Source organism: Pseudonocardia sp. CA-142604 (genome assembly GCF_050948475.1).
In the GTDB taxonomy this organism is placed as follows: domain Bacteria; phylum Actinomycetota; class Actinomycetes; order Mycobacteriales; family Pseudonocardiaceae; genus Pseudonocardia; species Pseudonocardia alaniniphila.
This window is the reverse complement of record NZ_CP192045.1, coordinates 4,027,264-4,084,934: the sequence shown is the minus strand read 5'-3', so window position 1 is coordinate 4,084,934 and position 57,671 is coordinate 4,027,264. Positions and strand designations below refer to the sequence as shown.

The window sequence follows — 57,671 nt, the reverse complement described above, 5'->3', positions numbered from 1 at the left end:
GCAGGTCGTCGGTGATCACGCGCAGGGCAGGGACCCGGGAGTCGGTGCCGATCGAGCGGGCGGGTTCCATCGCTGCGGCTGGTTCGATCCAGGGCTCGTCGGGGCCGAGCAGCAGGTCGATGGTGTCCCATGGTGGAAGGTCGATTTCGCTGCCGGCGCGAGTTCGCAGGAAGTCGTGCAGCACCCGGAGCGCCGCGCGCGGGCTGGGTGCTTCGGTCATCTCGGTGGGAGCATCGAAACCCGCGAACCGTAGGTGCGCGGCCTTCGGGCGGAGTCGGTTCTGCTCGCGCATCCAACGGATCAGCATTCGATTGGCGGGAAATTCGCCGAATCCGTGGGTGAAGCCGGCGGCCATGATGTCGTCCTCGACGCCGTCGCCCCCTCTGATGTAGGCGTCGACGATGCGACCGTGCCAGGCGCTGGTTTCGAGTGCGATCGACGTGAAGCCTGCCTGCTCGACGAGAGCGGCGAAGACGGCGTTCCGGAGACGGGGGAACTCGTCCTCGCTGTGCATGGGCTCTCCGAACCCGAGCAGTCGTGGCCGGTGCGGCAGGTGGGCGATCTCGGCCGCGATGGCGGCGCTGAGCGTCCGATGGTCGGTGCTGTCGGCGCTGATCACAGGGGTGGGGATGCCGCTGGTCATGCGGGGGCCTTCCGATCTGTCGATTACCGCGTTTGACCAGCTCAACCGTATCGTTGAACAATCGATTGAAACTTCGGAAGCGCCATTCGCAGGTGAGCGCCGAGAAACCTTCAATCGGATGGAAAGACAGGCTGATGCGGCCGATCGATCTGGCGCGGACACACGGGCTGTCGACTCAAGCGGTGCGCAACTATGAGGACGCAGGTCTGCTGCCGCCGGCCGCGCGAACCGCGTCGGGGTACCGGCGCTACTCCGAGCGCCACGCGCTCGCCCTGGAGGCCTTCGTGGCCCTGGTCCCCGGTCACGGGCACCCCGCTGCCCGCGCGATCATGGTCGCCGTCAACGCAGACCGGCTCGACGACGCGCTCGACCTGATCGATCGAAGCCATGCCGCGCTCGTCTCGGCGCGCGGGATCGTCGATGCGGTCGAGACCACCCTGAGAGACATCACCGTCCAGTCGTGGGACGGTGCCCCGGTCTCGATCGGGCCGCTGGCCCATCAGCTGGGTCTGCAGCCGGCGACGTTGCGCCGCTGGGAACGAGACGGGCTGTTGCAGCCTTGCCGCGACCACCAGGGTCACCGGGTTTATGTCGCCGGCGATGTGCGCGATGCTCACCTCATCGGCCAGCTCCGACGGGCCGGTCATGCGATCGCCGACATCCGGTTGCTGCTCGACGAGCTGCGGGATACTCCTGACCCCGCCCAGGTCACTCGTGCGTTGGCCGATCGCCGGCAGGCTCTGAATGCCCGGTCGCGAGCGATGCTGGCCGCGGCAGCGGCGCTGAACCGGTATCTCGACGCGCGGCCCCGCCGGAACGGACCGGGGAAGTCGAGCTCCGCCGCCACCTAGCGGGATCGCTGAACGGTGGCCGGGCTCCCCGGCAGAACGCGGTCGAGCTGGCTGCGCGAGGTGATACCGAGCTTCGCGAACACCTTGCGCAAGTGGTACTGGACGGTGTGTGCGCTGATGAACAGGCGGGTGCCGATCTCCGGGTTCGACAGCCCGTCGCGCGCCAGTCGGGCGATCTGGGCCTCCTGGGCCGTGAGTTCCTCGTGCCCCTCGATCAGCGTGCGTTTCTGGGCGGTCTCGCCGGTGGCCCGAAGTTCACGCCTGGCCCGCTCGGCGAACGCGCCCACGCCCATTCCCTCGAGCATGCCGAGGGCCGTGCGCAGTTGCTCGCGCGCCTCGCCACGGCGACGCTCCCGGCGCAACCATTCCCCGTACAGGAGGTGAGCGCGGGCGCGATCGACACGCAGCCGGGTCTTGCCGAACCGGGCGATCGACTCGCGGTACAGGCGCTCGGCTGCGTCGCCCTCGCTCAGCAGCGCGTGCGACCGCGCCTGAGCCCCCAGCGCCCAATCCGTGCCACTGGCACTGGTCATCTCGGTGAGCCGGCGGCAGGCCTCGGAGGCGGTCTCCGTCATCCCGCATCGTGCGGCGGCCTCAGTCAGCTCGACCAAGGACCAGCACAGCGCGGCAGGCTCCTTGTCGTACGCGGTGGCACGCCGACCCGCGGCCGCCGCCTTGTCGTAGTGGCCGAGGCCGTTGCTCAGCATGGCGTTCGCCCACTCGGCGAAGGTGATCCCGATGCCCTCCCCGCGCCTGGTCACGTCCTCGATCGTGGCCTCGACCAGCGCTGATGCCCAGGCTTCGTCGCCGCGCAACGCGGCGAGTCCCAGTGCGCCGTAGGACGCGAGGCCACTTCCGGTCGCTTCGGTGACCGCCTGCAGTTCGTCCGTCAGCGACGCCGCGGAGGTCAGATCGCCGGCGAGCAGGAGCGTGAACGTGCGCGCGGTGAGGGCGAGCGGAAGCTCGCTGAGGGTGCCGGTCTCGCGCGCGAGCTGGACGTACCGGGCGGAGAGGACGTCACAGCGATGGTCGTCCCATATCCGCATGGCCGTGATGCACGCCAGAAACATCCGGCGCAGCTCCTCGTCGACGGACATACCGGCACCGAACCGGGTCAGAGCCCTTCGCAGTATCGGGACGCCCGCCGCGTACTCCGCATGAAGGGCCGCCGCCGTTCCGTCGAGAAGGAGATCGGGGGCACGCGGGTCACGCAGCGGCGGAGGTGCCGCGCCGGCCGCGCGGGCCACCTCTACGACGTCAGCGCCGGGGTTGGCCAGCCGGCCGGCGAAGGTAGCGGCGAGCAGCGCGTCCAGATAGGTCGCGCGGGAGAGATCCACGTCGATGGGCTCGAGCCGCTTGGCTGCCTTCAGCAGGAGCGCCGCAGCCTCACTGCCCCGGCTGGTGACGAACGCGAGCTGGGCCTTCATCACGTCGACGCTCGCCTGCTGGACCTCGCTGAGCGGCCCGGATTCGGCCATGGCCAGGAGGTCCCGCGCCACGTCGAAGACGCCCGCCTGCATCTTGGCCTGCGCGGCGGCCAGCGCCCGCCCGGCCCGTTGCGCAGGGTCGAGTGTCAGCGTCGCAGCCTGCCTCAGGAATGCGGCTGACGCGGCCAGGCCGCCGCGCGCCTGCGCCCGTCCGGCCGAGCGTTCGAGCTCGACCGCGATGTCCTCGTCCGGACCTGGCGATGCCTGCGCCCGGTGCCAGGCACGCCGGTCAGGATCGAGCTGCGGATCCGTGACCTCCGCCAAGGCGCCATGCGCCTGTTGCCTGTCCTGCGTCGAGGCCGACTGGTAGGCCGCCGAGCGGGCCAGCGGGTGACGGAACCGCACCCGCGTGCCGAACTCGGCCAGACCGGCGTCCGCCGCGGGGGCCGCTGCGTCGGCACCGATCCCGAGCAGGCCGACGGCCCGCCACACGAGCGCCGGGTCGCCGGTCGGGTCCGCCGCCGCAAGCAGCAGCAATCGGCGGGTCCGGTCCGGAAGCGCGCTGACGCGCCGTCGGAAGCTTTCCTCGATGCTGCCTTCGAGCGGTACCGCACCGGGGAGCCCGAACCCGCCGGCCAGTTCCGCCACGGTCAAGCCCTGCGGCAGCTCCAGCAGCGCCAGCGGGTTGCCCCGCGTCTCGGCGACGATCTGGTCCCGCACCCGCCCGTCGATCGGCCCGGTCAGCACCGAATCGAGCAGCGCGCGGGCATCAGCTTCCCGAAGACCCCGGACCGCCAGCTCCGGCAACCCCGCCAGTGCCCCGCCCGGCGCCCTGGCCGCGAACACGAAGCCCACCGACTCCGCCCCCAGCCGGCGGGCGACGAACGCCAGGACCTGCGCCGATGCGTGGTCGAGCCATTGCTCGTCATCGACCAGGCACACCAGCGGCTGCTCCTCGGCGACATGGGACAGCAGGCTCAGTGCAGCCAGACCGATCAGGAACCGGTCCGGGGCCGGGCCGGCGTTCATGCCGAATGCGGTCCGCAGTGCATCTCGCTGCGGCAGCGGCAGCGCCTGCGGCCGATCCAGCATCGGCGCGCACAACTGGTGCATCCCGGCGAACGCCAGTTCCATCTCCGACTGGACGCCGGCGGCGCGCACCACCCTGCAGCCGGATGCGTGCCCGGCCAGGTAGTCCAGCAGGGCCGTCTTGCCGACGCCCGGCTCGCCGTGCATCACCAGGGCTCGGCTTTCACCAGCGCGGACAGCCTCCACCAGCCGGTCGAGCACCTGGCGCTCGGTGTGACGGCCGGCCAGTTCCGGGGTGCACCGCCACATCGGCGAGCTTCCGGGCAGCTGCACGGGAGCCACGTTATCCGCGCGGCGGGCCCACTACCCATGACGACCAGCAACCAGGGGATACGAACCCGGCCCGGGCGGTCACAAGCTTCCTGTCCGACGCCAGCAGCCGGGCGCACGGCTCGGCCGAAACGGGGAAGGGAGCACAGATGGCAACTGTCCGTCACCGTCGTGCGGTCGCTGTACGCCTACCTGCGGAAAGGACGCCGTCATGACCGGGCCCTTGCACGACCAGACCGTGCTCGTCATCGGGCGCGGCAGCGGGATCGCTCGCGCTGTCACGATCGCCGCCCGGGACGCCGGAGCGCGCGTCATCGCCGCCGGCCGCAACCGGGACGGCCTGGTCGCCGCCTACGCCGGAGAGCCCGGCATCTCCGCCGAGTCCGTCGACCTCACCGACGAGCCCTCCATCGCCGCTCTCGGCGAACGGCTCGGAGCCATCGGCCACGTGGTGTCCACCGCCTCCGCCCGCGCCCGCGGCCTCCTCGCCGACCTGGACCGCGACGCGATCCGGCGCTCGTTCGACACGAAGGTGATCGGCCCGCTCATGCTGGTCAAGCACCTGGCACCCCTGATGCCGGCAGACGGATCGATCGTGCTCTTCTCGGGCGTCGCCGCGTCGAAGATCGCGGTCGGGACGATGGGTGTCGCCATCACCAACGGCGCCGCCGACGTGCTGGCCCGCTCCTTGGCCCTGGAACTGGCCCCGATCCGCGTCAACGCCATCTCCCCCGGCGTGATCGACACCGGCGCCTGGGACGACTTCGGCGAGCAGTGCAAGGCGAGCTACTTCGCCGACATCAGCGCGCGGAACCCCGTCCAGCACATCGGGACCGTCGACGACATCGCGAACGGCGTCCTGTTCGCACTGACCAGTCCCTTCCTCACCGGCCAGACGCTGCACATCGACGGCGGCGAGCCACTGACCTGACACCTCCGCACCCGCGGGCACTCCGGAAAGGGAAACGATGGGTCTGTCCTGGCAGCAAGGACCGCTCGCCCCGGGCGCGATCGGCCGGTTCCTCGTGCCCGATCCGCTGCCCGAGCGGCTGTTGTTCGCCGAGCCGCTGCGCCGCCGTATGCGCGTCCGGTTCGGTGGCGCTTGGGTGGCCGACAGCGAAGACGTCGTGCTGTTGCACGAGCCCGGCCGCTACCCGGTGGCCTACTTTCCGCTCGGCGACATCACCGATGGCGTGCTTCAGCCCAGTACGCACACCACCCGGCACGCGGATCTCGGGGCGACGACCTGGTACACCGTCGAGGCCGGTGGGCAGAGCAAGCCGCGCGCCGCATGGCAGCACACGGAACTCCCTGCCCACGCGCGCGATCTACAAGACCGGGTCGCGTTCGCGTGGAGGGCCATGGACGCCTTCTACGAGGAGGACGAGCGCATCGTCGGTCACGCCGCCGACAGCTACCACCGCATCGACATCCGCCGGACCAGCCGGCACCTCCTCGTCCGCCACGGCGACCGCGTCGTCGCCGACACCAGCCACCCCCTGGCCCTGTATGAGTCCGGCTTCGCGCCCCGCTGGTACGTCCCGCGCGCCGACGTCGACGAATCGGCGCTCACTCCCGCAGCGGGCCAGACGTTCTGCCCGTACAAGGGCCTGGCCAGCTACTACGACATCGGCGACGCACATGGTGCGGCCTGGTCCTACCTGGACGCGTGGCCCGGGGTCACACGCATTTCGGGGATGGTCTCGTTCGAGCCGGACAAGGTCGAGGTGCACCTCGACGGGTCACCGCTCCGGCTCGAGCCCGGCCAGTCCGTCGTCGCGCACGGCGTCGACCGCGACCTCACCACCGACGAGGTGTTCAGCTGATGGAGTACCACCTCGAAGTCGTCACCCTGCCCGTGAGCGACGTCGACCGGGCTGCCGCCTTCTACGTCGAGAAGGTCGGCTTCACCCTCGACGTCGACTATCACCCGAGCACCGACTTCCGTGTCGTGCAGCTGACGCCCCCGGGCTCGGCCTGCTCGATCCAGATCGGCACCGGACTCACCGAGGCCCCACCGGGATCGACACGCAGCACCTATCTGATCGTCACCGACATCGAGACGGCCCGTCGCGAACTCAGCGAACGCGGTGTGGACGTCAGCGACCTCCGGCACAAGGCCCCGATCGACGACTGGAAGGGCGGCTGGCGCCCCGGTCCCGACCCCGAGCGCCGGAACTATGCCAGCTTCGCCGACTTCACCGACCCGGACGGCAACACCTGGGTGCTCCAGGAGATCGGTCATCGCCCGGGCACGTAGAACGCGGCTGCGGAGGCGATGACGCCGTCCGTATTCGGGCTCGGGCCGCGTGCGGCTCGTTCGAGAGCAGGGAGGGGACCGGGGATGACTCAGAAACCGAGCACTCCGCACCGGCTCCACCTGTTCTCGGACGCGGTGTTCGCAGTGCTCATCACTGTTCTCGTACTGGATCTGAGGCCGCCGGCGGAGCACTCCTTCGCATCACTCCTACCGCTGTGGCCGACAGGGGTCAGCTACGCGGTCAGCTACCTCTTCATCGCGATCGTGTGGGCCAACCATCACCACCTGATGGGCTTCGCGCAGACCTCGACACCGCGGCTGGTGTGGGCGAACTTCGCCCATCTCTTCACGGTCTCCCTCGTGCCGTTCTCCACGGCCTGGGTCGCCGACTCCAGGTTGGCGGCATCCCCCGTCAGCCTCTATGCAGCCATCTTCTTCCTGGTGGACGCGACCTATCTCGCCCTGTACTGGGAGGCACTGGACCGGCCGAAGCTCGGTGATCCGGCCATGCGACACATCGTTCGAACGCGATCCTGGGTGACCCTGGCCCTCTTCGCAGCAGCGACTGCCGTTGCTCTCTTCGCTCCGGTAGTAGGCATGGCGCTGATTCTCTTCTGCTTGCTCCTCTACATCCGACCCGAACCGCGGTTGTCATCGCCCGACAATTAGCCTGAATCCACGGAGTGGTGTGACGAGTTGCGGTGCGCCTGAAAGGTCAAGGTACTCGCTGGCGCTGCCGTGGTCAGTCGAGCCGCTCAACCGGGCTCGGAACGGCGCCACCTCCAAGCTGCCACATCTCGTAGTTGCCACATTCTGCGGTGATCTCGGCCGTCGCGTGAGCGGCGGCGAGGAAGTCGTCGACCATCGGCGAGGTGCGTGACGCCGCCACTGCGAGGCACACCTGATCGGGTGCCAGATCCGGGATGGGCACGTAGGCGACTTCCGGGTGTGTGTAGAACACGGTTGCCGAACGGGCGAGGAACGAGATGCCCCGGCCGGCCGCGACATGCTCGAGTGTCTCGTCGACCCCGCGCACCAGGTAGCCGGCGTTGGGGTGCGGGCGCTTGGTGGGCTGTGGACCCGTGTCGGCAGGCCAGAGCAGTGGCTCGCCGGCCAGGTCGGCCTCGGTGATGTGTTCCTTGCCTGCCAGTCGGTGGCCGGCGGGCAGCACTGCTACCCGAGTTTCGGTGTAGAGCGGGGCGACGCGCAGGCCGGTCTCGTCGATGGGCGGCCGTACGTAGCCGACGTCGATGCGGCCGTCGAGCAGCATCGGGGCCTGGTCGTCCCATTCGATTCGCTGCATGTCCACGACAACGTCGGGGTGTCGGGTGGCGAACTGGCGTACCGCCGGGGTGACCGCGACGCCTGCCCGGAAGCCGACCATGAGCCGCCGGCTGCCGTGCGCGGCCACGGTCACCCTGCGGCGGACCGCGTGGGTGGAGGCCAGCAGTGGGCCGGCGTCGGTCAGTAGCTGCCGGCCGGCGTCGGTCAGCGTCACGCCGTGGCTGTCCCGGGTGAACAGCGGGGCGCCGAGATCCTTTTCCAGCGCGCGGATCTGCCGGCTGAGCACCGGTTGGGCGATGTGCAGCTCGTCGGCGGCACGGCCGAAGTGCAGCTTGTCGGCCACGGCGACGAAGTAGCGCAACTTGCGCAGGTCCAGATCCATCGAGCCTCCCGGTCCGGCGATGCCTCCAGGGTATCGCCATCGCGGAAAGAAGTCTTGGACACCAACTCGGGCCGGCGGCATCCTGAATTCGACATCGGAACTCGAGAGCAGGCCCTGATCCCGGAATGAGCACGTTGCGAATCAAACGTCGCCCATCGGCTCATTCTTCGGCGTCGACGGCAGAGCTGCTGAAAATGACCGGGTAGAAGCACGCAAGTCGGTGTACGCAACGCTCGAACTGGACCGGTTCGAGCACCTCTCAATCAAACGGAGTGATTGTGGGAAAGTTGGATGGCAAGGTAGCGGTGATCACCGGAGGATCCACCGGCATGGCACTCGCCGGCGCCCGACTGTTCGTCGAGGAAGGGGCGCACGTCTTCATCCAGGCCCGGCGACAGGAAGCACTGGATGACGCCGTCAAGCAGATCGGCCGCAATGTCACCGCGGTCCAGGGTGACGCGGCTGAACTGGACGACTTGGACCGCCTGTACGACACCGTCAAGCGGGAAAGGGGTTCGATCGACGTGCTGTGGGCCAGCGCCGGGATGGGCGAACCCGCCGCGCTCGGCGAGATCACCGAGGAACAGTTCCACCGCACCTTCTGGCTCAACGCGCGCGGCACCCTGTTCACCGTGCAGAAGGCATTGCCGCTGATCAACGACAACGGCTCGATCCTCATGACCGGATCCAACGCCTCCCTCGGCGCCTTCCCCGGCTGGAGCCTCTACGCGGGAAGCAAAGCCGTCCAGCAGGCGTGGGCCCGCGTCTGGCTCAACGAACTGCGCGACCGCAAGATCCGGGTCAACGTCTTGACCCCCGGCCAGGTTGCCACCGCCAAACAGGAAGAACTGTTCGACGAGGCCACCAAGGCCGAATTCGAGTCCCTCATCCCCCGCGGACAGATGGGCCGCCCCGAGGAAATCGCCACCGTCGCCCTGTTCCTCGCCTCCGACGACTCCAGCTACGTCAACGGCTTGGAACTGGTCACCGACGGCGGCACCACCGCCATCTGAACCACGCCAGGAACGCCACGCGGGCAAACACGACGAGGAGTAGCCATGACCGCGTTCGCCGAGCACCGCGCCACCGTCGAGTCCTTCGTCGACTGCATGCACCGCGGCGCCGACACAGACGCTCTCGCTCGTGTCCTCGCCGAGAACGTGGTGCTGACCAGCCCACTCAGCGATGAGCCGCTCACCGGCCGCGAGGCCGTAACGGAAGCCGTCCAGGGCGTCTCCACAGTGGCGGCGGACCTCACCTATAAGGAAGTCCTCAGCGGCGAGACCCATCACGCCGCATTCTTCCGGCTGCAGATCGAAGACACGGAGGTTGACGGGTGGACTATTTCCTGCTCGACGCGGACGGCAAGATCGCCGAAGTGACCATCTGGTGGCGTCCGCTGCCGACCGCCGTCGAGATGCAAGGTCACCTCGCGCCTCTTGTCGGCATGCAACCCTGAGAACTGCGCGCCAAGGAAAAATATCGATCTCGGGATGCCCTCGTCCCATTTTCCTGAGCTGATGTCCTCTTTTGTGAATGGCGGCAGGTTCACGCATCCTAATTCACCGGCGGAAGACGAATGGGGGCCGAGAAAGGCGCGTCAGCTGGCCCAAAAATATCGCGGCCGACGGCCTGAGGCCGGCCCGGCACGAACGAGACAACCGACACCTCGAGAACAGGAACGAGCACACCTCATGAGCAACATCACCCTCATCGGTACGGGAAACATGGCCCGTGCCATCGGCACGCTCGCGGTGGCGGGCGGCAACACCGTCGAGGTCATGGGACGCGATCAGTCCAAGGCCGACGACCTGGCGAAGGCTCTCGGCGGCGCGACGACGGGCAAGTGGGGCGCTGTCCCGGCCGGTGACATCGTCATCACAGCCCTGCTGGCCGACGGTGTCGTTCCGGTCATCGCCGAATACGGAGACGCCCTCGCGGGCAAGGTCATCGTCGACATCAGCAACCCCTTCAACGCCACGGCCGACGGACTGGCCCACAGCGGGGAAACCTCGATCGCGCAGGAAGCCGCCAAGGTAGCCCCGGCCGGCGCCAGCGTGGTGAAGGCGTTCAACACCATCTTCCGTCATGTCCTGGAGAAGGGCCGGCCCAACGTCTTCCTCGCCGGCGACGATGCGCAGGCCAAAGCGGGGGTGACGGCATTCATCGAGAGTCTCGGGCTGCGCCCGCTGGACGTCGGCGACCTGAAGATGGCGCACTGGCTGGAGGGGGCGGGCTTGGTCACCATGGGCCTCGCCCGCCACGGGGTCGGTAACTGGGACTTCGCCCTCGGCGTCACCGAATTTCCCGGCTGAGCCGCAGTCGTCCAGCCGGATTGCCGAGTGAGCCGCCGCCGCGATTCGGCGGCGGCACCCCGGCAGACCATCGACGACAGTCAGATCGAACAGGGAGCAGCAGCATGCGCGTTTTCGTCACTGGCGGGACCGGCCATTCCGGTGCGCACATCATCCCCGAACTCATCGCCGCCGGGCACGAGGTCACCGGCCTGGCCCGGTCGGACGCTTCCGCGGCGGCGCTGTCCACGCTCGGCGCGAAGGTGCGACGCGGCAGCCTCGCGGATCTCGACGGGCTCAAGGAGGCGGCAGCGGACTCCGACGGTGTCATCCACGTCGCGCACCGGCAGGACCTGCTTCCCTCCGGCGGGATGGACGCCGTGGCCGCCGCGGAGCTCCCGGTCATGCTCGCCTACGGCGAGGCACTCGCCGGAACCGGAAAGCCACTGGTCGCGGCCGGGAGCATCGGCTCGCCCGGCCACCACCTGGGCCGAGCGGCCACCGAAGAGGACCCGGCCCTTCCCAGCGGCGATGAACACAAGGGCACCCTGCGGGCCCGCAACGTCGTGGAAAGGGCCGTGGTCGGCCTCGCCGACCAGGGAGTGCGGTCCTCGATCGTGCGGATCGCCACCATCATGCACAGCACCACCGATAGTGCCGGCTTCCTCCCGCTGCTGATCGCGCTCGCCAAGGAGAAGGGCTTCGTCGGCTACCCCGCAGACGGCGCGAACCTGTGGAACGCGGTGCACGCCCGCGACGCCGCCTCCTTATTCCGCCTGGCACTGGAGAAGGGCCCGGCCGGCAAATACTGGCACGCAATCGGGGACGGGGGAATCCCGTTCCGCGATATCGCCGAGGCTATCGGCACCCGTCTGGGCCTGCCCGCCGTGAGTGTTCCCGTGGACGTGCTGATGCTGCCGGCATACTTTGGGCCCCTCACCAATCTGGTCACGCTGAACCTGCCGGCGTCCAACCTCGTCACCCGCCAGGCCCTCGGCTGGGAACCCGCTCAGCCCGGCCTGCTCGCCGATCTCGACAACAGCCACTACTTCACCGCCGTCACCGCAGCCGCCAACAACGACGTGGCGACGCTGCAAGAGTTCGTCACCCGCATGCAAGCCGGTGACCGGACCGAGGCCCTGGACATGATCGATGCGGACGCGGTCTGGCGGGAAGCGGACACCCTGCCCTGGTCAGGCGAGTGGCGAGGACCCGACGGGTTCGTCCGACTGGACTGTGAGATCAACACGCTGGCAGAGATGACTGTGCGGGACTACACCATCGTCGAAGCCGGCGAGGTAGTGGAGATGCGGCTTAGCGCCGTGTTCACCTCCCGCAAGAGCGGGCGCCGACTGCCGATGGAGATCGTGGAGCACTACACGGTGCGCGACGGCAAGATCCACGGCGCGAACGCCTTCTACAAAGACACCCAGGCCGTCAACGACCTGATCAAGCACGGCTGACCCGCCCAACGCACAGCACTGCTGCGCGGGCGTACTCGTGACGGCGTGACATCGTGGCCTGCGACGGGCTCAAGGGCCTGCCCGACCCCGGACAGACCGGCCGATCACACCTGCCTTCAGACCTACCGACAGCGGATCGCCAAGATCACGAGCAGCGAGGATCCACCTCAAAGCCAGGCCGCGGATCCGGGATCAGATCCATCCGCGAACCGCAGCCAGGGCGTCCACCCCTCATTCGATCCGCGGGCGAAGGTCGTCCCTCACGCTCCTACCGGAATCCAGGGCGACACCCGATCCCGGTCGAGGAGATCGGGGCGCCCCAGAGAACCCAGCATGCTGTGCACAGCGACCTCGGCGTCCCGAGTCCAGTCATGGCACTGCTGCTTGGACCGGCACAGCATCGGCGCACGGCTCTGCGCGGCGGAGACGATCAAACCTGCATCGGCCCTGACCTGCTCGTTCTCGGTGGCCGGGTCACGAAGCTGCATGCCGGCCGAGGCAACGATGTCGGCGACATCGGACAGACGGGTCTGCAGCCACTCCCACGGCGCGGCCTTGACTGCCTTGTCCCAGTGCCGCTCACACGGCTCGACGCCCACGAAGTGCGGGTGAAAGTGCGCCGCCTCGAACGCGCCTGGGCTGCCGTCGAGACGATCGAACAGGTCCGCCCGCCACACCGGCTGATCGACCACGATCACCTGGGCAGCCGACTCGGAGCCACGGCGGGGTTGGGGGGCCAACAGGCGAACCTCGACGCGCGCGCCGTGCTCCATGTGGCTGTCGGTGAGATCGATCTCGAACCAGTGCCGTACGAGAACGGCAACCTCATTGAAGACGAAGGCATGCTGCACGTGCTGCTCCTGTCCGATCGCCGGATTCTCCGGTTGCGGATACCTGCCTACCGCTCCGGCAGCCCGGTGACCAGTAGCCCGTGATCGTGATCGACGACAGCCGGCGGCCCTATGCCGACCGCCCAGAGCGGCATGCCGCAGAGTCTTCTGCGGTCGTCTGGGTGTCCGGGAGATCACCGCTGTGCCCGGCCAGACTCGGGTTCAGCCGGACGGCGACCAGACTGGCGACCGTGGTGATCGCCAGCACACCGACGATGACCAGCAACGACACCGCGATGCTGACCTCGGAGACCGGGATCGGCTGCCCGGCGTTGAGGAACGGCATCTGGTTCTCGTGCAGCGCATGCAGCACCAGCTTCACGCCGATGAACCCGAGGATGACGGCGAGGCCGTACGGCAGGAAGACCAGTTTCTTGAGCAGCCCGCCGAGCAGGAAGTACAGCTGGCGCAGCCCCATCAGCGCGAACGCGTTGGCGGCGAACACCAGGAAGGACTCCTGGGTCAGGCCGAAGATCGCGGGGATCGAGTCGAGGGCGAACAACACGTCGGTGAACCCGATCGCGATCATCACGATGAGCATGGGGGTCACCCAGCGCTTGCCGTCGAGCTTCACCGTGGTCTTCGAGCCGTGGAACCTCCCGGTCACCGGCAACACACGGCGCACCAGGGAGACGATCTTCGGTTCCTTCCACTCCTCGTCGTCATCGCCCATGCCTTGCCGGACCATGTTGGCTGCGGTGTAGATCAGGAACGCGGCGAAGATGTAGAAGACCCAGCTCAGGGCATTGATCGCCGCCGCGCCGACGGCGATGAACGCGCCACGCAAGATCAGCGCGATCACGATGCCGAGCAGCAGCACCCGGTGCTGATGGATGGACGGCACCGCGAACGACGACATGATGATCACGAACACGAACAGGTTGTCGACCGAGAGCGAGTACTCGGTGATGTACCCGGCGAAGAACTCGCCGGCGTACTGCGCGCCGGCGAAGTACCAGAGCCCCAGGCCGAAGAGCACGGCGAGCGCGACGTAGAAGAGCACCCAGCGGGTGACTTCGGAGATCGTCACAGCGTGCGGTCTTCGCGAGACGATCAGAAGATCGATCAGGATGATGGCGAGGAGGCCGCCGATGGTGGCGAACCACAGCCATGGGGGGACGTTCACGGGGACTCCAAACGACATGCCGAGGGTTGCCCGAGGTCTCCCCCGTCGATCCCGATGACCGGCGCACCCGGCGAAGCGCCCTGGAGGCCGGCGGCACGAGCCACGACGAGCGGGGCGGACAACGTGCCTGTGAAGCTGTCCGGAGCCACGAGGATCTGTTCGGTGGGTGGGGAGTTCATCGCCTCGATCCAGGTCGATGGGCTGGGGGCGTCGAACGCAGGGTCGGAAAGATCCTCGAACTCGACGATCCCGTCGATATCGAGGCCCATCGCGATCTTGGTGATCCTCTCAAGGATGATCTCGACGTCGAGCGGCACCCGGTCGGCCATGAGCTCGGCGTAGTGCGACGGGATTCGACAGCGAGCCGACTCCGTCGATCTCGACCGTCACCCGGTCACCCGGAACCATCGGACCGACACCGGCCGGACTGCCGGTGAGCACCACGTCACCGGGCCGAAGCGTGATCCACCGCGTCACGTAGGCGAGGATCGTGTCCACCCCGAAGATCATCCGCTCGGCACCCGACTGCTGCACCACCCGGTCACCGAGCCGCGTCGTGACGGTGAGGGCGACCGATTCCGGAGGCTCGGTCTCGATCCAGGGGCCGAGCGGGCAGAACGTGTCCGCGCTCTTGGCCCGTGCCCACTGGCCGTCGGCCCGCCAGTCGTGGGCGGTGACGTCGTTCGCGCAGGTGAAGCCGAGAACGTGGTCCATCGCGTCCTCCCGACGGACCGACCGGGCGAGCGTTCCGATCACGACGGCCAACTCCCCCTCGTACTCCAGTCGCTCGACCTCGGGTGGCGCCTCGATGGCGGCCTCGGGACCGATGACGGAGTTGGGCGACTTCAAGAACAGCGCCGGACGATCCGGCCAGGGGCGGCCCTTCTCCTCGACCTGGCTGGCGTAGTTGCTTCCCACGCAGACGATGGTTCGCGGGTCGCAGGGAGCCAACAGGGTCACCTCGTCGAGCCGGGCGACGACGTCACCCGCGGTGTTGTCGCCCTTCTCGTCGGGGCCGAACGCGCGGACGAGGTCCCCCGCCGGTGAGGGCTCGATGACACCCCGGCCCTCACGGCCCTCGATGCCGTAACGGACGATGCGCATGAGGTCTCTCAGTCCCGTGGCGCCGCACCCGCGAGGGCCTCGCGGACCAGCTCGAGTGGGTGCCACGCGGTCCGGCCGACCCCGTGGAAGATCTGCTGACGACACGAGACGCCCGTTGCCGCGACGATCGTGTCCTCGGGTTCCGACTCGATGGCAGGAAACAGCCGGTCGCGACCCACCGTCATCGAAGTCTCGTAGTGCTCGGCCTCGAACCCGAACGATCCGGCCATGCCGCAGCAGCCCGACTCGATCTCGACGACCTCCAACCCGGGGATGCGTCGCAGCAGCGCCATCGTTGCCGCCGTGCCCACCTCGGCCTTCTGATGGCAGTGGCCGTGGAACACGACTTTCCGCCCGCGGAGCCACGAACTCTCGTCGAGCCGGAGTCGCCCCTCGTCGATGGCCTCGGTGAGCAACTCCTCGACCTGCCGTACCCGCTGCTTGACCTGCGCGACCTCCGGCGTGTCCGACAGCAGCGCGATCGTCTCGTCGCGCAGAGTGAACACACACGAGGGCTCGCATCCGACGATCGGCGACCCAGGCACGGTGTCCCTGGCGAGCGAGGTGACCAGGCCTGCGGCCTTCTTCCGTGCGTCGTCGAGCAGCCCCTTCGACAGGCTCGACCGGCCGCAGCAACCGCCGCCGGCCATGTCGACGTTCCACCCGGAGGCCTCGAGCAGTTCGATGGCGGCCTTGCCGATGTGCGGTTCGGTGAACGTCGTGAAGGAGTCAGCCAGCCAGTTCACCGTTCCGACCGTGCCCGCCGGCCGGCTCCGTCGGCGACCGCGGCGCTTGTTCCAGCGAAGGAGGTTGTCGCGGGCGAACTCCGGCATCGGCCGCGCTGCGGCGATCCCGACAGCGCGCTCCATGAGCGCGCGCATGACGCCCCACCGTCCCGGCAGGTTGGATATCGGAGCGGTGGCCGAGCCGAGCCGGTTGAGCAGCCGGATGGAGCCGAAGATGCGCGACCGCATCGGCGTGCCGTGCATCTCGTGATGGTGATGCAGCGTCTCGGCCTTGAGCGCCGCCATGTCGACACTCATCGGGCATTCGCTCTTGCACGCCTTGCACATCAGGCAGAGATCCAGGATCTCGTGCAGCCGTTCGCCGGCAAGCGCGGTGTGGGGGTCGGGCTCCGACAGCGCCTTGACCAACGCGTTGGCCCGCCCTCGAGTGGAGTGCTCCTCCTGCATGGTCGCCTGGTAGGAGGGACACATGACCCCGGCCGTGGTCTTGCGGCAGACGCCGATGTTCATGCAACGGTCGGCCGCGTCACGCATCCCGCCACCGACGACCTCGAACTGCAGCATCGTCTTCAGCGGAGGCGCCGGGGTGAGCGCGTCGCGGTCCCGGAGGTTCTCGGTCATGGGCGGGGCGTCGACGATCTTACCGGGGTTCATCAGTCCGGCCGGGTCGAACAGCCGCTTGACCGTGCGCATGGCGTCGTAGAGCTCGTCACCGAAGATCTCCCGGTTGAACTCGCTGCGAGCCAAACCGTCCCCGTGCTCGCTCGAGTTGACCCCGCCGTACTCGCGAACGAGGTCCTTGATCTTCTCCGCGACGTGTCGCATCGTCTCGACCTGCGCCGGGTCGGTGAGGTCGACGAACGGCCGGATGTGCAGGCAGCCCACCGAGCAGTGCCCGTAGAAGCCGGCCTCGAGCCGGTGCTCGTCGAGGATCTCCTTGAAACGCTTCGTGTACTCGGCCAGGTGCACCGGTGGCACCGCGGTGTCCTCGATGAACGCCAAGGGTCGTCGTGTCCCCTCGCCTGCGGCCATCAGCAGCCCCAGACTGGACTTCCGGACCTTCAGCAACGCGGCCTGCTCGGCCGCCGTGACGGCCTTGAGCGTGTGATAGCCGTGCCCGTTGCGATCCCACAGGGCCGCCACGTTGTCGAGCTTCTCGACGAGCTCGGCCTCGTCGTCGCCCGAGAACGACACGAACAGCAGCGCCGCCGGGTCTCCGACGAGGTGCTGCCCCAGGTCCGCGTACTCGATCTTCTTCCGGGACAGGTCGAGGATCGTCTTGTCCATGAGCTCGACCTGATGCGGGTCGCAGCTCAGTGCGTCCTCTGTCGCCGAGATCGCCGCGTGGGTGGTCTCGAAGTGGCCTACCGCATAGACGGTCTTCCGGGGCTTCGGCACCAGGTCGACCACCGCGCGGGTGGCGACGACCAGGGTTCCCTCCGCGCCGACGACGAACTTGGCCAGGTCGAACGGGTTGCCCTCGCCGTAGCCTGCCAGCCGGTCCAGCCGATACCCGCAGGCCCTCCGCCAGAACATCGGCATTCCGGTCGCGATGGCCTTCTCGTTGGCCGTCACCAACTGGGGCAGCTCGCGGTAGATGCGGCCCTCGAGGGTGTTCGCCTCGGCCCGGCGCAGGCGCTCGTCCTCGTCCACGGGTTCGAAGCGGGCGCACGATCCGTCGGAGAGGACGACGTCGAGGGCACGGACGTGATCGATCGTCATGCCGAAGGTCAGCGAGCCACTACCCGCCGAGTTGTTCCCCAGCATGCCGCCGATGGTCGCGCGGTTGCTCGTGGACGTGTCGGGCCCGAACATCAACCCGTGCTCTGCGGCAGCTCGGTTGAGCTGGTCCTGCACGACCCCGACCTCGACGACCGCGGTCCGGGCGTCCGGGTCGATCTCGACGATGCGATTCATGTGGCGGGAGAAGTCGAGCACCAGGCCGGGCCCGACCGTCTGCCCGGCAAGGCTGGTACCCGCGCCGCGGGGAACGACCGGGACACCGAATTCGGCGGCCGTCCGCACCACGGCCACCACATCGTCTTGATGACGCGGGAACACGACCCCGGCAGGCATGATCGAGTACATGCTCGCGTCCCGCGAGAACAGGTGGCGGGTGTAGTCATCGAAGGCGACCTCGCCCGAGACACGGGATCGGAGGACGCGCTCCAGATCGGTCTCGTACTCCGCTCGACGGGCGCTGTCGATCAGCTCGGCGGTCATGATGGTCAACCTCTCGCGTCGAATCGGGTGGGCCGGCAGTGCGATGGCGTCGGGCGCACGCCGGTCAGCCGGCCTGCAGGCGCTCCAGCGCAGCATCGAGGCCGCGTGGATCGACGGGGATCCCTGCGAGGTTGAGCCCCATCTGCACACCGGCGAGGGTCCCGGCGAGGGTGAGGTCGTTGAACGCGCCGAGGTGACCGATCCGGAAGACTTTTCCGGCGAGCTTCCCCAGACCCGCTCCCAGCGACATGTCGAACGTGTCGAGAATGACCGCACGAATCTTGTCCGCGTCGACTCCCTCCGGCACGAGCACCGCCGTCAGCGAGCCGGAGTACTCACGTTCGTCGAGGCAGAGAACCTCCAGGCCCCAACCACGCACGGCCGCGCGAGTCGCTTCCGCGTGGCGGGCGTGGCGGGCGAAGACGTTCGGGAGACCCTCCTCGTCGAGCAGCCGCAGAGCCTCCTTGAGGCCGTACATGAGGTTGGTGTTCGGCGTGTACGGGAAGAACCCGCGCTTATTGGCCGCAAGCATCGGGCCCCAGTCCCAGAACGTCTTGGGCAGGGTTGCCGACGTGGACGCCTCGAGAGCCTTGTCGCTCACGGCGTTGAAACTCATGCCCGGCGGCAACATCAGCCCTTTCTGGGAGCCGGCGACCGTGACGTCGACGCCCCACTCGTCGTGGCGGTAGTCGATCGAACCCAGCGACGAGATGGTGTCGACGAGCAGGAGGGCCGGGTGCTCGGCCGCGTCCATAGCCGCACGGACGTCGGCGACCCGGCTCGTGACGCCCGTGGACGTCTCGTTGTGCACGACGCACACGGCCTTGATCGTGTGTGCGGTGTCTGCGGTGAGCTTCTCGGCCACCACCTCGGGGTTGGCCCCGTGCCGCCAGTCCCCGGGCACGAAGTCCACCTCGAGCCCGAAGCCACGTGCCATCTCCTGCCACAGGGTGGAGAAATGACCGGTCTCGAAGCAGAGGACCTTGTCTCCCGGACTCAGCGTGTTGACCAGCGCCGCTTCCCACGCTCCCGTGCCGGTGGCCGGGTACATGATCACCGGTTTCGTGGTGCCGAAGACCCGTTTGACGTCGCGGAGCAGCTCGAGGCCGAGGGCTGCGAACTCGGGCCCTCGATGGTCGATCGTCGGCGCCGACATCGCCCTCAGCACCGAGTCCGGGACGTTCGTCGGGCCTGGGATCTGCAGGAAGTGTCGACCTGTGGCAGTGGTCATGTCTGTCCTCCGGACTGCGGACGTGAAGCCGACTCGGCCTGAATCCGTATAGCGGAAAAGTTATACCGTCTGGCGAACTGTAGTCGTAGCCTCGCTCCGCGTCGAGACCCGTCGACCGCCCCGCCGTTCGGACGCTAACGACGGGCAGCTCCCGCCTTGACGGGTCGACGTGACGTGGACAATACTCGATCCCGGAATTGTTTTTCCGCATCGCGGATCAAATGAGCTTCTCTCGCGCGCTCCCCGACATCGCGTCACCGCCGACCCCAGGGGGATCACATGTCGATACAACTCGTCACGATCGTGGCGTTGGCCCTGGTCTTCGTGATAGCGACGGTGCTACCGGTCCACATGGGCGTGCTGGCGTTCGTCGCGGCGTTCGTCGTGGGGATCGCCTTCGCCGGTCAGAGCACCGACGACATCGTGGCGGGATTCCCCGGCGATCTGTTCGTCATCCTCGTGGGGGTGACGTTGCTCTTCGCGATCGCGAAGGGCAACGGAACCGTCGACTGGCTGGTCCAGGTCGCTGTCCGCGCGGTCGGAGGCCGGATCGCCCTCATACCGTGGGTCATGTTCATGGTCACCGCCGCCCTGACGGCCGTGGGCGCGGTCGTACCCGCCGCCGTCGCGATCATCGCCCCGATCGGCATGGGCTTCGCCACGCGGTACCGGATCAACCCCATGCTGATGGGCCTGCTGATCATCAACGGCGCCAGCGCCGGCGGATTCTCGCCGATCAGCATCTTCGGCAGCATCGTCAACGGTGTCGTGGGGCGGAATGCCCTGCCGAGCGACCCAGGCCTGCTGTTCCTGTCCTCCTTTCTGTTCAACCTCGTGCTCAGCGGCATCGTGTTCTTCCTCTTCGGCGGTCGCGAGCTGCTGAAGCGCCAAACCCCCGCCATCAGCCTCGCCCCCGCGCGCGACAAGGCGGACACGCTGCGGGTCAGCGCGTCACAGACCGCGCATGTCGAGCACGTGACGCGCACCGCGACCGCGGTTGCCACCGGCGGTGCAGGCACGCCGAGCAGTGGCGGCACCGGAACAGCACCGGACGAGGCCGAACCGACGTCCCCCGCGAGCGACACCCCCGCCGGCGCCGAGCCCGGGAGCCGGGACGAGACCGATGAGAAGCCTGCCTCCCTGACGCGCGACCATGTCCTGACCCTCCTGGGCCTGGCCGCCCTCGCGATCGGAGCCCTGGCGTTCGGACTCGACGTGGGTTTCACCGCCCTCACCGTGGCCGCGCTGCTCTCGCTCGCCTCGCCGGCGTCGGCGAAGGCCGCGATCGGTCAGGTGGCCTGGCCGACGGTGCTGCTGATCTGCGGCATCGTCACGTTCGTCTCGCTGATGGAGAAGGTCGGGACGATCGACTGGCTCGGTCACTTGGTCACGACGATCGGCGCGCCCCTGCTGGCTGCGATCATCATCTGCCTCATCGGGGCCATCGTCTCCGCGTTCGCCTCGACCACAGGCATCCTCGGTGCTCTCATCCCGCTCGCCGTGCCGTTCCTGTTGGCAGGACACATCGGCGCCGTCGGCCTGATCATCGCGCTGTCGATCTCGGCGTCGGTGGTCGACTCGTCTCCCTTCTCGACGAGCGGGGCACTCGTCGTCGCGAACTCCCCGGAGGCCGGGCGCGAACGGGTCTTCCGGGGATTGATGGTGTGGGGCTTCAGCATGTGCGCCCTCGCTCCGATCGCGACATGGCTGATCTTCGTCGTCCCGGGATGGTTGTAGCGCGACCCGGCGGCGCGGCTCTGCTCCCCGGAGCCGCGCCGCGGCGGCTTGTAGGCTCCAGCTCAGTGGCCCTCGGCTCGGACATTCGGAGGGGAACGACGTGGTGCGACCCGCCAGCAGCGGTGGCTCGAACGGAGTCCAGTCGATCGATCGCGCCTTCGTGCTCCTCGACGTACTGGCGCAGGCCGGGAGCGCCATGGCCGCAAACGAACTGGTCACGGCATCCGGCCTCCCCCAGCCCACCGTCCACCGCCTGACCCGCACGCTCATGGAGTCCGGCCACGTGCGCCAGCTGGACAACCGTCGCTACACACTGGGACCGCGGCTCATCAGCCTCGGCGAGGGCGCAGCACGCATGCTCGGGGCGCGGGCGCAGCCTGATCTCGCTGTGCTCGCCGTCGAGATCGGAGAGACGACCAAGCTGGCGCTGCTCGACGGCGAACGCGCCGTGTACGTCGCGCAGGTGCCGGGCCGTCACTCGATGCGCATGTTCACCGAGGTCGGTCGCCGGGTCTATTTGCACAGCACGGGCGTCGGCAAGGCAATTCTCGCGCAGCTACCCGCCGAGTCGGTGCGGAGGGCATTGCTGGCCGCCGCGACTCCGCGGCTGACCGACCGGACGCTGGTCGACATCGAGGAGATCCTCGAAGAACTGGAGAAGATCCGGCAGGCGGGGTACGCCGACTCCGACGAGGAGCAGGAAGTTGGCCTTCGGTGCATCGCCGTGGCGGTTCCGGGCGCTCCGACACCGGCCGCTATCTCGTTGTCGGGCCCCACGTACCGTCTGACCCCCGACAGGACAGACGAAGCGGTCCGCCACCTGCACTCCACAGCGCAGCGAGTGTCGGAATACTTCTCGTGAGACCGCCGCACCCGGCCCTCCACATTCCGGGTCACGATGTCAGCGGTCGGAATCGGGTTGCTGTCACCGGGATCGGTCTCGCACTCGCGGTGTCAGGCGAAACGCTTGCCCACGGCGGTTGCGGCCGCGCTCAGTAGAGGCACCACTCTCTCGACCACTTCGGCAGTGAGTCGACTTTCCGGCCCGGACACCGAGATCGCCGTCAGCGTCGGCGCGTCGGGTACGGGAACCGCAACGCAGCGGACGCCGAGCTCGTTCTCTCCGTCGTCGACAGCGTGACCTCGTTCGCGGATCTCGGCCAGGACCTGCAGGAGAACGTCGAGATCGGTGATCGTCCGATCGGTCATCGCCGGCATGCCGGTCGAGGTCATGATCCTTCGTACCGCGGAGTCAGGCATCTGCGAGAGCAGCGCCTTGCCCACGCCCGTGGCATGAAGGTGGACACGGCGTCCCAGCTCGGTGAACATGCGCATCGAGTGGTGCGAGGGAACCTGGGCGACGTACACAGCCCGATCCCCGTCGTACAAGGCCATGTTCGCGGTCTCGCCCGCGACATCAGCGAGCTCCCGCAGATCGGGTTGGGCCCCGGCGGCCAGCATTCGCGAGGCGCTTTCGCCGAGTCCGACGAGCCGAGGTCCGAGTGTGTACTGCCGTGAAGCGTTCTGCCGTACGTGGCCGGACTCGGTTAGCGTGCGAATGATTCGGTGGATCGTCGGCAGCGGTAGGCCAGACGCCGCGGCGAGTTCACTGATGGACATCTGGCCGCCGGCCTCTGACATCAGATGCAGCAGGTGGAAGGCTCGCCCGACCGACTGCACTCCGACCGACGTTTCCGGGGCCAATTGTTCCTCCCGATCGGCTGCGGGGGAGCTGACGTCTCGATAACCCCTCGGCGGAAGTCTACTCGTGCCCCTCCTACCGACTACTGGTCCAGCCGCAAGTCCTCCCGAATCCGACGACGACGGCGACGACGGTCATGTGGGACGAGTCCTACCGCGGCAGCCGTTCCCCGCATGGCGGAGTCCCGCCCCCTCCAGTGCGACGGGTCCCCGATCAGCGCGTCCACCATCTCCGGTGACATGCCGTGCAGGTAGTCCGCCTCGATCAGGTAGAGGCCCATCTTGAGACCCACGACCCCCGATCGCGGGCCACCCGCCTCCGTCACCAGGCCCGCACCGGCCCCCCGCGCGACATGCGTCGCGGACCGGGGTGCCAACCGTCGGCGACCTCACGAGAAGGCCTGCGGCGGTGGTGCGGTGCTCCGGCGCACCACGAGCCGGTTGGGAACGATCGTGAAGCCGTGCTCGGGCTCGTCGGTACGAATCTGCCGCAAGACGCCTTGTACGCACTGGCGGCCGACCTCGGCGAAGTCCTGATGCACCGTCGTCAGCGGCGGGAAGAACGAGGCCGAATGCGGAATGTCGTCGAATCCGACGACGCTGACGTCGCCGGGCACCGCTCGGTCCCGCTCGTGCATCGCACGGAGCACCCCGAGCGCCATCTCGTCGTTCGCCGCGAACACCGCTGTGCAATCCGCTTCATCGGCGAGGCGGAGCCCCGCGCGGTATCCGGATTCGGGGGTCCAGTCGCCGCGGACCACCGGGGGTACAGCCAGGCCGGCGGCGCGGAGGGTCGCCGCCCAGGACTCCTCGCGGCGCTGTGCGGCGAAGGACGCCGCCGGCCCGGCGACATGCCAGACCGTGCGATGACCGAGGTCCAGTAGGTGCTGCACGGCGGCACGTGCTCCGCCCGTCTGGTCGGTGTCGACAACGCTGTATCTGGCACCCGCGTCATAGTCGCCGACGACCACGGGCATTCCCCGCGGCAGGTCGACGGCGGCGCTGTCGAGGAGGTGCATCTCCATGACGATGATCACCGCGTCGACCGCCAGCTCTTCGAGGCGGGTGAAGGCACCGCGGAGGCTGCCCTGCGTCGGCACCGCGACGGGCAGCAACGTGATCGCATATCCCGCTTCGGCCGCCGACGTGGCGATGCCCTCCACCGTGCGCGTGCTGCCCGTGGTGGACAAGGAGAAGACGATGACACCGATCGTGCGGAACTCCCCGCGCTTGAGGGCGCGGGCCGCGCTGTTCGGCCGGTAGCCGAGTTCGGCCATCGCGGCCAGCACCGTGGCCCGGGTCGACTCGACGACGCCGGGGAAACCGTTCGAGACGCGGGAGACGGTCTGGGCGGACACCCCGGCGCGGCGGGCGACGTCGGCTATCGACACCCGCCGCCCCCGCCGCACGCGCGCCGGGGGCGCGGCGCCGTCCACCACCGTCAGCTCGCCGTCGTCCATGCTCGGAATTCTCGCCCGCCCCTCGTCGGACGATTCGGGTAGCCGGACACACCCGCACGACGTCACCGCCGTGTCACCAGCGGCAGCAGCCGTAGCGAGAAGGTGGTGGAGGCCGGCATGAGCAGGCTTTCCGGCGACGGGCCAGGCCCGCACGATGCCGACCCGAGCCCGCTCTGCCCGACGTCGAGGTTCACCCACAGCCGATCGCCCGCGACCAGCTCGTGCGGGTGCGCGGCCGCGTCGAGCTGCTCGCTGGTCCATCGCCGGGCTGTGAGGTCGATCGTCGGCAGGCCCTCCACCCGCAGCCCGCCGTCCGGGCCGGTCAGCTCCGCCCAGCGCACTCCGCGGCGGTTGCCGTTCTCCTGCGGGTGCACATACGGCGTCCGGAGCTCGGCCACGGTCGCCTGGAACCGGCCGACCCGCACCGCAGTGCCGCTGTCGGCGTAGGACTCCCCCGGGCCGGTACCGAACCACGTCACGGTGTCGAGCGCGGCCGGCAGGCCGGTGCGCAGGCCCAGCCGCGGCAGCGGCACCTCCCACGGCCCGTGCGGTTCGACGGTGACGTCCAGGCGCACGGCCGTCTCGGCCTTCTCGCCGTCGGCGGTCCACCGATACCGGACCCGCATCGCCACGTCCGTCGCGGCTGCTGCGACCCAGGTCGTGACGACGAGCGCGCCGTCGGCGAGCCGGACGTCGTCGACCCGGTGCTCCAGGCGGTCGAGGCCGATGGCCTGCCACTGCGCGAGAAGCGAGGCACCCTGGCCCGCCGCGGCTCGCTGCGGATGGCCGCGGTCGTTGTCGGTGGGCGCTCGCCACAGATCCAGGCGGAGCCCGTCGACAAGTAGGTCCCCGATCCGGCGCAGCGCACCATCGGCGTCGAACTCGGCGGGCCCGACGAGGTGGCCTCCACTGTGGACGGTTGCCGCCCACCGCGCGGGCTCACCGACCGGCGGCACCGGTGCAGCAGGCGTGACGAGCAGTTGGCCCTGGCCGACGACATGCCCGGCAGGCGCCCACGGTTCGTCGGCAGCGAGCTCCGCCCGGACGGTCAGCCAGCTCTCCCCCGTGGTGAGCGGCAGCTCCGGAACCTCCAGCACGGCGGTCTGACCCGGATCGAGCGCAGCGGTGGGGAGCTCGCCCTTGGCGATCTCCGCTCCCTCGGTCTCCAGCGTCCAGCGCAGGGTCACGTGGGTGAGATCGCGGACGTCGTACCTGTTGGTGACGGCGATGCCCGAGCCGGCCGCCGGGGCGATCCGGACCGGCGCGATCACGGCGGCCAACTCCAGCAGCCCGGGCGAGGGCGTGCGGTCGGGGAACAGCAGCCCGTCGGCGATGAACGTGCCGTCGTGCAGGCGTTCGCCGAAGTCTCCGCCGTAGCCGAAGAACTCGGTGCCGTCAGCCGTACGGGTGCGCAGCCCGTGGTCGATCCACTCCCACACGAACCCGCCGTGGCAACGCGGGTAGCGCTCGAACAGCGCCTGGTACTCGGCGAGGCCGCCCGGCCCGTTGCCCATGGCGTGTGCGTACTCGCACAGCACGAACGGCAACGTGCGCCTGCGGGCGTCGGCAGCGGGATCCGGATGCGGTTCCTCGGCGCGGCGCCCGATCTGCTCCACCTCAGACGGTGGCGCGTACATCCGGCTGTAGACGTCGGAGTTCGCAGCAGAGCGGTCGTGCTCGTAGTGCAGCGGGCGGGAGGGGTCGATCGACCGGATCTCCGCAGCCATCGCAGCGAGGTTGACCCCGCTGCCGGCCTCGTTGCCCAGCGACCACATCACCACCGAGGGGTGGTTGCGGTCGCGGTACACGGTCCGACGGGCGCGGTCCAGATACGCCGCGCGCCAACGGGGGTCGTCCGACGGGTTGTTCCGCCACTCGACCAGGACGAACCCGTGGGTCTCGAGATCGCACTCGTCCACCACGTAGAGGCCGTACTCGTCGCACAGTTCGAGGAAACGCGGATGCGGTGGATAGTGGCTGGTCCGCACCGCGTTGACATTGTGGCGTTTCATCAGGAGGACGTCGGCGAGCATCGTGGCCTCGTCCACGGCGCGGCCCGTATCGGGGTGGAACTCGTGCCGGTTGACCCCTCGGAACAGCAGCCGCCTGCCGTTGACGCGCAGCTCGCCGGCCTCGATCGAGGCGGTGCGGAAGCCGATCCGCAGCGGCACCCGCTCCGTGGCCGTCGCCAGCTCGCCGTCGTAGAGCCGGGGCACCTCGGCCGACCACGGCTCCACGCCGGGCAGCGTGAGCTGCTCGCCGGCCGGCACGTCGACGCCCAGTTCGGGCACCCGCAACCGCGCCGGCGCTCCGCCACCGGTGACCGCGTCCACGCGGAGCTCACCCGCGCCCGTCGCGGCGTCGAACCCGGCGTGCACGGCCACGTCCGTGATCCCGCCCTCGGGACGGCCGAGAAGCGCGGCCTCGCGGAAGATCCCGGACAGCCACCACATGTCCTGGTCCTCGAGATAGCTGCCGGCCGACCACTGCTGGACGCGCACCGCGAGCAGGTTGCGCCCCGGCCGCAGCACCGCGGACACGTCGAACTCCACCGGCAGCCTGCTCCCCGTGGACCAGCCCACCTCGGTGCCGTTGACCCACACCTGCACCCGCGAGTCCACGCCCTCGAATCGCAGCACCGTGGTGCTCGCAGGCCACTCGGCGGGCAGCTCGACCCACCGCCTGTACTCCCCCGTCGGGTTCTCCAGTGGAACCCGCGGCGGATCGACGGGAAAGGGGTACGCGACGTTGGTGTAGGCCGGGCTGCCGTGACCATGGAGCTGCCAGTGTGCGGGCACCGGCAGGTCCGTCCAGCCCACGTCGCTACCGTCGTCGCCCGGATCGGCGCCCGTGTCGGCACGCGGGAACAGCCGGAACCGCCACGACCCGCAGAGGTCCAGCCGCGGCGCGTCGGAGCGCAACCAGGCTCGCGGTTCCAGCGCGTGCGCCGAGGGTTCGTACGGATCCGGCGTCATCGGCATGTATCCCTTCAGCGGGTCGTCGACGACCCGATCTCCGGTGCGGCGAGCGGTGTGCCGTCAGGCACGTGGGATGCAGAAGTCGAAGTCGCAGCCACGGTCGGCCCCCGTGACGTGCTCATCGAACAACTTGCGGTACCCGGTCATCGGGGCCGGCTGGGGAGCAGGCAGCTCCGCCCGGCGGCGGGCCAGCTCCGCGTCGTCGACGAGCAGGTCGAGGCTCGCCTCGCTGACCGACAGCCGGACCCGGTCCCCCGTCCTGACCAAGGCGAGCGGACCGCCGATCGCGGCCTCGGGCGTGACGTGCAGGACGATCGTGCCGTACGCGGTGCCGCTCATCCGCGCGTCGGAGATGCGGACCATGTCGCGCACGCCCTTGCGCGCCAGCTTGGCGGGAATGGGCAGGTAGCCGGCCTCGGGCATCCCGGCTCCGCGCGGACCGGCGTTCTGCAGTACGAGAACGTCCGACTCCGTCACGTCGAGGTCCGGGTCATCGACGCGCTCCGCGAGGTCCTCCAGTGACCGGAAGACCACTGCGCGTCCGGTGGTCTCGAACAGCGCAGGATCTGCGGCAGACCGCTTGATCAGCGCGCCGTCGGGCGCCAGCGACCCCCGCAACCACACCAGCCCGCCCTTGTCCCGGCTCGGTTCCGCGGCCGTCCGTACGACGCTGCGGTCGACCCAGTCCGGCCCCTCCCCCAACACCTCCCCGAGGGTGGCGCCGGTGACGGTGAGCGCGGACAGGTCCAGCAGGTCCCGCAGCTCGTGCAGCACTGCCGGGAGTCCACCGGAGGCGTGCAGGTCCTCCATGTAGTGCGCGCCCGTCGGCTTGAGCTCGACGAGCACCGGCGTCGTCTCGCTGAGCGCGTTCAGCTCGTCCGGATCGATCGGGATCCCCAGCCGCCCCGCCATCGCCGTCAGGTGGACCAGGGCGTTCGTCGAGCCGCCGATCGCGAGGAGCACCCGCAGCGCGTTGCGGACCGACGCCGGGGTGACCACCTGGTCCGGGGTGCGCCCTGCTGCGGCGATCTCGACCGCGGCCGTGCCGGTCGCCTCCGCGATCCGCAGCCGGTCGGAATGCACGGCAGGTGCGGTGGCGCTGCCCGGCAGCGCCATCCCCAGCGCTTCGACGACGCACGCCATCGTGCTGGCCGTACCCATCACCGCGCACGTGCCCGCCGTGGTGGCGAGGTTCCGCTCGACCTCCGCGATCTCCTCGGCACTGACGTCGCCGCCGCGATAGTTCGCCCAGAACCGGCGGCAGTCGGTGCAGGCGCCGAGGCGTTCCCCGTGGTAGCGCCCGGTCGACATCGGCCCGGTCACGAGCTGGACGGCGGGGCGCCCGGCGGAGAAGGCGCCCATCAGCTGCGCCGGGACGGTCTTGTCGCAACCACCGACCAGGACGACGGCGTCCATCGGCTGCGCCCGCACCATCTCCTCGACGTCCATCGCCATCAGGTTGCGGAACATCATCGCCGTCGGGTTCAGGAATCCCTCCCCGAGCGACACCGTGGGGAACTGCATGGGCAGCCCACCGGCCGCGGTCACGCCGCGCACCACCGACGCGACGAGCTCGGGCATCGCCCGGTGGCAGGGGTTGAAGTCGCTCGCCGATGTGGCGATGCCGATCACCGGGCGTTCGAGCGATTCGGGCGCGCGCCCCGTCGAGTGCAGGAACGTCCGGCGTAGGTAGCGGGAGAACTCCCGGTCGCCGTAGTTCGTCAGGCCGCGGTAGAGCCCTCTCTCCTCAGTCATCCCTCCCTCCCGGACGCCGCTGCGTCCTGGAGCACGTCACCCGGGGCACCGCGCAGATGTTCCGCGAGCAGCTCGAGCATGCGCGGAGGGATCGCCCGTGCGGGCGGGCGCACTGCGTCGTGCCGGATCAGCCCACGCAGCACCAGGCTGTGCTTGCGCAGCCCGAGCGCGATGCCCTGCTGGAACTCGAAGTTCACCAGCGGCAGGTAGTCGCGCCACACGTCACGAGCGGCTCCGAACCCACCGGACCGATATGCCGCGACGCAGGCGAGCAGCCCCTCGGGCACGGAGAAGCCGGTCATCGCGCCGGCCGCGCCGACCGCGAGCTCGTCGAGCAGGCACGTGCCGCCGAGCCCGCCGAACACGGGAACCTCGACACCCGCGACGAGCTCGGCCACGGCGGGCGGGCTGGGCGAGGACTCGGACTTCACCGCCGTCACCGCGGGCACTCGCCGGACGGCGTCGACCAGGTCGCGCGCGGCGATCGAGATACCGCTGATGATCGGGTAGTCCTGGACGACGATTCCTTGTCCCGTCCGGTCGGCGACCGTCGTCAGGTGCCGGGCGAGCGCGGCCGGGTCGGGCGACGCGACCTGCACCATCAGCCCGGCCAGCCGCCCGTCCACCAGGTCGAGCACGTTGTCCGCCTCGGCGCAGGCCGCGTCGGTCTCGAGCGCGCTGACTCCGACCACCAGCGGCAGCTGCGGGTCTGCCGCCACCACGGTCTCCACGACGGTCCGCCGCTCGTCGGGCGTGAGCCGGGCCGCCTCGCCGAACACACCGAGCACGGTGAGCCCGGTGGCGCCGATCCGCGCGTAGTGCTGCACCTGGCGGGCGAGGGACTCGGTGTCCACGGCGGATCCGTCGGCGGTCAGCGGCGTGGCCAGCACTCCCCAGACGCCGGCAGAAAGCGGTTCCTTGCTACTGCTCACGGCCTTCCCCTCGATGTCACGGCGGTGGCGACGGTGTACGCCTCGATGCTCTCGGTGCCGCCCTCCCGGCCGTAGCCCGAGAGCCCGACTCCTCCGAACGGTGACGCGGCCGAGGCGAGTGCCGTCTCGTTCACCCCGATCATGCCCACGTCCAGGCCCGCCACCGCAGCGTCGGCCCGGCCGAGGTCGGCGGTGTAGACGTACGCCGCCAGCCCGTACGGCACGTCGTTGGCCCAGGCGAGCCCGTCGTCCAGGGTGCCGAACCGCAGCACGGGAAGGACCGGCCCGAACGGTTCCTCGCGCAGCACGGCAGCGTCCGCGGGAACGTCGGTGAGCACCGTCGGCAAGAAGAAGAAGCCCGGCCCGGCCGGCGCGCGGCCGCCGCACCGCACGGTCGCTCCGCCGGCCGCGGCCTTCTCGACCAGTTCGGCCACGGCGGCGCGCCGCCGCGCGTTGGCGAGCGGGCCGACGTCGCTGCCCGGGTCGGTACCAGGCCCGACCCGCAGCTGCGCGACCAGCCGTTCGACCGCGGCGACGAACCGGTCGTGGACGGCGTCCTGCACGAAGATCCGGCTCGGCGAGATGCAGACCTGGCCCGCGTTGCGGAACTTCGAGCGGACCACCGCCGCAGCGGCGCGGTCGACCGCCTCGTCGTCCAGATCGTCGAGAACCAGCACCGGGGCGTGCCCGCCGAGCTCCAGCGTGAGCGGTTGGAGCCGCTCGGCGGAGAGCCGCACGAGCTGCCGGCCCACCGGCACCGAGCCGGTCAGGCTGATCTTCGCGATCACGTCCGACTCGATCAGCCGCGCGCTGACGCGAGGCGGCTCGCCGGTGATCAGGTTGACCACGCCGTCCGGCACACCGGCGTCGGCCAAGGTCGCCACCAGCGCCATCGCCGTGCGCGGCGCCTCCACAGCAGGGCACACCACGATGCTGCAGCCGAACGCGACGGCGGGCGCGAGCTTGCGGGCGGGCAGCGACGCCGGGAAGTTCCACGCCGTGAACGCGGCCACCGGGCCGACCGGCCGCCGCTCGACCCAGGACCGGCGCCCCGGCTCGGTGGCGAGCACGCGCCCGTAGGCGCGCACGGCCTCGCCTGCGAACCAGCTGAACTGCTCGGCCGACTGGCGCACCTCCGCCCTGGCCTCGTCGAGCGGCTTGCCCTGCTCCTGGGTCAGGACTGCGGCGATCTCCTCCGTGCGCTCCAGCAGCAGCGATGCCGCACGGGCGAGCACCTCGGAGCGCTGGGTAGGAGACGCACGCCGCCAGGTGTCGAACCCCGAGTCCGCCGCAGCGAGGACGGCGTCGAGGTCGGCGTCGGATGCGTCCGGCACCGTGGCCACGACCCGCTCGGTGGCCGGGTCGACCACGTCGATCGTGCGGCCGTCCGACGCGTCCCGCCATTCACCCCCGATGAACAGCTGGTCGGGCACGTCAGGCGCCCTCTCCCGGGACCAGCACCAGCAGGCTGAGCGAGGGCAGCGGAAGTTGCACCTGCAACGTCAGCGCGCCGCCGTCGGCCGTGACGCGCGCATCGTCGGCGAACCGCTCGAGCCCCTGCCGCTGCGTGATCGCGGCCAACTGCTCCGCCGTCGGGTCCTGCGGGGCGCCGACGCCCTGCCACACCGTGTGGCTGTTGCTGTGATCGCGGTCGATCCGCCAATGCTGCAGCGTCCAGGCACCCGGCGTCAGGCCGTCGACCTGCAGGTCGACGACGGTGGGCGCGTCGTCTTCCGCGTACTGGTCGTCGGCGTGGCGCCAGACGAGCACCGCGACGCGGCCGTCGGCCGACGACCTGCTGGCCAGCACGTCGACCTCCTCCGCCAGACCGGCGCCGACGGCGGTCAGGTCGTCCACAGCCACGGCAGCATCCGATGTGGCCCCGATCCGCCGATCACCGAGCTGGGCGAACGCTCGGTAGGCGTTCATCAGCGGCTTCTCGATGCGCGACGCAGTGACGAAGCTGCGGGTGCCCTCGAAGTAGCGCTCGCCCTCCATGGAGAAGCTCCATGTGGTCGCCTCCGCGACCTGCGCAGCATGGCGGGCGTTCAGGTCGAGGACCTTCTTCATCAGCTTCGCCTGGAACACCGGGTAGTACTCGTTGTTGCGATACGCGAAGTTCGCGTTGTCGTAGATCCCCCAGTGCGCGGGCACCGACGCGTCGCACTCGTCCACGATCGCGGGCAGCCCGGTGTAGGCCGGGAACTCCTCCATCACCGCGAGCATGCGATCGATCTCCCGCAGCATCTTCGCCATGGACGGCGACTGCTTCGTCGGTGCCGGCGCGCCGATCGGCGCATAGGTGCGCCACGGCGAGAATGCCGCCCCCTTGGTGTGGAACGAGACGAAGTCCAGCGGCAGGTCCCGCTCCGAGCACGCGGTCAGGAAGCCACGCAGGAACGTGACCCCCTTGTCCCCACCGGTCACCGTGGGCCCGCCGACGCGTGCGGTGGGCAGCACGCTGCGGACCGCCTTCGCGGCCACCTCGTACAGGTCGTGGAACTCCTCGGGGGTGCCGCGCCAGTAGGAGATGTCGGGCTCGTTCCACAGCTCCCACAGCCAGTGCGACATCTCCTCCTCGCCGTAGCGGTCCAGGCAGTGCTGCGCCAGCGCCGCCACGAGCCCGCCCCACTTCGCGTAGTCCTTCGGCGGGTAGGACCACCAGCCCGCCTCGTACTCGCTGTAGAGCGTCGGGCTGCTCTCGAACGCGAACTCCTCCTTCGCCCTGTCCGGCACCAGGGCGCGCGGGGTGAACGCCAGCTCGACCAGCGGGTGGTGGCCGGCCCCGACGATCGTGTCGTAGGTGAGATCGGCGATCGTGAAGTCGTAGAACGGGTTGCCGTCCGCGTCCTCGTGGTAGACGTTCCCGCTCCCCCAGTGCGGGAGACCGAGGCCCGTGCCGCTGTTGAAGACGTAGTGCGGGCGGACGTGGTAGGGCGTCTCGGCGAAACCACCGATCGTCCCGAGCGTCCGGCGGCCCTGCGGGGTGTAGGTCCAGTTGATCTCGTCGTAGCCGAGGCTCGCCCACGGACGGTCGAGCACGCCGCGGTCGTCACCTGCGCCGACCGTGACCCGGGCCGTGCGCACGTGCGGCGCGTCCGGGTCGGCAGGCGTGTAGGGCACGGCCTGGACGCCGCTGCCGGAGCTGTTCTTCTCGGCGGCAGGATCGGCGGCCCCGTTGTCGGAACCGTCCGTGTCGATCCGCTGCAGATCGGAGGTCATCTCAACCCTTCAGTCCTGTACTGCTGATTCCTTCGATGATGAAGCGCTGTGCGAAGAGAAAGACCAGGAGCGGCGGCGTGATCGCCAGGATCGTCGAGGCCATCACCACGCCGTAGTCGATGTCGCCGTACGCCGACCGGAAGGTCACGAGCGCGAGCGGGAGGGTCTGCATCGCGGGCGAACTGGTGGAGATCAGCGGCCAGAGGAAGTCGTTCCAGGCGCCGAGGAAGACGAGGATGCCGAGCGTCGCCATGGCCGGGCGGATCAGGGGCACCACGATGTAGCGGTAGGTCTGCCACGCGTTGGCGCCGTCGATCCGGGCCGCGTCGGTGAGGTCGTCGGGCAGGTTCACGATGAACTGCCGGATCAGCACCACACCGAGGAGCGAGACGATGTGCGGCAGCGCAAGCGCGCCGTAAGTGTTGAGCAGGCCGAGCTGGTTGAACTGCTGGAACAGGGGAACCAGCACCACCTCGTTCGGGATCAGCATCGTCACGAGGAGCAGCCCGAACACCACACCGTTGCCGCGGAACGGCAGCTTCGCCAGCGCGTAGCCGGCCATCGAGCAGACCAGCAGCGCCAGGACGGTCGAACTGACAGCCACCACCGCGCTGTTGAAGAACGCGACGAAGATGTTCACCGCGCGCCCGCCCGGGTCGACGAGCATTCCCCAGTTGTCGAGCGTGGGGCTCTGCGGCACGAGCCGATTGCCGTCGTCATCGGCCGCCTCGAACGAGGAGGACAGGGCCCACAGCAGCGGAAGCGCCCACAGCACGGCCACCACGAGTGCGGCACCCGTGGCGATCCACTGGGCGCGACGCCGGGCGGCGGGTGGCACCTGTCCCCGGCCTGCTGCGGAAGCCGGACGCGTCATGCTCGCGGTGTCAGCCATTGCCCGAGTTCCTCCGGGTCAGGATCTGCTGGACGATCGCGACCACGAGGATCACGAGCGCGAGCGTCCATCCGATGGCGGCGGCGTATCCCGTGCGGAAGTCGCGGAAGCCCGTCTCGTAGAGCATCTGCAGCACCACACGGGTACTGCCGCTCGGCCCACCCTCGGTGAGCAGGTAGACCTGCTCGAACACCTTGAACGAGTCGATCAGCCTCAGCAGGATCACGAGCCCGAGCACGGGCGCGATGCCGGGCAGCGTGACGAACCGGAACTGCTGCCAGGGGTTCGCCCCGTCGATCCGGGCCGCCTCGTACAGCTGCTTGGGGATGTCCTGCAGCGCGGCGAGCAGGATCAGCAGCGGGAACCCGACCCGCCACCACAGCGTCAGCAGCACGACCCCGCCCATCGCCTCGCCTGGCTGGGAGAGCCACTGCTGTGCGGGCAACCCGATCGCCTGCAGCACGGTGTTGAGCGACCCGTTGACGGGGTTGAGCACGAGATTCCAGATCAAGGCCACAGCAGCGCCGGGCAGGAGATAGGGCGAGACGAACGCAGCCCGGATCGCGTTGCGCCCACCGAGGTCGCGGTTCAGGAGCAGCGCGAGCACCAGCCCGGCCGCCACGAGCACCGGCACGTTCAGCACGACGAAGAGCAACGTGTGGCCGAACGCGGCGTGGAAGTCGGAGTCACCGAGCAACGTCACGTAGTTGTTCAGGCCGACGAACCCGCCGGTTCCCTCGGCCACGTTGACGTCCGTGGCGCTCAGGTACAGACCGTGCACCACCGGCACCGCCCACAGCAGCAGGTAGAGCACGGCGAACGGCGTCAGGAACATAACGGCGGCTCGCCACGGACGCCTGCGCCGATTCCTGCTGGTCCCCGCCCCGGTCCCGCCTCGGATGGTCGCGCCGATCCCGGTGGTGACGGCACTCACGACGGCTCCTTCATCGTCCCGGTCGCCCGGGCCGTCGCGGAGCGGAGCTCGGATGCCACGTCTGCGCGCTGGTAGACGATGTTGTCCATCGCGTCGTTGAGGTACTGGAAGGCCTGGTTCCAGCGGTAGGCATAGGGCGCGAAGTGTGCGTACTTCGCCTGGTCGATGAAGAGGCTCATCTTGCGGACCACCGGGTCGGTGCTCGCGGCGATCGGCCCGGCAGCCGCCGTGCTGGCCGGCGCCTGCGCACCCGCCCAGTCGACGCTGCCCTCACGGAACAGCCAGCTGATGAACTTCTGCGCCTGGTCCCGGACCCAGTCGTCGTTCGTGCGCTGAATCGGGATGGTGTAGATGTGTGAGGTCGCGATCATGGCGCGTGGCCCGTCGAAGAACTGCGGCAGCGGTGCGACGTCGAGCTCCATGCCGGTCTCGGCGTTCGTCTCCAGCAGCTGCTGGAGCCCCCAGGGGTACGTGCAGACCATGCCCACCTGCTGGGCGCGGAACATCTGCCCGACCTGGAGCCCGTCCACGAGCTGCTGCGGCGACACCTGGTAGCGATGCACGAGGTCCTGCTCCAGCTGCGCCGCCGCAATGCCCGCCTCGCTGTCGAACATCGCACGGCTCTCGCCGTCGATCAGGTCGCCGCCGCCTTGCCAATTCATGCTCTGCCAGGGCATGTACGTGCCGGTCTCCCGGACGAAACCCCATGGTCCGGACGCCTTCAGTGCCTGCGCGGCCGCGAGGAACTCCTCCCCCGTGGCGGGCGGGCGGTCGGGATCGAGACCGGCCTTCGCGAACAGCTGCCGGTTGTACCCGAGCGCCTGCGGCCCCGTGCTCATCGTGACGCCGTACAGCTCGCCGTCGATCTCCGCGAGCTCCCTCGTGCCGTCGACGAAGTCCGACTCGGCGAGCCCCAGATCCCCGAGCCGGATCGTGTGGAGGAAGCGCCGCAGCGGCTGGATCTCATAGCTGTGCAGCGCGACGATCGCGGGCGGCGCCCCGGCCAGCGCGGCCGTGAGGACCTTCGTCAGGTAGTCCCCGCCGTACGCCGGCGCGCTGAACCGGACGAACACCTCGTCCTGCGAGGAGTTGTACCGATCGACGATGGACTGCATGAGGTCGCCGTCGCCACCGGTGTAGAACGTGACGAACTCCAGGACCCGACCGCCGCCGCGGGTGGTCTCGTCGAAGGGCGAGGAGCAGGCGCCGAGCGCGACACTCGCGGCGCTCCCGGTCGCAAGCGCCAGCAGCCGGCGCCGGGACAGCGTGGGCAGCATCAGTCTCCCTCGGACATCGATGTCGTGGGCGGGTGTACTGGAGCTGGGACCCCTCACGGGGACGGGTCAGCGGGCGGCCGAGCTTCCGAGCACGAAGTACGGCTGATTCGACAGATCAGCAGCGAGGCCGGGGTACAGTGCCTGCCCGCCGTCGCCGTGCTCGACGCTGAAGAAGTACATCAGCGGATAGGTCGAGGCTGTGTAGCTCCCGTCGATCGTGCCGACCAGCGAGCCGCCACTCGACTCCATCGGCACCTGCTGGAAGGACTCGGACTGGTCGACGTGCCGATAGTGCAAGGTGGCGCCGACGGGCCCCGGCGTGAGCACGTCGAGCGACAGCGACAGCGGCGCACCCCGCTCGAAATTCGGCGGCGCGGTATGCGCCACACCGGGCGCCACCGGTCGCCGGGGCACCGGCGGAAGCTGCACAGCGGCGCCACCTGCGGTCCTCGCCTCCGCAAGCTCGTCCTCGAGCGCCGCCAGATCGACGTCGATCTCCGGCACCCGGTCAGCCCAATGTCCATGCTCGGAGTGCTCGATGCCGAATCGCAGGTCCCTCTGGTAGATGCCCTCCACCACGTCGACGATCTCACCGAACGCATCCCTCGCCGGCCGGTAATGCGCCAGCGCGGACTCGAGACACCGGGCGTCCCCCGTGGCCCGGAAGATCGAGTAGTCCACTGCCGCCCGGAACTTGCCTGCGAAGAACCGGCCCAACCGGACGAGCACCTCGAGGTCGATCAAGGTCCGCCGCACCTGTGGGTCCGTCTGGTCCGCGGCCTCGCGGCACCGTTCGAGCGCCGCGTGGCCGTCGGCGACCAACTGCTCGATCCACTCCGCTACCTCGATCGGCGTGTATTTCGCCGTCACGCGTCCTGCCGCAACGTCGGCGACGTACCCGTCGATGCCGTAGAAGGTGGTCGGGTCGAACGGGCTGACCCCGCCCCAGTTCTTCGGATCGTCGGTGTCGAACGCGTAGTGCGCCGAGTGCACGCGCGACGAGATCGGCAGGTTGACGTAGACCTCGGGCCAGTAGCCGTTGTTCGACCCTCCGACACCGTGCACCACGGTCACCAACGGGAGGATTCGGCTGAGCGAGCTCAGCGAGCGCTCGACATCGCCGCCTGCGGGACCGTATGTCGCCCGCAGGTACCGTCGCCACGTCTCCGGGTCGGAGTCGGGGTTGTGCAGCAGCCGCCCCCACAGCAGATACGTGTAGCGGTACTTGGTCCACTCCTGGCCGGAAAGCCGGAGGTCGGCCTGAACATAAGGGTCACGAGCGCCGATCTCGCCACTCCCCTTGCGGCCCTTGAAGAACAACGGCTCGCAGATGTCCACACCGCGGGACCCGCCGAAGGTGGCCAGCCGCCCGTAGCCCGCCGCGATCGCAGGGTCGCCCCAGAGCAGCAGCTTCTGGGTGCCCGGCCAGACCCGGAACATCAGGTCCACCTGCCGGTCTTCACGGAGGAAGTCGCCGTAGCCGTATCGCGTGAAGCGGCGGGAGAACTCCGTGATGCCCTTCATCTCGTGACCGGCCGGGATCGGCTTCGCCGCCTCCCGCGCCCTGATCGACGCCTGGTGGTAGGGCAACCCGACGTGCTCGGCCCAGTACTTCGCTGACAGCACTGGTGAGAGCGAGGGCAGGTCCACCGCGTCGAGGAGCGCCTGATCGACACCCTTGGCGTGCATGTCGATCTCCAAGGGCCTGCCCACGGACGCCGCGCCTGTGAAGACCGCGCTCCAGAACACCTCGTGCCGGTCGTCGGGGATGCCGCCCTCGTAGTGCACGCGGAAGGTCAGCCCGTCGATGTCCGGGCACTCGGTGAGCAGTTGGGCGATCGCAGCCCCGCAGTACTCCGCGTGGTTCTCCGGGTTGATGCCGGTGATCGGATAGCGGTGCACCGAGTCCCGGCCGTAGTCGTAGGCGTGGTTCCAGAGCCCCAACTGGAACCGCATGCCGCGCCGCCGAGTCTCGGCTGCGATGAACCGCAGCGTCTCCAGGTTTCGCTTCCGTTCCTCGGCGTCGACTCCCTCTGCAGCTACCTCGAAGCCATCGACGTCAAGGAGGAACGGGTAGGCGAAGCAGAGGTAGTTGTCGGTCGCCCCGTGCCGATCGGCGCCGTAGTTGTACTGCATCCCCAACGCCAAGTGGAACCGGTTGAACCGGGCGGCGGCCAGCCAGGACAGGTACTCCTCCCAGAAAGCCCGGTCGTGGAACCAGGGCAGGTCCTCGTCCACGCTGGAGAACGACCGCACGATCCCGCGCACGGGCACCGCCGGGCTCGCGGTCTCGGCGCCGATCCCCGTCAGAGCCTCGATCGGGTTGTCGGCATACGCGACCCGGTCGGCGAGCTCCAGGAGCGCGTAGACGAGGCCGGTCGCGTCAGTGCCGACGACGGTCACCTGCCGGCCCTCCCCGACGATCAGGAATGATTCCGGCGTCGCAGGCATTTCTGTGCCGGCCGGCAGACCGGGCGCCTCGGCGGAGGAGAGCACCTGCACGGTGATCGCCGCGTCGGCGTCGCGCGAGGTCGTGAACCCGATCCCCTTCTCCGACAAGCGGTCCGACAGCACACCGACCGCCCACGTGACGGTTGGCCCATTGGTGATCGGGTTCCCTTCGTTCCTGGTGACGAGCACGGCCGGCCGACTGACTTCGACATCCGACATGGGAGTGATGGGTTCCAATCTCGATGGGGTGCGGCGCGTGGGGCGCCGTGCGGTCTACGCGGTGAGCGCCTTGCGGGCGTCGGACAGAAACTGCGTGGCACCGTCCCTGATCGGAGTGGTACCGAAGGCGATGTCCTGGCTGACCTTCAACAGGAGGTCCTGGACCTCCGTCGAGGACGGCGGCGACGCAGGCGGCGGCGTGAACGCGTGCTTCAGTGCCAGGTCTGTGTAGGCCATCATCTGCTTCTCGCTCGGATCGAGGTCGCCCGAGGAGAGCAGCACGTCACGCCCTGCCGACGACGCTGGCGGGCCGCTGATCAGCCGCAGGGCGCGCGCCGCCTCCTCACCGTTGGTGAACCAGTTGATGAACGCGGCCGCCTCCTCCTGACGGCCGCTGCGAGCGTTGAGGGACAGATAGCTGCTCGGCGTCGGGAACTGCGGCGACTGGCCGTCCTTCGTGTACTTCGGCGGCAGCGTGATCTCGATGGTGTGGTCGGTGAGGTCCTGGAAGCCACCCTTGAGGTTGGCGGTGTAGATGTGCCCCAGCGGGGCGATCTTCTTCACCATCGGCAGCGTCGGCCAGTCGCCATATGTCGCCTGCGCGGCGATCTCCGCGGGGAGGGTGCCGCCTGACGAGCGCAGCGCGGCCCAGTACTCGAACCACTCCACCAGCGTGTCCTCACTGAAGCCGAAGTCGTCCTGGCCGCGGTAGAGCTCCTCGCCCTTCGACCGCACGAACATCTGGAGCGTCGCCGGGTCGCCGCTCGGGTCCTCCGAGCCGTAGATGGTGTTGCCCGACTTCTGGCGGATCTCGTTGCACAACGCCGCATACTCGTCCCAGGTCCAGGTGCCGTCCGGAAGTGCGATGCCGAGGCTCTCCAGCACTGTGCGGTCGTAACCGAAGCCGTAGGAGCTCATGGCCACGGGAACACCGAACTGCTTGCCGTCGACCTTTCCCTGACTCAGCAGGTTCTCGTCGAAGTACTTCGTCTCGATCACGCGTGGCACGAACTGGTCAAGCGGAGCCAGCGCACCTGCGGCGCTGTACTGGCCGATTCGCGCGATGTCGATGTTGATGACGTCAGGCGCGTTTCCGCCCGCCATCTGCGTGGCCAGCTTGTCCCAATACTCTGAGGTTGCCGAGCCTTCGAAGGACATCTTCGTGCCGGGGTGACCCGCGGTGTACAGGTCAGCCAACTTGCCGCGCAGCCCGAGCTTCGTCGGGTCGCCGTAGCTACTGAAGCGGACGGAGTCCGACGCCCCGGGGCCCATCCCGCAGGCGGCGAGCAGCGGGACGGCGACGCCGAACAGGGCGCCGGCCTGTAGGAACCGCCGCCGGCCGATCGTGGAGCTCATGTCGTGGTTCTCCTCGTGATGATGCGCGCCGAATTCGTCGCGCAGGGTGGCCTTAGCCCTTCAGCCCCGTCGTGGCGATGCCTTCGACGATCCGCTTCTGCGCGATCAGGAAGACGATGAACGTCGGCACGAGCGAGAGCACCGACATCGCGAGCAACTGGCCGTACGACGAGTCGCCGGTGGCGTCGACGAATCGCCGCAGTGCCACGGGAACCGTCTCGCTGGACGGGTACGACAGGTAGATCAACTGCGAGAAGAAATCGTTGTAGGTCCAGATGAACGTGAAGATCACGGTGGTGATCATCACCGGCCCGAGCAGGGGCAGAATGATCCGGCTGAAGATCCGGATCTTCCCGCACCCGTCGATCATCGCGGCTTCGTCCAATGTTCTCGGGATCGTCCGAATGAACTGGACCATGAGGAAGATGAAGAAGGCGTCGGTGGCGAGGAACTTCGGCACCACCAGCGGGAGGTAGGTGTTCACCCAGCCCAGGTTGAAGAAGGTCACGTACTGCGGGATCAGCAGTGCGTGGGCGGGCAGCATCACCGACCCGAGCATGACCGCGAACCAGAACTTCTTGAACCTGAACTCCAGCCGGGCGAATGCGTAGGCGGTGAGACTGCAGGCCACCACGTTCCCCACCACCGCGAGCGCCGCAATCAGCAGCGAGTTCACGTAGAACTGCGTGAACGACGGGTCGGTGGCTGTCCAGCCCGAGATGTAGTTGCGCGGATCCAGCGACGTGGGCAGCGGGTTCAGTTGCGAGAAGATGTCCGTCTCGTCCTTGAAGGACCCGCCGATCATCCAGAGCAGCGGATAGACCATCACCACCACGCCTGCGAGCAGCACAAGGTGGATGTGCCAGCGGCGTGCCCGGAAGCGACGCGCCGGCGCGCGGGTTTCGGCTGCGGTGCCGGTAATCGTCATGGCCGTCCTCACCGATCCTCGTAGTAGACCCAGCGACGGGCGAAGACGAAGTTGATCAGAGTGAAAGCCGCGATGATCAGCAGCAGCACCCAGGCCATCGCCGAGGCGTAGCCCATGTTCAGGTTCGCGAAGCCCTGCTGGTACAGGTAGAGCGTGTAGAACAACGTGGAGTCCGACGGCCCACCCGTTCCGCCACTGACCACGTAGGCCGGGGTGAACGCCTGGAAGGCCTGGATGATCTGCAGCACCACGTTGAAGAAGATGATCGGCGTGAGCATCGGGACCGTGATCGAGCGGAACCGCCGCCATGCGCCGGCGCCGTCCACCGAGGCCGCGTCGTACAACTCCTGGGGCACCTGCTTGAGCCCGGCGAGGAAGATGACCATCGGCGAGCCGAACTGCCAGACGTTCAGCAGCACCAGCGTGTAGAGAGCCGTCTCAGGGTTGGAGATCCAGCTCTTGCCGACGATGCCGAAGAACGCCAGGAATCCGTTGAGAACTCCGTCGTTGTCGAAAATCTGGGACCAGATCACCGCGATCGCCACGCTGCCGCCGAGCAGTGACGGGACGTAGTAGATCGACCGGTACCAGGCCATCCCCCGCAGTTGCCGGTTCAGCAGCATCGCGACGGCGAGCGCGAAGCCGAGTTGCAGCGGCACCGTCAGCAGCACGTAGATGAAGGTGACCTTCAGCGACTGCAGATAGCGCGGGTCGTCGGTGAACATCTTCACGTAGTTGGCGACGCCGGTCCAGGTCGGCGGCTGGAGCAGGTTGAAATCCGTGAAGGAGAGGTACAACGAGCCGATCAGCGGACCCGCGGTCAGGAGCGCGAGCCCGACGAACCACGGCGCCAGGAAGAGGTAGGCCACCCGATCGCCCCGGGGGCGACGCGGGCGAGCGGACACGGGCCCGGCCGGGCCGGCGGCGGTACGTCGGCTCCCGGTCAGTTGGACGATGTCGATCCCTGCGGCCATCCGGTCAGCCCCGGCCGGCCGAGGACGCCGTGGCGAGAGCGGCGGTGGGCTCCGGGTAGGGAATGTCGGGCAACCCGTCGACGACGCGACTGGTCGGCGTCTCCCACTCCAGCTTGCCTGAGCGCTCCCAGGCCTCGAGGTCCAGCAGACCGAGCCCGCGCCCGTAGCCGGCCTCGTCGTCCTTCAGCCCGACCATGAAGGCCAGCCATCGCCCATCCGGGCTGACATTGGAGTTCGTCGCGCGCCACCGGGTGTCGGTAGGGACGTCGGTCATCCGGACCCGCCGTTGCGAGCCGTCGAGGCGTAGTTTCCACAGATTGCGCGGGGGATAGCCACCGGAGTCGCAGCCGGACTCGAGGCAAATATATTCATGGTCGGGGAATATCCCCTCCGGCTCATTGTGGATGTACGCCTCGTCGATGTACGTCGTAAATGTTCCTGTCTCGAGATGGTAGCCCTTCACTACACACATGGACTCCGGAGTGACACCTCGAACGGCGTCGTGGTGATACTCGGCGAACAGCACTTCGGTATCGCCGTGCCGGAAGTCCTGCGGTTCGGGGGCGAGGCCGCCTTTGGTCCGGTAGAACACGCGGTCATTACCGAGGGCGGGACCGTCCGGCCCGTAGACGATGTCGGTGACGTGACATTCGTAGACGTCCGGCGCACCGATGGACGGATCGTTGCGCCCACTCACGGCGTACGTGATGCGCGGTACCAGCGTGGACACGCCGCAGCCCTCGAAAATTCGGCGGCCGAGCCGGACGGGCGGGCGGGTCAGGTCCTGGCCGAGCACCCACAACTCGGACTCGACACGCCTGCTCACGTCACGGTCGGTGAACTCGGGTGGCCCGATCAGCAGGTAGTCACCGTTGGACAACACCAGGACCCGCAGAAACGAGTGGTGGTCACCCAGCCCCGCAGTGAGTGGGCGGACCTTCCCGGTGGCGGCGTCGATCTCGCTGGCGTCCCCGTAGTTCCGCTCGATGAACGCGATCCGGGCGCCGTCGCGCGTCCAGTAGGGCCGCTCCCCGTATGACAGGAGGAGCCGATGGAAAGGCGGTGGATCCTCAAGGAACTGCGGTATATCAGCTGGCTCGTTCGGCATCGTTGCCTCCATGTGCCGTGCGACGAGTTAAGTGGGGGAGCATCTCGCACGTGCCTGTATCAATTATTGTTGCCACTCATGCGATTACGGGTCAAGGATTGTGCGCAGCGTTACAGACACCAGCCCGCACAGCGCGTCATCGACATTTGTGTTTTCATGGACGCGCTTGATCAGCCACATGCGTCCACGTGGCGGCCGCGGGACGGAATTGACAGCTGGTGGGTGGCTGCTGTGCCACTGGGCCATCGGCAAGGCGGCAGTGGGCATGATTTCAGCGAACCTCATCGTGGAGCGCACGCCGGCGGCGGCGGAATCCCCGGCCGGCCAACGTCTCGGCCTACCGGAGGCCGAGCCGAGGCTCCCATCGGCGACCGGGAGGTTGGGCATCGGCCCCGCCGCCGCATGGAATCCCATCCGGAGACTCCGCGGTTCAGCACGGGCCCTGCGCGAGTGCGGTGGCTGAGCAGTGTCTCGCCCACGCGCCGGCCGATGGAGTCGGCGCCGATCCGGGACGAACGGTCCCAGCGGTTCACACCACTGGCCCATCGCACCCTGGCTCGGCGTGCAGGGTCGCGTTCGGCTCGCGCGACTCGTCGGCCGAGCGCGTGGTCACAGACGTCCGTGCAGATCCGCAAGCGCGGCGGGTTCTTCGGCAACCCGCCCGCGACCGTCGGTGGTAGCGCCTTGGCGAGCCCGCACTCGCTCGAGATCCGCCCGTCATACCGGGCGAGCCATGGGTCCCCAGACTGGGCCGCGAGGATACGGCTCCGGTCGGCCCGCCCCTGCGCGGCGGCACACCACCCGAACCTCGCGTAGGCATGGGAGAAGCCGGCGAACTCGCGCAGGGGCGTGTCGCCGGCGAGAGCAGGCCGCACGACGGCTCGACGGGGCTGCGCGCTGTTGGCCGAATCCGGCGAACCAACCACGGCAGCATCCCCCTCGACGTTGTTAGCGCTCACAATGTTAGCGTTAACAAGGTTTGTCAACCATGAGTCTCGAGGAACCGTGGATCGTCAGGCCGAGCCCCTGCCGCAATGAACTGCGGGCTCGGTCGGTACGAGCTCCGGGAGCAGCGGCGGAACTGATGCGGCGATCAGCACGTCCTGCGGCCCGATGAGCTTCGACATGAGGTGGACGCAGGCGGGCGCGCGCGGGCGGTGGCCGCATGAGCCACTTCAGGTACGTCGGCGGCCCCACGACAACGACGTACTACAGATCAGCACACCCAGCACCACTTGGTTGCCGGCCACGACCGGCAGCGGCCGTCGGGGCGGCGGCGAGCACCTACATCGCCGCCTGGCGGGAGTGCGCACCGACCGCTCGTCGCGGACGGGATCAGCCCTGCCGACTCCTGAGCGGTCGGAGGTGGCCTGCGTGAACATGCGGCCTCTCGCAGCGGTGATCAAACGCTGCGTCCTCGCGCCGCCCTGCACCAGCGTCCGGTGCCTGTTCGACGCCTCCGGCATGCCGTCGATCATGAATGTCTCAACGTAGTGCTGGAAGCAGTGAGGGCTGGTCGCCAGGTGACGGGCCGAAAATGACACGGCGAGAGTCCGGGGTCGAAGACCCGGGACTCTCGCCGTGTCGGGGTTGAGATCAGTTGCCGGTCGCGAACGGGTTCGCAACCTTCTTGCGCGGCCGACGCTGCTTCGGCTTGGCTTCGGCCTCGACTCCGGCCGCATTCGCAGTCGAAAGGGCTGCTGTCGTGCCCCGGCTCTCATACGCCTGGATGACCGCGGCGGAGATACGGCCTCGCGCCGAAACCTGGTGGCCATGAGCAGTGGCCCACTCGCGAATTGCGGCGGTGTCGTCTCGCCGAGGCGACGAGGCACCCGTGCCGCGGCGGCGGCGAATGGTGCTGCCACCGGCACGACGGGCCGCCCCGGCGTACGGAGCCAAAATTCCTCGCAGCTCCGCGGCGCGTTTCGCACTCAGATCGATCTCGAAGCTCTTGCCGTCGAGGGCGAAGGAGACCGACTCGTCGGCCTCGCCACCATCCAGGTCGTCGACGAGCCGTACACGCGTGACGCTTGCCATCTTTCACTTCCATCCATCAAGCCTTCAAGGGTCACGCAATTCTCCATGCCTGCCAGGAAATGTCAAACCACGCGAGGATGCGGAGAGCCCAGGGATCCCCCATCGGCGTGATGAATTACCGTCGATGGTCGGGCGGTACTCAAGAAACGAACAGCAACCGCCCGGTGCCACGGGAGCAACCGTCCGCGCAAGGCAGCAGAACCCCAGGTAGATGCGGCGACCACTCCAGCGTTCAGCGCCGCCCTCAGCGGAGACGCCGGGTGGTCGCCAGGGTCGAAAAATGATTCGATCGGGTGCTCGAAGAGCCGTGCGATGCGGAAGGCGAGGGGCAGACCGGGGTCGTAACGACTGGTTTCCAGCGCATTGGCGGTCTGGCGGGACACTCCGAGCCGATCAGCCGACGCTCCTCGGCTCCAGCCACGATCCCCTCAGAGCCCTGAGCCGATTCCTCACTGCCGTTGAACCTTCCGAGTGAGGTCCTCGCCGGCGACGGTCGGCCGAGCATTCGCGCGCCGTAGACGACCCAGCATCCCGCGGCCAACGCAACGGCGGCTCGCGGCCTGCGAAGCCGAGAAATCCCCCAGTCACCGCAACGGCCACCGCGACCAGAAAGCCGACGCTAAGAGCTTGGAACGTCAGCAGCCGAGCTGACCGAACACCAGCACCACGGGGAGCACCGCGCCGTAACCGCCTATCCCCCGCCAGAAATCGCGGTGAGGTATGCCCGCGTCGATGTAGTCGGAGGCGTCGAGACTTCCAGATCCGTCGAGGCTTATGCCTGGTGATCGCTACTTCGGGACCGACGACGTCACAGGACCCGGTTTCTGGCACCGATCCGGTGATCATCGGGGCCAGCGCCCTCCGTAGCCCGGTGATCCATGGCTTGGGACAACATCCGTCTCGGCTCCCGGCTCCGTCCGTTGGTCAATACCTTCGGGCCCCGCTGCACATAACCCGGCAGCCAAGGGCGGCCGGCCTCAGGGCGTGCGGGCGAGGTCGGCGGTGCGTTGATCAACACTTGGGGCCCCACAGCAGCACATGACCCGGTTCCCGACCCCAAACCGATGATCATGAGAAGAAGGAGCATCCGAGACCCCGGCGAATGGCCCGCCGGCCGGGACCAGAACCCAGCGACCGTCCGGAGTTCCGCTGCTCAGCACTGGCACGAACCTGACCCGGTCACGGTTCCGGAATCAGCACCCGCCAGCGGGCATCGGGGTCGGGACGGCGCTTTGCCTACCTGATGTTGAGCGCCCCGCTGAGGCACAGCCGGACGGCCGCGGCGGCGGCCCCGCGCAGATCTCCAGTTCCAGCCGGGGCGAGGTTCTGCCCGGGCCGCTGGTGCACTCCGGCGTCATCAAGCTCTCCCGCCCGCTGCCCGCCATCGGCGCCGGGCTGAACGAGCTGATCATCGACCAGCTGTTGGAGCTGTTCATCGGCAGCCTCCACGCAGTGGCGCTCGACGTCTCCGAGCCGCTGCGCCGGCAGCCACTGACGCTCGACGCACTGGACCGCTACTTCACGATGGTGGAGTAGCCGGCGCCGTTCTTCTTCGTCCTGCTGGCCATTTGCGCTGATCAGGGTCGCGGAGTCGACCCTGGGGAGCGAGACGTGCAGGTGCCGGCGGGCACGGGGCCGTTGTCGGCGGGCGCCTCGGCGTCCTTCGATCCACCGATTCGGCGCAGGGAGCGATCGGCAAGGGTCACCGCCAGGAATAGGACCGCACAGGGGCCGAGGAACAGGGCCAGGTGGTGCAGGCCGGCTGTGTCGGCGCGGTCGGCCAGGAACGCGCCGTTGGCGGCGGCCGCGCTGATCGCCCCGAGATAGAAGAAGGTGCGGTACAAGCCGGCCGACGAACCGGTCCGAGTGGGGTCGGCCTGGTGGTACATGGCGTTCTGGTTCGCGAGGTTGTTCAGCCCCTGGGGGATGCCCAGGATCAGAGCGAGACCGACGAGCCACCAGATCCCTGTGCCGGGGCCGAGCAGCAGGAGCCCGGCGCAGGCCACGACCTGGGCGACGGCGCCGACGACGAGCTTTCCCCGCACCTCGGTACGGCGCCCGGTGACCGCCGAGACGACCACACCGATGGCGAACATCGGGATCAGGACGAGCCCGGCCACGGTCGGCGACAGCCCGCGCCCCTGCTCGAGCCACTGCGTGTATCCGTAGAGGAAGGCGTACGCCACGACCGCCGTCAGCAGGGTGCGGGCGTAGGTGGCGAGCAGCGGGAGGTTGCCACCGAGCACTCGCAGGTCGATGAACGGGGTCGCCGCGCGCAGCTCCCACCATCCCAAACCGGCGGCGGCAGCGACGGTGATCGCGAGCAGGTAGGCGTGCGAGAGCTGCGGGGTCGTCAGGAAGAGCAACAGCGAGACGAGCATCGCGGCGAACAGGACGATGCCGGCGAGGTCCACCGTGCTGGCCAGCCCGGTCGTCCGTGCCGATGCGCGGGTGCGCGGCAGACGCAGCGCTCCGAGGACGAGACAGGCCAGGGCCAGCGGAACGTTGACGGTGAAGGTGGCCCGCCAGCCGCCGAGGCCGATCAGCAACCCGCCCAGGCTGGGCCCGACAACGGCGATGGTCTGGCTGGCGATCACGAGCAGGGTCAGTACGCCGTTGGGGCTGTCGCGCCCGGTGCGGGTGGCCTCGCTGCGGATGAGGTACATCGCGGCCGGGTAGCCGGCGCACGTGCCGAACCCGAGCAACACCCGGGCGACGACCAGCGCCCCCACGGACACGGCGAGAGCGCCGAGAATCCCGGCGATCCCCACCAGGGCGGTGCCGGCGAGGTAGAGGCGGCGAGGTCCGTAGATGTCGACCAGCCGCCCGACGACGGGCTGGCCGATGGCGGTTGCGAGGTACAGCGCGGAGACCAGCCAGGCCGTCTCGGACGGTGGCGCCCCGAGATCGATACCGATGGGGATGAGCGCCACGGCGATCATCGAGGAGTTCACGGGATTCAGGATCGACCCGAGGATCATCGGGGCGATCAGCTTGCGGTCGAACGTGTCGTCCGCCGGAATGGAACGTCCGGGCCTGGTCAGGCGGGTCAGCCAGGTCATGCGTGGGTGAGCCGTTCCAGGAGGGCCATCGCCTCGATGACGGCGCGGCGCTCGGCTTCGGTGAAGCGCTCGTGGAGGGCGCGGGCCAACCATTCCTCGCCCGCGTGCCGGCTGTCGTCGATGAACTCCCGGCCGGCCGCGCTCAGCGATACGAGTTGGCGCCGGCCGTCGCCGGGGTCGGGCCGGCGCTCGACCAGCCCGCGCTCGTCCAGCACCGAGAGGACCGCCGCCACCGACTGCGGACGGACCCGCTCGGCCGCCGCCAGTGCGCTGGCCGTGGCCGGTCCGTCTTTGTCGAGGCGGCTGAGGATCGAGGTCTGGGACGGAGTGAGGTCACCGCTGTCGTAGATCTCCCGGAGCCGACGTCGCAACCGGCCAACAACCACCCGGACGTCACGCGCCGCGCACACCGCCGACGCTGCGACATCGCTGCTGATCTCGGACATACCGCGACCGTAGATTCAACAGTTCAGACTGACAAGTTCAGACTGAGCAACACAGACTGAACAGTTTAGGTCGGGATCCTGCCTGCCGCCGAGCACGAGGATGTGCTCGGCGGCGCGGCTGCCCCGAGCGTGCGGTCGGCTACACGCCCGCGGCGACGAGCGCGCCGTGGACGAACTGCTTGGCAGCAGGCACCTCGTCCTCCGTGACGTGCTCGATGATCACGGGCATGTTCGGGTGCTGCGCGGCGAGCAGCTCGAGGTAGAGCGGGTAGTTCAGCGCGCCCTGGCCGGGGCCGTGCAGCTCCATCGCCCCGACCCCGCGGAAGGACAGGTACTCCGCCGCACCGGTGTCGGCGTGCTTCTCGTCCGCGTCGGTGGCTCGGGCCACGTCCTTGGCGTGCGCGATCTTGATGTACGGGCTCAGCTCGGCGAACATGCGGCGCAGCACGCCGTCCATGTCGTCGATGTTGTGGTCCTCGTAGTAGTTGGTGGGGTCCATCACCAGGCCCAGGTGCGGGCTCGAGATGTCGCGGAACAGCCGCAGCGTGGCGTCGATCGTGCCGATGACGTTGTTGACGTAGGTCTCCACGCAGAAGACCGCGTCGTGCTTCGCGGCCTCCTCGACCAGGCCGCCGATCACGTCGAGGCACTCCGCGTACCCGGCCTCGGTGAGGTTGCGCGGGTCGGGGGCCCAGTCGCTGCCGGTGTTGTAGGTGCCGGTCTCGCTGATGACGTAGGGCGTGCCGAGGTGGCGCCCGGTGCGGATGAGAGCGCGCAGCCGGTTCAGCCGAAGCTGCCGCTCGGCCGGGTCCGGATGAATGATGTTGGTGTATCCGGACACCGAGACGATCGGCACGTCGTGGCGGCGGTAGGTGTCGCGGATCTCCTTGCACTCGGCCTCGGTGAGCCCCTGCTCCGTGAAGCGAGGGTCGGTGAAGTCGAGGTCGAACTGCACGCAACCGAAGCCGTGGGCACGGGCACGCCGCGCGGCCTCGTCGAGGTCGTGCTGGTAGATGCCGGAGAAGATGCCGACGGGCAGCATGGGCCACTCCTTCGTGGAGGTCCGGAGGACGGTCGGTGGGACTCAGAGGAACTCGGCGGGCGACACCGCGCGCCGCTCGTCGATCGATCGGTAGGCGGCCTCGACGAGGGCCATGGTCTTCAGGTTGTCCCGTGCGGTGAGCGCGGGCGGTTCGCCGGTCGCGAGCGCGTGCTGCAACTGCTCCATGACGCCGGCGAAGGCGTCGGGGAACCACTGGGTGCTCCAGGTGGGCTGCACCCACCCGTCGGTCGACTCGCTGGAGTACCGCAGCGTCGACGGGCTGCCATCGGGGTAGTCCGGCCAGCCGAGGGTGCCGGTCGCCAGCCCGCGGGTGCCCTCCACCCGCCAGCGGATCGCCACGTCGCCCTCGACGCCTTCCTGCACCGGCCCGCCCCACACGTCCTCGAGGCTCACCGCGAGCACACCGCCGGGGAATCGCAGTGTGGAGGCCACGATGCCGTCGACGTGGTCGAACGTGGTGCGCGGGTCGTTGCGGACCGCGGTGTAGACGTCCTCCGGCTCGCCGAACAGGTACCGCAGCGCGTCGAGGTGGTGGACGCTCATGTTCGCGATCGTGAGCCGGTCGTAGTCGCGCAGGAACGGCTGCCAGTGCGGCACGGCGCGCATGTCGACGGTGGCCGTGACGATCTCGCCGAGCTCACCGCGGTCGATCAGCTGCTTGAGCACGCGGATCGACTGGTCGTAGCGCATGTTCTGGTTGACCGACATGACCTTGCCCGCGGCCTCGACCTCGTCGACCAGCCTTGTGGCGTCTGCCAGGTTCAGCGCGAGTGGCTTCTGCGCGAGGACGCCGCGGATGTGGTCGTGCCGCAGCGCAGCCCTGATCACGTCCGGCTGCAGGTGCGGTGGGAACGCCACGTCGAGGATCTGCACCGTGGGGTCGGCGACCAGGTCCTCGACGGTGTCGTAGACGGTGGGGATGTCCCAGCGCTTGGCCACGGACTCGGCGGTGGCCCTCGTGCGCGAGGTGATGGCCCGCACCGGGAAGCCGGCACGCGCGTAGGCGTCCAACTGGACGTCGGCCATGATGAAGCCCGCGCCCACGGCGCCGATGCCGAACTCGCGGCAGCGCACCGGCTGGTCGGGGCTGAAGTCGGTTGCGCTCACAGCTCCCCCACCCGGAAGGCCGTCTCGTAGCGCCGCTCCTCGCCCGGATCGAGGAACGTCATCGAGCCGTTCTCGCGCGCGGCCGCCTCGCCCTGGACGTGATGGGTGGACGGTTCGAACCCGATCGCGTAGGCGCCCTCGCGAAGGTGCAGCCACTGGAAGAACGCCGGGAACTGCGCGGTGTCGAACTCCAGCTCGAAGAAGGCCCCGAGCCGCTCGTTCACCAGCCGCGGGCGCACCTTGCCTGCCGCGTCGGGCTTGAGCTCGTGCTCGTAGACCTGCTCGATGAAGCCCTTCTGCGGGGCGGGCATCTCGATGTTGGACACGCCCTGCTCGGCGACGCTGTCGCTCTGCCACGTCGTGCGCTCGAGTGGGAACTCGCAGCGGGCGCCCTCGTCGAGGAACGGCCAGCCGATGTTGACGTGGTAGAGGTACATGTGCGGCGTGGCGTCGAACCCGGCGTTGCGCACCGTGTCGATCAGCCGGATCTCGGTGCCGCCGACGTCGGCCTCGATCCGGCGCGTCAGTCGCAGGTGCTCGCCGAAGATCGCCGCCTGGCGCACCTCGCCCTCGGCCCACAGCACGCACTCGCCATCGTCGGTCCAGCGCTCGCCGTAGCCGTGCAGGCGAGCGGGGATGTTGCCGACGCGGCCGTGCAGCCCGTTCCACACCGTCGCGCGGGGCGGGTAGCGGTACTGCGAGGCGTCCACCTCGGCGGAGAAGAGGGTGTGGTCGAGCCCGGCCGTGAGCAGCAGCCCCGAGAAGCTGCGCATCATCGACAGGCCGTCGTCGTCGCGGTACTCGTGCAGCCCCGGGTGGCGGAATCCGGTGGCGGAGCGCCAGCCGAACCCGTTGCCGCGGAACTCCGCGGTGCCGAGGTCCATCGCGCGGTCGACCAGCACGTCGAAGGACAGCCCTGCGCCGGTGCGGAACTCCAGCGCGCGGATCCCGCGCTCGGCCCCGTCGTCGAGGACGACCGCGCGCACCCCACCCGCCGCGCCGGTGTCCCCCGCCAGCCGGGCCAGCCCGGTGCGGTCGTAGTCGCGACCGTTCAGCCTCATGCCATCACCCACCCTCCGTTGACCTCGATGCACTGCCCTGTGACGAAGGAGGAGTCCGGCCCGGCGAGAAACGCCACGACGGCCGCAAGCTCCTCGGGGCGGCCACGGCGCTTGAGCGCCTGCCGGTCCAGCACGAACTGCTGGTACTCCTCCGGGTTCTCGTGGATCTCCTCGGCGGCGGTGGGGAACGCGCCGGGTGAGACGCAGTTGACCCGGATCCCGTGCTCGCCCAGTTCGCGGGCGAGCGCGCGGGTGAACGCGGCAGCGGCGCCCTTCGTGGAGACGTAGGCCGCGAGGTCCGCCCAGCCGCCGTGCATCGTGATCGAGGCGATGTTCACGATCGCCCCCTCCCCTGCCGCGACCATGCGCCGGGCCGCGGCCTGCGCTGCCACCCAGTAGGCGCGCTGGTTGACGGTGACGACCTGCTCGTACTCGGCGAGCGGCACTTCGAGGAACGGCCTGCTCGGGTAGATCGCGGCGTTGTTGACCAGCACTCGCGGCCCGCCCAACTCGGCGGACGTGCGTTCCACCGCGTGCTCGACCGCGGCGGCGTCGCGGAGGTCCACGGGCAGCGGCAGGACGCGCGCGCCGGTCTTCCCGACCTCGTCGGCCGTGCGCTCCAGGCCTGCCTCGTCCACGTCGAGCAACGCGACATCGAGGCCGTCGGCGGCCAGGCGCACGGCCGTGGCCCGGCCGAGCGCACCGGCCGCGCCGGTGACAAGCGCCGCCGTCACCGGGCACCGCTGACACGGGCGGCGACTCGTGACGGCTTCGTCCCGGTTGGTCCCTCTACTCGTGCGCGCATCGGCGACCCCATCCCCGGCCCGCGCCGGACGTCCTCGTCACAGTGCCTGGTTACCTCCGGTCTCCCGGAGTCTGATTGGGCGACACACCTGCGGTTGACACCTCGATCCGGTGCTGCCTAGCGTGATGTTAGCGCTAGCGGTAGCGCTAACACCAGGGCGAGGGAGCGACCGTGACAGGCCAGCACGAGGACCATCAGCGCCCTGGAGTGCTCACCGGCTACCGGGTCCTCGACTGCTCCATCGCGATGGCGGGCCCATTCGCGGCCCAGCGGCTGGGCGACCTCGGCGCCGACGTCATCAAGGTCGAGCCCGTCTCCGGCGAGTGGCAGCGCCATGCCGCCGCGGGTGGCGCCACCGGCAACCGGATCAACGTCTCGTTCCTCTCGCTGAACCGCAACAAACGCTCGCTGGCGGTCGATCTGAAGTCCGAGGCCGGGCGCGACATCCTGCGCACGCTCGTCGCGTCAGCGGATGTGTTCCTGCAGAACTACCGGCCCGGTGTGGCCGCCCGGCTCGGGGTCGACTACGAGAGCCTGCGCGCGATCAACCCCGACCTGGTCTACGTCTCGATCTCCGGGTACGGGGAGGACGGCCCCTACGCGCAGCGCCCCGGCCAGGACCTTCTCCTGCAGGGCATGTCGGGCGCCATGCTATCCAGCGGCCGCGCCGGCGAGGCACCGCGCGCGGCCGGGCAGTACCTCGTCGACGCCGTCACCGCCTCCACGGCGTTCGAGGGCGTGCTCGCCGCGCTCCTGCACCGTGAGCGCACCGGCGAAGGCCAGCTCGTCACCGTCAACATGCTCGACGCGATCACCACGCTCCAGATGCAGGAACTGTCGGTGTACACCGTCGGCGGCCTGCCGCAAACCCGCTCCGAGCAACCGCACGCGCACGTCTACATCCGCTCGCCCTACGGGACGTTCAAGACCGCGGACGGCTACATCGCGCTCGCGTTCCCGCCGCTCAAGACGCTCGGCGAGCTGCTCGGCGAGGACTCCTTCCTCGACATGATCGACGAGGAGCACGGGTGGACCCACCGCGACGAGATCTTCGCGGCCACCGCCCGGCACCTGGAGACCCGCTCGTCGCAGCACTGGCTCGACGCCTTCGCCGCGGCCGGCATCTGGGCGGGCCCCGTCTACGGCTACGCGGACCTGCTGGAGGACCCGCAGATCCGCCACAACGGCACGTTCGTCACCTACGACCACCCCACCGAGGGCACGGTCACGGTGCCCGGCTTCCCGTACAAGTTCTCGGTGACCCCACCCCGGATCGATCGCGGCGCCCCGCTCGCGGGCCAGCACACGCGTGAGGTGCTCGGTGAGCTCGGGCTCGACGTACCCGTGATCGAGGGGCTGCTGGAGTCCGGCGTCGTCGTGGAGAGCGCATGACCGCCTTGCGTGCTGCTTTCCGGGGCCTGACCTGGGACCATCCCCGGGGCCATGACGCGCTCGCCGCGGCGGCCGGGGACCTGATCGTCTGGGACACCCAACCGCTCGAAGGGTTCGAGTCGCACCCGATCGACGACCTGTGCGCCCGTTACGACCTGGTCGTCCTCGACCACCCGCACCTCGGGGAGGCGGTCGCGGCGGGCTGTCTCATCCCGCTCGACGAGCTGTTCACCGCCGACGAGCTCGCGGCGTGGAGCGCGGCGAGCATCGGCCCCACGATGCGCTCGTACGCTTTCGAGGGACGCCAGTGGGCGCTCCCTCTCGACGCGGCCACACAGGTCAGCGCCGCACGCGCCGACCTCGTGGGCGAGCCTCCCACGACCTGGGACGAGGTGGAGTGGATCGCCCGCAGCGCGCCGGTCGCGCTCTCCCTGGCCGGGCCGCACGCGTTCCTGTCGTTCGCCTCGATCGCCGTCGCGCTCGGCGAGGAGCCCGCCTCCTCCCCCGACCAGTTGCTCTCGACCGGCACCGGTCTCGCCGTGCTCCACCTCATGGAGTCGATCGACGCGCACTCGCCCGCTGAGACCCGTGGGCTCAACCCCATCAGGCTCCTGGAGCTGATGTCGGCCACCGATCGGCTCGCGCTCTGCCCGCTCGTATACGGCTACGTCACCTACGCCGGACGCCTGGCGTTCGGCGACGCCCCGGCCGTCACACCTCGCGGACGCCCCGGCTCGACGCTCGGCGGCACCGGGATCGCAATCAGCGCCCGCTGCACGCCCAGCCCGGCGCTGCTCGACCACGTGCGCTGGCTGATGAGCGCCGAGGCGCAGACCCGGTTCATCCCGTCCCATTCCGGCCAGCCCAGCGCGCGGGCGGCCTGGTCCGACGACGGCGTCAACGCTGCGGCGGGCGATTTCTACCGCCGGACAGCACGCACCTGTGAGACGGCCTGGGTGCGTCCGCGCCACGACGGCTACATCGAGTTCCAGTCGGACGCCTCTGCCGTCGTCCGAGCCACCCTCGCCGGCGACCTCGACCACCGCCGTGGGCTCGACCGGCTCCAGCACATCTACCGTGCCAGCCACTCGGAACGGGAGAAGATCTCATGACAACCACGACACCCTTCGTCGATCTCGGCACGGAGGAGGTTCTGCTCGACGTCATCGACTGCGTCGCAACGCTCACGCTCAACCGGCCCGCGAAGCTCAACGCCGTGACCACGCGGATGTCCGCGGCGATCGTCCACGCCATCGGGTGGTGCGACCGCTCGGACTCGGTGCGGGCGATCGTGGTCACCGGGGCGGGCGACCGCGCCTTCAGCGCCGGCTCGGACATCGCCGAGCTCGACCGGTACGCCACGCCGTGGGACTTCCGCAACCGCACCGACTACTGCGACGCGATCCGCGCCGCGCGGACCCCGACGATCGCGGCGGTCAACGGGTACGCACTCGGTGGAGGCCTCGAGACGGCCCTGTCCTGCGACATCCGTATCGCGTCCAGCACCGCCTCGTTCGGCGCTCCCGAGGTCAAGCTCGGCTGGATCGGCGGCGGCGGCATGACGAGTTTCCTCACCCACGCCATCGGTCCGAGCAACACGGCCTACATGACCATGACCGGCGACCGGATCGACGCCGACCGGGCCCTGGGCTGGCATCTGGTCAGCGAGGTGACAGAACCGTCCGGCCTGATCTCGCGGGCCTGGGAGATCGCAGCGACCATCGCCTCGCGAGCACCGATCGCCGCGGAGACCGCGAAGATCAACCTCCGGGCCGCATACAGCATGTCGGAGGACAAGGCGCTGGAGTACGAGCGCGACCTGCAGACGATCTGCTTCGCCACCGAGGACGCCGCCGAAGGCAGGCGCGCCTTCGCCGAGAAGCGCGATCCCGTGTTCCGCAGACGCTGATCGGACTCTTGTGGACGGAAGCACTGACGGCAAGGGCGCCGGGCCGGAGAACCCGCACCCGGGGTTGGCTACGGTTCGGCCCGTGAACCCGACGCCTCGCCGCCCGCGCAGGCGCTCCGCGACGCGCTCGGTGACCCTCGCCGACGTGGCGACGGCCGCGGGCGTGTCCCCCCAGACGGTCTCCCGGGCACTGCGCGACCGGGAGGCCGTCGCGGTGGAGACCTACGAGCGGGTGGAGCAGGCCGTCGCCGCCACCGGGTACGTCCCGAACCTCGCGGCGAGCAACTTGGCGTCCAATCGCAGCCGGGCGGTGGCGGCGATCATCCCGCTGATGAACGCCTCGGTGTTCGCCGAGACCGTGCACGCCTTCTCCGAGACGCTGACCCCGCACGGCTACCAGATCTTCGTGGGCAGCACCGAGTACCGGCCCGACCAGGAGGAGCAGCTCATCCGCAGCTTCCTCGGGCGGCGCCCCGACGGCCTGCTCGTCGTCGGCACCGAGCACACATCCGGCACACGGGCGCTGCTCTCGACGGCGGCCATCCCCGTCGTCGAGACGTGGGGCTGGACCGACGATCCGGTCGATCTGCTCATCGGGTTCTCGAACGCGGCGGCCGCGGCCGAGCTCGTTCGCCACCTGGTCGACAGGGGGCGGCGGCGCCTCGTCTACGCCGGCGCACTTCAGTCCGGTGACTTCCGCGCCGCCGAGCGCCGCGACGGGTTCGCCGCAGCCGTGCGTGAGCTACTGGCCGTCGAGCCGCGGATCGTCGCCGCCGACGACCTCTCGGTCAGCATGGACACCGGTGTCGCGCTGCTCGACCGGGTACTCGCCCGCTACCCGGACACCGACGCCGTGGTGTTCGCGAGCGACGTGTTCGCCGCGGGCGCCCTGCTCGCCTGCACCCGGCGAGGCATCCCGGTGCCGGAGCGGCTCGCCATCACCGGGTTCGGCGATTTCGAGGTCTCGGCGCACCTCGTGCCGTCATTGACCACCGTGGCTGTTCCCACGCAGGAGATCGGGACCCTGGCCGGCACGCTGCTGCTGGACCGGATGCAGCGCCGTCCCGTCGCCGAGCCGGTGCGCGACGTCGGGTTCCGGCTCGTGCAGCGCGAGAGCTCCTGACGCAGTTCGGGTAACGCCGCTCGTACGGCTGATAACGACTGTTCCGCAGCCGTAAGGCACGTATCACGAGGCCACCGAGTGGCAACTACCACAGTTGCCCCACAATTGTCATTGATGGTTACCACGATGGCGACCAGTAATGGCCGAGAGAGGCCGCGTCCAGATCATCACCGAAGTGGCGAGCCGGTGCTCCATTTCTATCGATGATCATGCTGCGTTTCGCGGGGGGAGGGCGTCGACTCGGCCGCGAGTGCCCTATCGCAGATGGGCACGGTCCCGGCGACGTGGTCGCGCTGATCAGTCACAACCAGCCGCGCTACGCCCTCGGGTTGTTTGCGGCGCTCGCCGCCGGCGCGGCAGTCACGCCGATGAACCCGGCCCTGACGACCGACGAGCTGACCAAGCAGTTACTCGCGTCCAAGGCCGTGGCAGTCATGTCCTCCGAGCAGGCATCGACTC

At 69.1% G+C, this 57,671-nt stretch carries 49 protein-coding genes and 1 pseudogene (2 of these 50 only partly in view); 18 read left to right on the top strand and 32 right to left on the bottom strand.

From position 1 onward, the window contains the following. Positions 1–643: the 5' portion of an erythromycin esterase family protein gene (locus ACQPZQ_RS18585; protein WP_433297426.1), read on the bottom strand. It extends 635 nt beyond the left edge of the window; 643 of the gene's 1,278 nt are visible here — the first part of the coding sequence; it begins with the start codon at positions 641–643; the stop codon falls past the left edge of the window. Positions 644–777: 134 nt separating this feature from the next. On the opposite strand from ACQPZQ_RS18585, the gene ACQPZQ_RS18580 reads away from it, so the two are divergent. Then, positions 778–1,494, top strand: a complete 717-nt coding sequence (locus ACQPZQ_RS18580; RefSeq protein WP_433299279.1) for a MerR family DNA-binding transcriptional regulator — start codon at positions 778–780, stop codon at positions 1,492–1,494. On the opposite strand, the gene ACQPZQ_RS18575 is transcribed toward ACQPZQ_RS18580, so the two are convergent. Next, positions 1,491–4,283, bottom strand: a complete 2,793-nt coding sequence (locus ACQPZQ_RS18575; RefSeq protein WP_433297424.1) for an ATP-binding protein — start codon at positions 4,281–4,283, stop codon at positions 1,491–1,493. The two genes, ACQPZQ_RS18580 and ACQPZQ_RS18575, sit on opposite strands and share 4 nt — an antisense overlap. Before the next feature lie 208 nt (positions 4,284–4,491). Here ACQPZQ_RS18575 and ACQPZQ_RS18570 point away from each other — a divergent pair, with 208 nt between their 5' ends. From ACQPZQ_RS18570 to ACQPZQ_RS18555, 4 genes are all read left to right on the top strand, one after another. Next, positions 4,492–5,211 (top strand): SDR family oxidoreductase, encoded by a 720-nt coding sequence (locus ACQPZQ_RS18570; protein WP_433297422.1) that lies wholly within the window; start codon positions 4,492–4,494, stop codon positions 5,209–5,211. Positions 5,212–5,248: 37 nt separating this feature from the next. Continuing rightward, positions 5,249–6,106: a DUF427 domain-containing protein gene (locus tag ACQPZQ_RS18565; protein ID WP_433297420.1), complete on the top strand. Its 858-nt coding sequence runs from the start codon at positions 5,249–5,251 to the stop codon at positions 6,104–6,106. Then, complete coding sequence (locus ACQPZQ_RS18560) at positions 6,106–6,540, top strand: VOC family protein (RefSeq protein WP_433297418.1); 435 nt, start codon at positions 6,106–6,108, stop codon at positions 6,538–6,540. Before ACQPZQ_RS18565 ends, ACQPZQ_RS18560 begins: the two co-directional genes overlap by 1 nt. An 84-nt stretch (positions 6,541–6,624) precedes the next feature. Continuing rightward, complete coding sequence (locus ACQPZQ_RS18555) at positions 6,625–7,209, top strand: TMEM175 family protein (RefSeq protein WP_433297416.1); 585 nt, start codon at positions 6,625–6,627, stop codon at positions 7,207–7,209. A 73-nt stretch (positions 7,210–7,282) separates the two neighbouring features. On the opposite strand, the gene ACQPZQ_RS18550 is transcribed toward ACQPZQ_RS18555, so the two are convergent. Continuing rightward, positions 7,283–8,206, bottom strand: coding sequence for a LysR family transcriptional regulator (locus tag ACQPZQ_RS18550; protein ID WP_433297414.1), 924 nt, complete (start codon positions 8,204–8,206; stop codon positions 7,283–7,285). 278 nt (positions 8,207–8,484) lie between these two features. On the opposite strand from ACQPZQ_RS18550, the gene ACQPZQ_RS18545 reads away from it, so the two are divergent. From ACQPZQ_RS18545 to ACQPZQ_RS18530, 4 genes are all read left to right on the top strand, one after another. Continuing rightward, positions 8,485–9,219: an SDR family NAD(P)-dependent oxidoreductase gene (locus ACQPZQ_RS18545; protein WP_433297412.1), complete on the top strand. Its 735-nt coding sequence runs from the start codon at positions 8,485–8,487 to the stop codon at positions 9,217–9,219. 45 nt (positions 9,220–9,264) lie between these two features. Further along, a complete protein-coding gene (locus ACQPZQ_RS18540; protein WP_433297410.1) occupies positions 9,265–9,588 on the top strand; it encodes a nuclear transport factor 2 family protein in 324 nt (107 codons plus the stop codon). Between the two features lie 312 nt (positions 9,589–9,900). Beyond that, positions 9,901–10,521, top strand: a complete 621-nt coding sequence (locus tag ACQPZQ_RS18535) for an NADPH-dependent F420 reductase (RefSeq protein ID WP_433297408.1) — start codon at positions 9,901–9,903, stop codon at positions 10,519–10,521. 104 nt (positions 10,522–10,625) lie between these two features. Next, complete coding sequence (locus ACQPZQ_RS18530; RefSeq protein ID WP_433297406.1) at positions 10,626–11,963, top strand: NAD-dependent epimerase/dehydratase family protein; 1,338 nt, start codon at positions 10,626–10,628, stop codon at positions 11,961–11,963. 260 nt (positions 11,964–12,223) lie between these two features. Here ACQPZQ_RS18530 and ACQPZQ_RS18525 read toward each other — a convergent pair whose 3' ends face one another. Then, a complete protein-coding gene (locus ACQPZQ_RS18525) occupies positions 12,224–12,736 on the bottom strand; it encodes a hypothetical protein (RefSeq protein ID WP_433297404.1) in 513 nt (170 codons plus the stop codon). Between ACQPZQ_RS18525 and ACQPZQ_RS18520 the strand changes: the two genes are divergently transcribed. Then, complete coding sequence (locus tag ACQPZQ_RS18520; protein WP_433297402.1) at positions 12,737–12,898, top strand: hypothetical protein; 162 nt, start codon at positions 12,737–12,739, stop codon at positions 12,896–12,898. Between the two features lie 25 nt (positions 12,899–12,923). On the opposite strand, the gene ACQPZQ_RS18515 is transcribed toward ACQPZQ_RS18520, so the two are convergent. From ACQPZQ_RS18515 to ACQPZQ_RS18495, 5 genes are all read right to left on the bottom strand, one after another. Then, positions 12,924–13,979 carry a TerC family protein gene (locus ACQPZQ_RS18515; protein WP_433297400.1) on the bottom strand — a complete coding sequence of 352 codons (1,056 nt, stop codon included), beginning with the start codon at positions 13,977–13,979 and terminating at the stop codon, positions 12,924–12,926. Beyond that, complete coding sequence (locus tag ACQPZQ_RS18510; RefSeq protein ID WP_433297398.1) at positions 13,976–14,308, bottom strand: hypothetical protein; 333 nt, start codon at positions 14,306–14,308, stop codon at positions 13,976–13,978. The genes ACQPZQ_RS18515 and ACQPZQ_RS18510 overlap by 4 nt, the downstream gene beginning before the upstream one ends. Then, the gene (locus tag ACQPZQ_RS18505) at positions 14,268–15,083 is read right to left on the bottom strand and encodes a fumarylacetoacetate hydrolase family protein (protein ID WP_433297396.1); all 816 of its coding nucleotides are present in this window, start codon (positions 15,081–15,083) and stop codon (positions 14,268–14,270) included. The genes ACQPZQ_RS18510 and ACQPZQ_RS18505 overlap by 41 nt, the downstream gene beginning before the upstream one ends. An 8-nt stretch (positions 15,084–15,091) precedes the next feature. Further along, complete coding sequence (locus ACQPZQ_RS18500) at positions 15,092–18,052, bottom strand: FAD-binding and (Fe-S)-binding domain-containing protein (protein WP_433297394.1); 2,961 nt, start codon at positions 18,050–18,052, stop codon at positions 15,092–15,094. 64 nt (positions 18,053–18,116) lie between these two features. After that, positions 18,117–19,283 (bottom strand): pyridoxal-phosphate-dependent aminotransferase family protein, encoded by a 1,167-nt coding sequence (locus ACQPZQ_RS18495; protein WP_433297391.1) that lies wholly within the window; start codon positions 19,281–19,283, stop codon positions 18,117–18,119. Between the two features lie 279 nt (positions 19,284–19,562). Here ACQPZQ_RS18495 and ACQPZQ_RS18490 point away from each other — a divergent pair, with 279 nt between their 5' ends. Both ACQPZQ_RS18490 and ACQPZQ_RS18485 read left to right on the top strand, forming a co-directional pair. Continuing rightward, on the top strand, positions 19,563–21,020 hold the full coding sequence (locus ACQPZQ_RS18490; RefSeq protein WP_433297389.1) for an SLC13 family permease: 1,458 nt from the start codon (positions 19,563–19,565) through the stop codon (positions 21,018–21,020). Positions 21,021–21,123: 103 nt separating this feature from the next. Further along, on the top strand, positions 21,124–21,882 hold the full coding sequence (locus ACQPZQ_RS18485) for an IclR family transcriptional regulator (RefSeq protein ID WP_433299277.1): 759 nt from the start codon (positions 21,124–21,126) through the stop codon (positions 21,880–21,882). 92 nt (positions 21,883–21,974) lie between these two features. On the opposite strand, the gene ACQPZQ_RS18480 is transcribed toward ACQPZQ_RS18485, so the two are convergent. The 17 genes and pseudogenes from ACQPZQ_RS18480 to ACQPZQ_RS18400 form a co-directional block, all read right to left on the bottom strand. After that, positions 21,975–22,724 carry an IclR family transcriptional regulator gene (locus ACQPZQ_RS18480; RefSeq protein ID WP_433297387.1) on the bottom strand — a complete coding sequence of 250 codons (750 nt, stop codon included), beginning with the start codon at positions 22,722–22,724 and terminating at the stop codon, positions 21,975–21,977. 386 nt (positions 22,725–23,110) lie between these two features. After that, the gene (locus ACQPZQ_RS18475; protein ID WP_433297385.1) at positions 23,111–24,181 is read right to left on the bottom strand and encodes a LacI family DNA-binding transcriptional regulator; all 1,071 of its coding nucleotides are present in this window, start codon (positions 24,179–24,181) and stop codon (positions 23,111–23,113) included. Positions 24,182–24,243: 62 nt separating this feature from the next. Next, a complete protein-coding gene (locus tag ACQPZQ_RS18470) occupies positions 24,244–27,156 on the bottom strand; it encodes a glycoside hydrolase family 2 TIM barrel-domain containing protein (RefSeq protein WP_433297383.1) in 2,913 nt (970 codons plus the stop codon). 63 nt (positions 27,157–27,219) lie between these two features. Further along, positions 27,220–28,914: a dihydroxy-acid dehydratase gene (locus ACQPZQ_RS18465; RefSeq protein ID WP_433297381.1), complete on the bottom strand. Its 1,695-nt coding sequence runs from the start codon at positions 28,912–28,914 to the stop codon at positions 27,220–27,222. Further along, positions 28,911–29,846, bottom strand: a complete 936-nt coding sequence (locus tag ACQPZQ_RS18460; RefSeq protein ID WP_433297378.1) for a dihydrodipicolinate synthase family protein — start codon at positions 29,844–29,846, stop codon at positions 28,911–28,913. The genes ACQPZQ_RS18465 and ACQPZQ_RS18460 overlap by 4 nt, the downstream gene beginning before the upstream one ends. Then, positions 29,843–31,279, bottom strand: coding sequence for an NAD-dependent succinate-semialdehyde dehydrogenase (locus ACQPZQ_RS18455; protein ID WP_433297376.1), 1,437 nt, complete (start codon positions 31,277–31,279; stop codon positions 29,843–29,845). The genes ACQPZQ_RS18460 and ACQPZQ_RS18455 overlap by 4 nt, the downstream gene beginning before the upstream one ends. 1 nt (position 31,280) lies before the next feature. Continuing rightward, on the bottom strand, positions 31,281–33,068 hold the full coding sequence (locus ACQPZQ_RS18450) for a GH39 family glycosyl hydrolase (protein ID WP_433297373.1): 1,788 nt from the start codon (positions 33,066–33,068) through the stop codon (positions 31,281–31,283). Between the two features lies 1 nt (position 33,069). After that, a complete protein-coding gene (locus tag ACQPZQ_RS18445) occupies positions 33,070–33,960 on the bottom strand; it encodes a carbohydrate ABC transporter permease (RefSeq protein WP_433297371.1) in 891 nt (296 codons plus the stop codon). Continuing rightward, complete coding sequence (locus ACQPZQ_RS18440; RefSeq protein WP_433297369.1) at positions 33,953–34,894, bottom strand: carbohydrate ABC transporter permease; 942 nt, start codon at positions 34,892–34,894, stop codon at positions 33,953–33,955. Before ACQPZQ_RS18440 ends, ACQPZQ_RS18445 begins: the two co-directional genes overlap by 8 nt. Beyond that, positions 34,891–36,171, bottom strand: coding sequence for an extracellular solute-binding protein (locus ACQPZQ_RS18435; RefSeq protein WP_433297367.1), 1,281 nt, complete (start codon positions 36,169–36,171; stop codon positions 34,891–34,893). The genes ACQPZQ_RS18440 and ACQPZQ_RS18435 overlap by 4 nt, the downstream gene beginning before the upstream one ends. Positions 36,172–36,237: 66 nt before the next feature. Next, the gene (locus ACQPZQ_RS18430) at positions 36,238–38,841 is read right to left on the bottom strand and encodes a hypothetical protein (protein WP_433297365.1); all 2,604 of its coding nucleotides are present in this window, start codon (positions 38,839–38,841) and stop codon (positions 36,238–36,240) included. 54 nt (positions 38,842–38,895) lie between these two features. After that, positions 38,896–40,197: an ABC transporter substrate-binding protein gene (locus ACQPZQ_RS18425; RefSeq protein ID WP_433297363.1), complete on the bottom strand. Its 1,302-nt coding sequence runs from the start codon at positions 40,195–40,197 to the stop codon at positions 38,896–38,898. Between the two features lie 52 nt (positions 40,198–40,249). Further along, the gene (locus tag ACQPZQ_RS18420; RefSeq protein WP_433297360.1) at positions 40,250–41,125 is read right to left on the bottom strand and encodes a carbohydrate ABC transporter permease; all 876 of its coding nucleotides are present in this window, start codon (positions 41,123–41,125) and stop codon (positions 40,250–40,252) included. An 8-nt stretch (positions 41,126–41,133) separates the two neighbouring features. Then, positions 41,134–42,099 (bottom strand): carbohydrate ABC transporter permease, encoded by a 966-nt coding sequence (locus ACQPZQ_RS18415; protein ID WP_433297358.1) that lies wholly within the window; start codon positions 42,097–42,099, stop codon positions 41,134–41,136. Positions 42,100–42,103: 4 nt separating this feature from the next. Continuing rightward, positions 42,104–43,207, bottom strand: a complete 1,104-nt coding sequence (locus ACQPZQ_RS18410; RefSeq protein ID WP_433297356.1) for a hypothetical protein — start codon at positions 43,205–43,207, stop codon at positions 42,104–42,106. Between the two features lie 1,596 nt (positions 43,208–44,803). After that, positions 44,804–45,244 carry a histone-like nucleoid-structuring protein Lsr2 gene (locus ACQPZQ_RS18405; RefSeq protein WP_433297353.1) on the bottom strand — a complete coding sequence of 147 codons (441 nt, stop codon included), beginning with the start codon at positions 45,242–45,244 and terminating at the stop codon, positions 44,804–44,806. Between the two features lie 62 nt (positions 45,245–45,306). Next, positions 45,307–45,654: pseudogene (locus ACQPZQ_RS18400) on the bottom strand (helix-turn-helix transcriptional regulator); the annotation flags it as partial. Positions 45,655–46,585: 931 nt separating this feature from the next. Here ACQPZQ_RS18400 and ACQPZQ_RS18395 point away from each other — a divergent pair. After that, positions 46,586–46,780 (top strand): hypothetical protein, encoded by a 195-nt coding sequence (locus ACQPZQ_RS18395; protein ID WP_433297350.1) that lies wholly within the window; start codon positions 46,586–46,588, stop codon positions 46,778–46,780. 41 nt (positions 46,781–46,821) lie between these two features. On the opposite strand, the gene ACQPZQ_RS18390 is transcribed toward ACQPZQ_RS18395, so the two are convergent. The 6 genes from ACQPZQ_RS18390 to ACQPZQ_RS18365 form a co-directional block, all read right to left on the bottom strand. After that, positions 46,822–48,306, bottom strand: a complete 1,485-nt coding sequence (locus tag ACQPZQ_RS18390) for an MFS transporter (RefSeq protein ID WP_433297348.1) — start codon at positions 48,304–48,306, stop codon at positions 46,822–46,824. Then, positions 48,303–48,752 carry a MarR family winged helix-turn-helix transcriptional regulator gene (locus ACQPZQ_RS18385; protein WP_433297346.1) on the bottom strand — a complete coding sequence of 150 codons (450 nt, stop codon included), beginning with the start codon at positions 48,750–48,752 and terminating at the stop codon, positions 48,303–48,305. The genes ACQPZQ_RS18390 and ACQPZQ_RS18385 overlap by 4 nt, the downstream gene beginning before the upstream one ends. Positions 48,753–48,891: 139 nt before the next feature. After that, positions 48,892–49,794 (bottom strand): sugar phosphate isomerase/epimerase family protein, encoded by a 903-nt coding sequence (locus tag ACQPZQ_RS18380; RefSeq protein ID WP_433297344.1) that lies wholly within the window; start codon positions 49,792–49,794, stop codon positions 48,892–48,894. A 42-nt stretch (positions 49,795–49,836) separates the two neighbouring features. Beyond that, the gene (locus ACQPZQ_RS18375; protein ID WP_433297342.1) at positions 49,837–50,922 is read right to left on the bottom strand and encodes a Gfo/Idh/MocA family protein; all 1,086 of its coding nucleotides are present in this window, start codon (positions 50,920–50,922) and stop codon (positions 49,837–49,839) included. Beyond that, positions 50,919–51,983, bottom strand: coding sequence for an aldose 1-epimerase family protein (locus ACQPZQ_RS18370; RefSeq protein ID WP_433297340.1), 1,065 nt, complete (start codon positions 51,981–51,983; stop codon positions 50,919–50,921). Before ACQPZQ_RS18370 ends, ACQPZQ_RS18375 begins: the two co-directional genes overlap by 4 nt. Further along, a complete protein-coding gene (locus ACQPZQ_RS18365) occupies positions 51,980–52,717 on the bottom strand; it encodes an SDR family NAD(P)-dependent oxidoreductase (RefSeq protein WP_433297338.1) in 738 nt (245 codons plus the stop codon). Before ACQPZQ_RS18365 ends, ACQPZQ_RS18370 begins: the two co-directional genes overlap by 4 nt. 242 nt (positions 52,718–52,959) lie before the next feature. On the opposite strand from ACQPZQ_RS18365, the gene ACQPZQ_RS18360 reads away from it, so the two are divergent. The 5 genes from ACQPZQ_RS18360 to ACQPZQ_RS18340 all read left to right on the top strand — a co-directional run. Then, a complete protein-coding gene (locus ACQPZQ_RS18360) occupies positions 52,960–54,180 on the top strand; it encodes a CaiB/BaiF CoA transferase family protein (protein WP_433297336.1) in 1,221 nt (406 codons plus the stop codon). After that, a complete protein-coding gene (locus tag ACQPZQ_RS18355; RefSeq protein ID WP_433297334.1) occupies positions 54,177–55,292 on the top strand; it encodes a hypothetical protein in 1,116 nt (371 codons plus the stop codon). Before ACQPZQ_RS18360 ends, ACQPZQ_RS18355 begins: the two co-directional genes overlap by 4 nt. Beyond that, on the top strand, positions 55,289–56,089 hold the full coding sequence (locus tag ACQPZQ_RS18350) for an enoyl-CoA hydratase/isomerase family protein (RefSeq protein ID WP_433297331.1): 801 nt from the start codon (positions 55,289–55,291) through the stop codon (positions 56,087–56,089). Before ACQPZQ_RS18355 ends, ACQPZQ_RS18350 begins: the two co-directional genes overlap by 4 nt. A gap of 82 nt (positions 56,090–56,171) precedes the next feature. Continuing rightward, positions 56,172–57,212: a LacI family DNA-binding transcriptional regulator gene (locus tag ACQPZQ_RS18345; protein ID WP_433297329.1), complete on the top strand. Its 1,041-nt coding sequence runs from the start codon at positions 56,172–56,174 to the stop codon at positions 57,210–57,212. A gap of 284 nt (positions 57,213–57,496) precedes the next feature. Then, positions 57,497–57,671, top strand: the start of a protein-coding gene (locus ACQPZQ_RS18340) for an AMP-binding protein (protein WP_433297326.1). Its footprint extends 971 nt past the window's final position; the window shows 175 of its 1,146 coding nt (coding positions 1–175); the start codon lies at positions 57,497–57,499; the stop codon falls past the right edge of the window.

Bases quoted from the DNA above. Each gene is read 5' to 3' on its own strand.
- ACQPZQ_RS18580 (WP_433299279.1), top strand. From the start codon at position 778: ATGCGGCCGATCGATCTGGCGCGGACACACGGGCTGTCGACTCAAGCG.
- ACQPZQ_RS18570 (WP_433297422.1), top strand. From the start codon at position 4,492: ATGACCGGGCCCTTGCACGACCAGACCGTGCTCGTCATCGGGCGCGGC.
- ACQPZQ_RS18565 (WP_433297420.1), top strand. From the start codon at position 5,249: ATGGGTCTGTCCTGGCAGCAAGGACCGCTCGCCCCGGGCGCGATCGGC.
- ACQPZQ_RS18560 (WP_433297418.1), top strand. From the start codon at position 6,106: ATGGAGTACCACCTCGAAGTCGTCACCCTGCCCGTGAGCGACGTCGAC.
- ACQPZQ_RS18555 (WP_433297416.1), top strand. From the start codon at position 6,625: ATGACTCAGAAACCGAGCACTCCGCACCGGCTCCACCTGTTCTCGGAC.
- ACQPZQ_RS18550 (WP_433297414.1), bottom strand. From the start codon at position 8,206: ATGGATCTGGACCTGCGCAAGTTGCGCTACTTCGTCGCCGTGGCCGAC.
- ACQPZQ_RS18540 (WP_433297410.1), top strand. From the start codon at position 9,265: ATGACCGCGTTCGCCGAGCACCGCGCCACCGTCGAGTCCTTCGTCGAC.
- ACQPZQ_RS18535 (WP_433297408.1), top strand. From the start codon at position 9,901: ATGAGCAACATCACCCTCATCGGTACGGGAAACATGGCCCGTGCCATC.
- ACQPZQ_RS18530 (WP_433297406.1), top strand. From the start codon at position 10,626: ATGCGCGTTTTCGTCACTGGCGGGACCGGCCATTCCGGTGCGCACATC.
- ACQPZQ_RS18525 (WP_433297404.1), bottom strand. From the start codon at position 12,736: ATGGAGCACGGCGCGCGCGTCGAGGTTCGCCTGTTGGCCCCCCAACCC.
- ACQPZQ_RS18510 (WP_433297398.1), bottom strand. From the start codon at position 14,308: ATGGCCGACCGGGTGCCGCTCGACGTCGAGATCATCCTTGAGAGGATC.
- ACQPZQ_RS18505 (WP_433297396.1), bottom strand. From the start codon at position 15,083: ATGCGCATCGTCCGTTACGGCATCGAGGGCCGTGAGGGCCGGGGTGTC.
- ACQPZQ_RS18500 (WP_433297394.1), bottom strand. From the start codon at position 18,052: ATGACCGCCGAGCTGATCGACAGCGCCCGTCGAGCGGAGTACGAGACC.
- ACQPZQ_RS18495 (WP_433297391.1), bottom strand. From the start codon at position 19,283: ATGACCACTGCCACAGGTCGACACTTCCTGCAGATCCCAGGCCCGACG.
- ACQPZQ_RS18490 (WP_433297389.1), top strand. From the start codon at position 19,563: ATGTCGATACAACTCGTCACGATCGTGGCGTTGGCCCTGGTCTTCGTG.
- ACQPZQ_RS18475 (WP_433297385.1), bottom strand. From the start codon at position 24,181: ATGGACGACGGCGAGCTGACGGTGGTGGACGGCGCCGCGCCCCCGGCG.
- ACQPZQ_RS18470 (WP_433297383.1), bottom strand. From the start codon at position 27,156: ATGACGCCGGATCCGTACGAACCCTCGGCGCACGCGCTGGAACCGCGA.
- ACQPZQ_RS18465 (WP_433297381.1), bottom strand. From the start codon at position 28,914: ATGACTGAGGAGAGAGGGCTCTACCGCGGCCTGACGAACTACGGCGAC.
- ACQPZQ_RS18450 (WP_433297373.1), bottom strand. From the start codon at position 33,068: ATGACCTCCGATCTGCAGCGGATCGACACGGACGGTTCCGACAACGGG.
- ACQPZQ_RS18445 (WP_433297371.1), bottom strand. From the start codon at position 33,960: ATGGCTGACACCGCGAGCATGACGCGTCCGGCTTCCGCAGCAGGCCGG.
- ACQPZQ_RS18435 (WP_433297367.1), bottom strand. From the start codon at position 36,171: ATGCTGCCCACGCTGTCCCGGCGCCGGCTGCTGGCGCTTGCGACCGGG.
- ACQPZQ_RS18430 (WP_433297365.1), bottom strand. From the start codon at position 38,841: ATGTCGGATGTCGAAGTCAGTCGGCCGGCCGTGCTCGTCACCAGGAAC.
- ACQPZQ_RS18425 (WP_433297363.1), bottom strand. From the start codon at position 40,197: ATGAGCTCCACGATCGGCCGGCGGCGGTTCCTACAGGCCGGCGCCCTG.
- ACQPZQ_RS18420 (WP_433297360.1), bottom strand. From the start codon at position 41,125: ATGACGATTACCGGCACCGCAGCCGAAACCCGCGCGCCGGCGCGTCGC.
- ACQPZQ_RS18415 (WP_433297358.1), bottom strand. From the start codon at position 42,099: ATGGCCGCAGGGATCGACATCGTCCAACTGACCGGGAGCCGACGTACC.
- ACQPZQ_RS18410 (WP_433297356.1), bottom strand. From the start codon at position 43,207: ATGCCGAACGAGCCAGCTGATATACCGCAGTTCCTTGAGGATCCACCG.
- ACQPZQ_RS18405 (WP_433297353.1), bottom strand. From the start codon at position 45,244: ATGGCAAGCGTCACGCGTGTACGGCTCGTCGACGACCTGGATGGTGGC.
- ACQPZQ_RS18390 (WP_433297348.1), bottom strand. From the start codon at position 48,306: ATGACCTGGCTGACCCGCCTGACCAGGCCCGGACGTTCCATTCCGGCG.
- ACQPZQ_RS18385 (WP_433297346.1), bottom strand. From the start codon at position 48,752: ATGTCCGAGATCAGCAGCGATGTCGCAGCGTCGGCGGTGTGCGCGGCG.
- ACQPZQ_RS18380 (WP_433297344.1), bottom strand. From the start codon at position 49,794: ATGCTGCCCGTCGGCATCTTCTCCGGCATCTACCAGCACGACCTCGAC.
- ACQPZQ_RS18370 (WP_433297340.1), bottom strand. From the start codon at position 51,983: ATGAGGCTGAACGGTCGCGACTACGACCGCACCGGGCTGGCCCGGCTG.
- ACQPZQ_RS18355 (WP_433297334.1), top strand. From the start codon at position 54,177: ATGACCGCCTTGCGTGCTGCTTTCCGGGGCCTGACCTGGGACCATCCC.
- ACQPZQ_RS18350 (WP_433297331.1), top strand. From the start codon at position 55,289: ATGACAACCACGACACCCTTCGTCGATCTCGGCACGGAGGAGGTTCTG.